Annotated in this window: 51 protein-coding genes and 1 riboswitch (2 of these 52 running past the window's edge); of the genes, 27 read left to right on the forward strand and 24 right to left on the reverse strand. The window is 70.6% G+C overall.

The window, feature by feature from the left end; genetic code table 11:
* From OHA64_RS28380 to recQ, 3 genes are all read left to right on the forward strand, one after another.
* Nucleotides 1–537, forward strand: partial view of an NADH-quinone oxidoreductase subunit M gene (locus OHA64_RS28380; RefSeq protein ID WP_405617702.1) — the final stretch only. The gene continues 1,035 nt to the left of window position 1, outside the view; only the last 537 of its 1,572 coding nucleotides appear in the window; the start codon falls outside the window, past its left edge; its stop codon occupies nt 535–537.
* Nucleotides 534–2,183 (forward strand): NADH-quinone oxidoreductase subunit NuoN, encoded by a 1,650-nt coding sequence (nuoN, locus tag OHA64_RS28385; RefSeq protein WP_405617705.1) that lies wholly within the window; start codon nt 534–536, stop codon nt 2,181–2,183. Before OHA64_RS28380 ends, nuoN begins: the two co-directional genes overlap by 4 nt.
* A 201-nt stretch (nt 2,184–2,384) precedes the next feature.
* The gene (gene recQ / locus OHA64_RS28390; RefSeq protein ID WP_405617707.1) at nt 2,385–4,466 is read left to right on the forward strand and encodes a DNA helicase RecQ; all 2,082 of its coding nucleotides are present in this window, start codon (nt 2,385–2,387) and stop codon (nt 4,464–4,466) included.
* A gap of 122 nt (nt 4,467–4,588) precedes the next feature.
* Here recQ and OHA64_RS28395 read toward each other — a convergent pair whose 3' ends face one another.
* The 8 genes from OHA64_RS28395 to fahA all read right to left on the reverse strand — a co-directional run bounded on the left by OHA64_RS28395 (nt 4,589) and on the right by fahA (nt 14,354).
* Nucleotides 4,589–7,474, reverse strand: a complete 2,886-nt coding sequence (locus OHA64_RS28395; protein WP_405617709.1) for a fumarate reductase/succinate dehydrogenase flavoprotein subunit — start codon at nt 7,472–7,474, stop codon at nt 4,589–4,591.
* 11 nt (nt 7,475–7,485) lie between these two features.
* The gene (locus tag OHA64_RS28400) at nt 7,486–8,259 is read right to left on the reverse strand and encodes an ABC transporter ATP-binding protein (protein WP_405617711.1); all 774 of its coding nucleotides are present in this window, start codon (nt 8,257–8,259) and stop codon (nt 7,486–7,488) included.
* Nucleotides 8,243–9,130, reverse strand: coding sequence for an ABC transporter permease (locus tag OHA64_RS28405; RefSeq protein WP_405624147.1), 888 nt, complete (start codon nt 9,128–9,130; stop codon nt 8,243–8,245). Before OHA64_RS28405 ends, OHA64_RS28400 begins: the two co-directional genes overlap by 17 nt.
* Nucleotides 9,131–9,222: 92 nt before the next feature.
* On the reverse strand, nt 9,223–10,572 hold the full coding sequence (locus tag OHA64_RS28410; RefSeq protein WP_405617714.1) for an ABC transporter substrate-binding protein: 1,350 nt from the start codon (nt 10,570–10,572) through the stop codon (nt 9,223–9,225).
* A gap of 17 nt (nt 10,573–10,589) precedes the next feature.
* Nucleotides 10,590–10,817 (reverse strand): ferredoxin family protein, encoded by a 228-nt coding sequence (locus OHA64_RS28415; protein WP_010986276.1) that lies wholly within the window; start codon nt 10,815–10,817, stop codon nt 10,590–10,592.
* A 61-nt stretch (nt 10,818–10,878) separates the two neighbouring features.
* The gene (locus OHA64_RS28420; RefSeq protein WP_405617717.1) at nt 10,879–11,667 is read right to left on the reverse strand and encodes a GntR family transcriptional regulator; all 789 of its coding nucleotides are present in this window, start codon (nt 11,665–11,667) and stop codon (nt 10,879–10,881) included.
* A gap of 232 nt (nt 11,668–11,899) precedes the next feature.
* The gene (locus tag OHA64_RS28425; RefSeq protein ID WP_405617720.1) at nt 11,900–12,838 is read right to left on the reverse strand and encodes a M56 family metallopeptidase; all 939 of its coding nucleotides are present in this window, start codon (nt 12,836–12,838) and stop codon (nt 11,900–11,902) included.
* 265 nt (nt 12,839–13,103) lie between these two features.
* Nucleotides 13,104–14,354: a fumarylacetoacetase gene (fahA, locus tag OHA64_RS28430; RefSeq protein WP_405617722.1), complete on the reverse strand. Its 1,251-nt coding sequence runs from the start codon at nt 14,352–14,354 to the stop codon at nt 13,104–13,106.
* A gap of 226 nt (nt 14,355–14,580) precedes the next feature.
* Between fahA and OHA64_RS28435 the strand changes: the two genes are divergently transcribed.
* Entirely contained in the window at nt 14,581–15,837 is a 1,257-nt protein-coding gene (locus tag OHA64_RS28435; RefSeq protein ID WP_405617724.1) for an ATP-grasp domain-containing protein, read from the forward strand.
* Between the two features lie 140 nt (nt 15,838–15,977).
* A complete protein-coding gene (locus OHA64_RS28440) occupies nt 15,978–17,186 on the forward strand; it encodes an FAD-dependent oxidoreductase (RefSeq protein WP_405617727.1) in 1,209 nt (402 codons plus the stop codon).
* Between the two features lie 114 nt (nt 17,187–17,300).
* On the opposite strand, the gene OHA64_RS28445 is transcribed toward OHA64_RS28440, so the two are convergent.
* A complete protein-coding gene (locus OHA64_RS28445; RefSeq protein WP_405617729.1) occupies nt 17,301–18,443 on the reverse strand; it encodes an arabinogalactan endo-beta-1,4-galactanase in 1,143 nt (380 codons plus the stop codon).
* A gap of 281 nt (nt 18,444–18,724) precedes the next feature.
* On the opposite strand from OHA64_RS28445, the gene OHA64_RS28450 reads away from it, so the two are divergent.
* The 5 genes from OHA64_RS28450 (at nt 18,725) to OHA64_RS28470 (ending at nt 23,927) form a co-directional block, all read left to right on the forward strand.
* A complete protein-coding gene (locus tag OHA64_RS28450; RefSeq protein WP_405617731.1) occupies nt 18,725–20,059 on the forward strand; it encodes an ABC transporter substrate-binding protein in 1,335 nt (444 codons plus the stop codon).
* On the forward strand, nt 20,056–21,045 hold the full coding sequence (locus tag OHA64_RS28455) for a carbohydrate ABC transporter permease (RefSeq protein WP_405617733.1): 990 nt from the start codon (nt 20,056–20,058) through the stop codon (nt 21,043–21,045). The genes OHA64_RS28450 and OHA64_RS28455 overlap by 4 nt, the downstream gene beginning before the upstream one ends.
* Entirely contained in the window at nt 21,042–21,920 is an 879-nt protein-coding gene (locus OHA64_RS28460; RefSeq protein WP_405617735.1) for a carbohydrate ABC transporter permease, read from the forward strand. Before OHA64_RS28455 ends, OHA64_RS28460 begins: the two co-directional genes overlap by 4 nt.
* A gap of 40 nt (nt 21,921–21,960) precedes the next feature.
* Nucleotides 21,961–22,989, forward strand: a complete 1,029-nt coding sequence (locus OHA64_RS28465; protein ID WP_405617737.1) for a LacI family DNA-binding transcriptional regulator — start codon at nt 21,961–21,963, stop codon at nt 22,987–22,989.
* A 125-nt stretch (nt 22,990–23,114) separates the two neighbouring features.
* Entirely contained in the window at nt 23,115–23,927 is an 813-nt protein-coding gene (locus OHA64_RS28470) for an HAD family hydrolase (RefSeq protein ID WP_405617739.1), read from the forward strand.
* A 91-nt stretch (nt 23,928–24,018) separates the two neighbouring features.
* Here the strand turns inward: OHA64_RS28470 and OHA64_RS28475 are convergent, their stop codons facing one another.
* From OHA64_RS28475 to OHA64_RS28485, 3 genes are all read right to left on the reverse strand, one after another.
* Nucleotides 24,019–24,498, reverse strand: coding sequence for a transglycosylase SLT domain-containing protein (locus OHA64_RS28475; protein WP_405617741.1), 480 nt, complete (start codon nt 24,496–24,498; stop codon nt 24,019–24,021).
* A 5-nt stretch (nt 24,499–24,503) separates the two neighbouring features.
* A riboswitch (cyclic di-AMP (ydaO/yuaA leader) is annotated at nt 24,504–24,674 on the reverse strand.
* A gap of 282 nt (nt 24,675–24,956) precedes the next feature.
* A complete protein-coding gene (locus OHA64_RS28480; RefSeq protein WP_405617743.1) occupies nt 24,957–26,951 on the reverse strand; it encodes a CocE/NonD family hydrolase in 1,995 nt (664 codons plus the stop codon).
* An 18-nt stretch (nt 26,952–26,969) separates the two neighbouring features.
* The gene (locus OHA64_RS28485) at nt 26,970–28,472 is read right to left on the reverse strand and encodes a peptide MFS transporter (protein WP_405617745.1); all 1,503 of its coding nucleotides are present in this window, start codon (nt 28,470–28,472) and stop codon (nt 26,970–26,972) included.
* 208 nt (nt 28,473–28,680) lie between these two features.
* On the opposite strand from OHA64_RS28485, the gene OHA64_RS28490 reads away from it, so the two are divergent.
* The 4 genes from OHA64_RS28490 to OHA64_RS28505 all read left to right on the forward strand — a co-directional run bounded on the left by OHA64_RS28490 (nt 28,681) and on the right by OHA64_RS28505 (nt 33,221).
* Nucleotides 28,681–29,691 carry a polyprenyl synthetase family protein gene (locus OHA64_RS28490; protein ID WP_405617747.1) on the forward strand — a complete coding sequence of 337 codons (1,011 nt, stop codon included), beginning with the start codon at nt 28,681–28,683 and terminating at the stop codon, nt 29,689–29,691.
* Between the two features lie 243 nt (nt 29,692–29,934).
* Nucleotides 29,935–31,191 (forward strand): LolA family protein, encoded by a 1,257-nt coding sequence (locus tag OHA64_RS28495; protein WP_405617749.1) that lies wholly within the window; start codon nt 29,935–29,937, stop codon nt 31,189–31,191.
* A gap of 55 nt (nt 31,192–31,246) precedes the next feature.
* A complete protein-coding gene (locus OHA64_RS28500; RefSeq protein WP_405617751.1) occupies nt 31,247–32,233 on the forward strand; it encodes an ABC transporter ATP-binding protein in 987 nt (328 codons plus the stop codon).
* Nucleotides 32,234–32,324: 91 nt separating this feature from the next.
* Nucleotides 32,325–33,221, forward strand: coding sequence for an ABC transporter permease (locus OHA64_RS28505; protein WP_405624149.1), 897 nt, complete (start codon nt 32,325–32,327; stop codon nt 33,219–33,221).
* Nucleotides 33,222–33,262: 41 nt separating this feature from the next.
* Here the strand turns inward: OHA64_RS28505 and OHA64_RS28510 are convergent, their stop codons facing one another.
* The 3 genes from OHA64_RS28510 to OHA64_RS28520 form a co-directional block, all read right to left on the reverse strand.
* On the reverse strand, nt 33,263–33,847 hold the full coding sequence (locus tag OHA64_RS28510) for a flavodoxin family protein (RefSeq protein ID WP_405624150.1): 585 nt from the start codon (nt 33,845–33,847) through the stop codon (nt 33,263–33,265).
* 111 nt (nt 33,848–33,958) lie between these two features.
* Complete coding sequence (locus tag OHA64_RS28515; protein ID WP_405617753.1) at nt 33,959–35,254, reverse strand: amidase family protein; 1,296 nt, start codon at nt 35,252–35,254, stop codon at nt 33,959–33,961.
* A complete protein-coding gene (locus OHA64_RS28520; RefSeq protein ID WP_405617755.1) occupies nt 35,251–35,769 on the reverse strand; it encodes a DUF6668 family protein in 519 nt (172 codons plus the stop codon). Before OHA64_RS28520 ends, OHA64_RS28515 begins: the two co-directional genes overlap by 4 nt.
* Before the next feature lie 258 nt (nt 35,770–36,027).
* Here OHA64_RS28520 and OHA64_RS28525 point away from each other — a divergent pair, with 258 nt between their 5' ends.
* Nucleotides 36,028–37,764 (forward strand): tetratricopeptide repeat protein, encoded by a 1,737-nt coding sequence (locus OHA64_RS28525; RefSeq protein ID WP_405617757.1) that lies wholly within the window; start codon nt 36,028–36,030, stop codon nt 37,762–37,764.
* Between the two features lie 66 nt (nt 37,765–37,830).
* On the opposite strand, the gene OHA64_RS28530 is transcribed toward OHA64_RS28525, so the two are convergent.
* Both OHA64_RS28530 and OHA64_RS28535 read right to left on the reverse strand, forming a co-directional pair.
* A complete protein-coding gene (locus OHA64_RS28530) occupies nt 37,831–38,781 on the reverse strand; it encodes a M28 family metallopeptidase (protein ID WP_405617759.1) in 951 nt (316 codons plus the stop codon).
* 164 nt (nt 38,782–38,945) lie between these two features.
* Nucleotides 38,946–39,419 carry a VOC family protein gene (locus OHA64_RS28535; RefSeq protein WP_405617762.1) on the reverse strand — a complete coding sequence of 158 codons (474 nt, stop codon included), beginning with the start codon at nt 39,417–39,419 and terminating at the stop codon, nt 38,946–38,948.
* Nucleotides 39,420–39,440: 21 nt separating this feature from the next.
* On the opposite strand from OHA64_RS28535, the gene OHA64_RS28540 reads away from it, so the two are divergent.
* Nucleotides 39,441–40,088 (forward strand): CGNR zinc finger domain-containing protein, encoded by a 648-nt coding sequence (locus tag OHA64_RS28540; protein WP_405617764.1) that lies wholly within the window; start codon nt 39,441–39,443, stop codon nt 40,086–40,088.
* Nucleotides 40,089–40,278: 190 nt separating this feature from the next.
* Entirely contained in the window at nt 40,279–40,458 is a 180-nt protein-coding gene (locus OHA64_RS28545) for a hypothetical protein (RefSeq protein ID WP_405617766.1), read from the forward strand.
* Between the two features lie 29 nt (nt 40,459–40,487).
* On the opposite strand, the gene rarD is transcribed toward OHA64_RS28545, so the two are convergent.
* Nucleotides 40,488–41,651, reverse strand: coding sequence for an EamA family transporter RarD (gene rarD, locus OHA64_RS28550; RefSeq protein ID WP_405617768.1), 1,164 nt, complete (start codon nt 41,649–41,651; stop codon nt 40,488–40,490).
* Between the two features lie 156 nt (nt 41,652–41,807).
* Nucleotides 41,808–42,662: an NAD(P)H-binding protein gene (locus tag OHA64_RS28555; protein WP_405617770.1), complete on the reverse strand. Its 855-nt coding sequence runs from the start codon at nt 42,660–42,662 to the stop codon at nt 41,808–41,810.
* Between the two features lie 319 nt (nt 42,663–42,981).
* On the opposite strand from OHA64_RS28555, the gene OHA64_RS28560 reads away from it, so the two are divergent.
* The gene (locus tag OHA64_RS28560) at nt 42,982–43,545 is read left to right on the forward strand and encodes a DUF6082 family protein (protein ID WP_405617773.1); all 564 of its coding nucleotides are present in this window, start codon (nt 42,982–42,984) and stop codon (nt 43,543–43,545) included.
* A 158-nt stretch (nt 43,546–43,703) separates the two neighbouring features.
* Nucleotides 43,704–43,961, forward strand: a complete 258-nt coding sequence (locus tag OHA64_RS28565; RefSeq protein WP_405617775.1) for a hypothetical protein — start codon at nt 43,704–43,706, stop codon at nt 43,959–43,961.
* Between the two features lie 164 nt (nt 43,962–44,125).
* Here the strand turns inward: OHA64_RS28565 and OHA64_RS28570 are convergent, their stop codons facing one another.
* The 5 genes from OHA64_RS28570 to OHA64_RS28590 all read right to left on the reverse strand — a co-directional run bounded on the left by OHA64_RS28570 (nt 44,126) and on the right by OHA64_RS28590 (nt 51,086).
* Complete coding sequence (locus OHA64_RS28570) at nt 44,126–45,205, reverse strand: 2-oxoacid:ferredoxin oxidoreductase subunit beta (RefSeq protein WP_405617777.1); 1,080 nt, start codon at nt 45,203–45,205, stop codon at nt 44,126–44,128.
* Complete coding sequence (locus OHA64_RS28575; protein ID WP_405617779.1) at nt 45,198–47,126, reverse strand: 2-oxoacid:acceptor oxidoreductase subunit alpha; 1,929 nt, start codon at nt 47,124–47,126, stop codon at nt 45,198–45,200. The genes OHA64_RS28570 and OHA64_RS28575 overlap by 8 nt, the downstream gene beginning before the upstream one ends.
* A gap of 260 nt (nt 47,127–47,386) precedes the next feature.
* Nucleotides 47,387–48,046, reverse strand: a complete 660-nt coding sequence (locus OHA64_RS28580; protein ID WP_405617781.1) for a LuxR C-terminal-related transcriptional regulator — start codon at nt 48,044–48,046, stop codon at nt 47,387–47,389.
* Nucleotides 48,047–48,357: 311 nt separating this feature from the next.
* Nucleotides 48,358–49,707, reverse strand: coding sequence for a sensor histidine kinase (locus OHA64_RS28585; protein ID WP_405617782.1), 1,350 nt, complete (start codon nt 49,705–49,707; stop codon nt 48,358–48,360).
* 128 nt (nt 49,708–49,835) lie between these two features.
* Nucleotides 49,836–51,086 carry a sensor histidine kinase gene (locus tag OHA64_RS28590; RefSeq protein WP_405617784.1) on the reverse strand — a complete coding sequence of 417 codons (1,251 nt, stop codon included), beginning with the start codon at nt 51,084–51,086 and terminating at the stop codon, nt 49,836–49,838.
* Nucleotides 51,087–51,282: 196 nt separating this feature from the next.
* Here OHA64_RS28590 and OHA64_RS28595 point away from each other — a divergent pair, with 196 nt between their 5' ends.
* The 8 genes in view from OHA64_RS28595 to OHA64_RS28630 are tightly spaced (at most 2 nt apart) and all read left to right on the forward strand, a layout consistent with a single transcriptional unit that may run on beyond the window.
* On the forward strand, nt 51,283–51,675 hold the full coding sequence (locus tag OHA64_RS28595; RefSeq protein WP_356765892.1) for an NADH-quinone oxidoreductase subunit A: 393 nt from the start codon (nt 51,283–51,285) through the stop codon (nt 51,673–51,675).
* On the forward strand, nt 51,666–52,376 hold the full coding sequence (locus tag OHA64_RS28600) for an NADH-quinone oxidoreductase subunit B (protein ID WP_405617786.1): 711 nt from the start codon (nt 51,666–51,668) through the stop codon (nt 52,374–52,376). The genes OHA64_RS28595 and OHA64_RS28600 overlap by 10 nt, the downstream gene beginning before the upstream one ends.
* Entirely contained in the window at nt 52,373–53,827 is a 1,455-nt protein-coding gene (locus OHA64_RS28605; RefSeq protein WP_405617789.1) for an NADH-quinone oxidoreductase subunit C, read from the forward strand. Before OHA64_RS28600 ends, OHA64_RS28605 begins: the two co-directional genes overlap by 4 nt.
* Nucleotides 53,824–54,792 (forward strand): NADH-quinone oxidoreductase subunit H, encoded by a 969-nt coding sequence (locus OHA64_RS28610; RefSeq protein WP_405617791.1) that lies wholly within the window; start codon nt 53,824–53,826, stop codon nt 54,790–54,792. The genes OHA64_RS28605 and OHA64_RS28610 overlap by 4 nt, the downstream gene beginning before the upstream one ends.
* A gap of 2 nt (nt 54,793–54,794) precedes the next feature.
* Entirely contained in the window at nt 54,795–55,370 is a 576-nt protein-coding gene (locus OHA64_RS28615; RefSeq protein WP_405617793.1) for a NuoI/complex I 23 kDa subunit family protein, read from the forward strand.
* Nucleotides 55,367–55,954 carry an NADH-quinone oxidoreductase subunit J gene (locus OHA64_RS28620; RefSeq protein WP_405617795.1) on the forward strand — a complete coding sequence of 196 codons (588 nt, stop codon included), beginning with the start codon at nt 55,367–55,369 and terminating at the stop codon, nt 55,952–55,954. Before OHA64_RS28615 ends, OHA64_RS28620 begins: the two co-directional genes overlap by 4 nt.
* A complete protein-coding gene (nuoK, locus tag OHA64_RS28625) occupies nt 55,954–56,355 on the forward strand; it encodes an NADH-quinone oxidoreductase subunit NuoK (protein ID WP_405617797.1) in 402 nt (133 codons plus the stop codon). The genes OHA64_RS28620 and nuoK overlap by 1 nt, the downstream gene beginning before the upstream one ends.
* On the forward strand, nt 56,352–56,500 hold the start of the coding sequence (locus tag OHA64_RS28630; RefSeq protein WP_405617799.1) for an NADH-quinone oxidoreductase subunit L. The gene runs 1,846 nt beyond the window's last position; 149 of the gene's 1,995 nt are visible here — the first part of the coding sequence; its start codon is at nt 56,352–56,354; its stop codon lies beyond the right edge, outside the window. The genes nuoK and OHA64_RS28630 overlap by 4 nt, the downstream gene beginning before the upstream one ends.

Consider the following 56,500-nt stretch of genomic DNA (forward strand, 5'->3'; position numbering starts at 1 on the left):
ACCAGCCAGGGCCAGTCCGGGGCGACGCTCTACATGGTCAACCACGGCATCTCGACAGCCGCCCTGATGCTGGTGGCCGGCTTCCTGATCTCCCGTCGCGGCTCGCGGCTCATCGCCGACTACGGCGGGGTGCAGAAGGTCGCCCCGGTGCTCGCCGGCACTTTCCTGATCGGAGGCCTGGCGACCCTGTCGCTTCCCGGGCTCGCGCCCTTCGTGAGCGAGTTCCTGGTCCTGGTGGGCACGTTCGCGCGTTACCCGGTGATCGGGATCATCGCCACCCTCGGCATCGTGCTCGCAGCGCTCTACGTTCTCGTCCTCTACCAGAGGACGATGACGGGCCCGGTGAAACCCGAGGTCGCGGCGATGCCGGACCTCAGGGTGCGGGAACTCGTGGTCGTCGCCCCGCTGGTCGTACTGCTGATCTTCCTGGGCGTCTACCCGAAGCCGGTCACGGAGATCGTCGACCCGGCGGTCAAGCAGACCATGTCCGATGTTCAGAAGAAGGACCCCCAGCCCGAGGTGGAGGCGGCCAAGTGAGCGCAACAGCCGTCCACAGCCTGTGGACAACCGCGGCCGATCCGATCTCGAAGATCGACGCACCGAAGTTCGAGTACGGACAACTGTCGCCCATCTTGATCATCGTCGGCGCGGCGATCATCGGGGTGCTGGTCGAGGCGTTCGTCCCGCGCAGGTCTCGTTACTACGCCCAACTGTTCGTTTCCGTAGTCGCGCTGGCCGCTGCCTTCGCCGCGGTCGTCGCGCTCGCCTCCGACGGGTACGCGACGACGAAGGCCGGCATCGTGGCGATGGGCGCGATCGCCGTCGACGGCCCGGCCCTGTTCCTGCAGGGCACGATCCTGCTGGCGGGCGTGGTAGGCCTGTTCACCTTCGCCGAACGGAGGCTCGACCCCGAGACTCACGGCAACCGAGTCGACTCCTTCGCCGCGCAGGCGGCCTCGGTGCCCGGCAGCGAGGGTGAGAAGGCCGCGGTGAAGGCCGGGTTCACCACCACCGAGGTGTTCCCGCTGCTGCTGTTCGCGATCGCCGGCATGCTGATCTTCCCGGCGGCCAACGACCTGCTGACCCTGTTCGTGGCGCTGGAGGTCTTCTCGCTGCCGCTGTACCTGCTGTGCGCGCTCGCCCGCCGTAAGCGGCTGATGTCGCAGGAGGCCGCGGTCAAGTACTTCCTGCTCGGCGCGTTCGCCTCCGCGTTCACCCTGTTCGGCATCGCACTGCTGTACGGCTACGCGGGCTCCATGTCGTACGCGACGATCGCTCAGGTCGTCGACGGCACGGTCACGACCGTCAACCCGGCGCTCGCGGACACCATGGGCAATGACGCGCTGCTGCTCATCGGTGCCGCGATGCTGGTGATGGGCCTGCTCTTCAAGGTCGGCGCGGTGCCGTTCCACATGTGGACGCCCGACGTCTACCAGGGCGCGCCGACCCCGGTGACGGGGTTCATGGCGGCGGCGACCAAGGTGGCGGCCTTCGGCGCGCTGCTGAGGGTCCTGTACGTGGTGCTGCCGGGGTTGCGCTGGGACTGGCGGCCGGTCATGTGGGGCGTCGCGATCGTCACCATGCTGGGCGGTGCGATCGTCGCGATCACGCAGACCGACATCAAGCGGCTGCTGGCGTACTCGTCCATCGCGCACGCGGGCTTCATCCTCGCGGGTGTCATCGCCACCACGCCCGACGGTGTGTCCTCGGTCCTCTTCTATCTGGCCGCGTACTCGTTCGTCACCATCGGGGCGTTCGCGGTGGTCACGCTCGTACGGGACGCCGGCGGCGAGGCGACGCATCTGTCCAAGTGGGCCGGGCTCGGCCGGCGTTCACCGCTGGTGGCGGCCGTGTTCGCGGTCTTCCTGCTGGCCTTCGCGGGTATTCCGCTGACCTCCGGGTTCGCAGGGAAGTTCGCCGTGTTCAAGGCGGCGGCGGAGGGCGGCGCGGCCCCGCTGGTCGTGGTGGGTGTGATCTCGTCCGCGATCGCGGCCTTCTTCTACATCCGCGTCATCGTGCTGATGTTCTTCAGCGAGCCGCGGCCCGAGGGTCCGACCGTGGCTGTGCCGTCGCCGTTGACGACGACCGCGATCGGGGTCGGTGTGGCGGTGACGCTGGTCCTCGGTGTCGCGCCGCAGTACTTCCTGGACCTGGCGAACCAGGCGGGAGTGTTCGTGCGCTGACCTGCTCCGTCGGTGTGGTGGGCCCTGGTTCCCCGGTTGGGAACCAGGGCCCACTTCTCGTTCTCCGGCCCACGTGACGGGGTTCATCGGACTGACGACCGGCGGTTCTGCGGACAGCCTGTGGATAACTCGGGCGCTGTCGGTCCCGAGCCCTATCGTGGGGGGGCAGTGGTCGAGGGACGACGTACGGGGGACATGGCTATGGGCGGGACGGGCGGGATCATCGAGATGCCAGGGATCACCGAGACGTCGGCGACACGGAGCGAGGCGCTGGCCACGCTCCACCGGGTCTTCGGGTACGAGGCCTTCCGCGGGGCGCAGGAAGAGGTCATCGAGCATGTGGTGGCCGGCGGGGACGCCGTCGTCCTCATGCCGACCGGCGGCGGAAAGTCACTGTGCTACCAGATCCCGTCCCTGGTGCGACCGGGTACCGGCATTGTGATCTCGCCGCTCATCGCGCTGATGCAGGACCAGGTCGACGCGCTGCGGGCGCTGGGTGTGCGCGCCGGGTTCATGAACTCCACGCAGGACTTCGACGAGCGGCGAGTCGTGGAGGCCGAGTATCTGGCGGGCGAGCTGGACCTGCTGTACCTGGCGCCGGAGCGGCTGCGGCTGGACTCCACCCTGGACCTGCTCTCGCGCGGCAAGGTCGCGGTCTTCGCGATCGACGAGGCGCACTGCGTGTCCCAGTGGGGCCACGACTTCCGCCCCGACTACCTGTCCCTGTCACTGCTCGGCGAGCGCTGGCCGGACGTCCCGCGTATCGCGCTGACGGCGACGGCCACGCACGCGACGCACCAGGAGATCACCCAGCGGCTGAACATGCCGCAGGCCCGCCACTTCGTGGCGAGCTTCGACCGGCCCAACATCCAGTACCGGATCGTTCCGAAGGCCGACCCCAAGAAGCAACTGCTGGGCTTTCTCCGCGAGGAGCACGCGGGTGACGCGGGCATCGTGTACTGCCTCTCGCGCAAGTCGGTGGAGGCGACCGCCGAGTTCCTGTCCCGCAACGGCATCGAGGCGGTGCCGTACCACGCGGGTCTCGACGCGGGCACCCGCGCTGCCCACCAGTCCCGTTTCCTGCGGGAGGACGGCCTGGTGGTGGTCGCCACCATCGCCTTCGGCATGGGGATCGACAAGCCGGACGTCCGCTTCGTGGCCCACCTCGACCTGCCCAAGTCGGTCGAGGGCTACTACCAGGAGACGGGCCGCGCGGGCCGCGACGGACTGCCGTCCACGGCCTGGATGGCCTACGGCCTCAACGACGTCATACAGCAGCGCAAGATGATCCAGTCGAGCGAGGGCGACGAGGCGTTCCGGCGCCGCGCCGCGGCCCACCTGGACTCGATGCTCGCGCTGTGCGAGACGGTCCAGTGCCGGCGCGGCCAGCTTCTCGCCTACTTCGGCCAGGACCCGGACCCGACCGGGTGCGGCAACTGCGACAGCTGCCTCGTCCCGCCGGAGACGTGGGACGGAACGGTCGCCGCGCAGAAGGTGCTGTCGACAGTGGTGCGGCTGCAGCGGGAGCGGGGCCAGAAGTTCGGTGCGGTGCAGATCGTCGACATCCTGCTGGGCAAGCGCAGCGCCAAGGTGATCCAGTTCGACCACGATCAGCTGTCCGTGTTCGGTATCGGCGAGGACCTCTCCGACGGCGAATGGCGAGGTGTCGTACGGCAGTTGCTGGCGCAGGGGCTCCTCGCGGTCGAGGGGGACTACGGCACGCTGGTGCTCACCGAGGCGAGCGGTTCGGTGCTGCGACGGGAACGGGAGGTGGCGCTGCGCAAGGAGCCGAAGAAGGCGGTGACCTCGCGGTCGGCATCGGGGTCCGGCTCGTCCGGCTCCGGCCGGGGCGAGCGCAAGGCCAAGGCCGCGGCTGCCGAGCTGCCCGAGGCCCTGCAGCCCGCCTTCGAGGCGCTGCGTGCCTGGCGGGCCGAGCAGGCGCGGGAACAGGGCGTTCCGGCGTACGTCATCTTCCACGACGCGACCCTGCGGGAGATCGCGACGGTGTGGCCCACCTCGGTGCAGCAGCTCGGTGGGGTCAGCGGCGTCGGCGAGAAGAAACTGGTGACGTACGGGGAAGGCGTGGTCGGGGTGCTCGCCGGACTGGGCGGGCCTCCCGAGGCCGCGGAGCCGCAGCCGAACCCGACGGATGACAGCGGGGCCCCCGCGTCGAGCCCGGCGCGGGACGCCGCTCCCGGGTCGGGATCGAATGCGGGCTCGGGCTCACGCTTCGACGACTGGCCGGAGATGGATGCGGAGCCCGAGCCGGAGGACTGGATATGAGGAACTGGATATAGGGGAGGGTTCCGGCACCGGCACCGGAAACAGCTGAGGCACCTGCACTGGCACCGGAACCAGCTGCGGGAGCCGCCCCCGCTCCCGAGCGGCCTCCGGCACCGGCGTGCTCACAGGGCCCGGGTGGCGTACGCCCTGACGTCCGCGTCCGTGTCGGTGGTGGCCGTGGACAGGGCCGCGCGGGCAGCCTCGGTGCCGGCGTGGCGGGTCAGTGCCAGGACCGCGGACTTGCGGACGTCGGCGTTCGGGTCGGCCAGGGCCTTGGCCAGTGCGGGGACGGCCGTGTCGGGGTCCGCCGCGGACAGGGCGGTGGCGGCGCCCGACCGGACCTGCCAGGCGGGGTCGGCCAGAGCGGCCGTGGCCCGGGTGGTGAGCGCCGGGGGGCAGCCGGTGGTGCCCAGCGCGCCGTAGGCGGCGCCGCGCACCAGGGCGTCGGGGTCGTCGATCAGGGCGGCGAGGGCGGTGTGGATGGGGTCGGGGTCGTGCGTGGGCCTGGGAGTAGCCGTACCTTTCCCGGCCGAGCTCTGTGAGGTCGTGCTCTCCGGGGCCGGGTGGCCTGCGAACACCGTCGCCAGGGACTTGGCGATCGTGACGCGGACCTCGCGTGACGGGTCGACGGTCGCGGCGCGGGCGAGCTCTTCGGCGGCGTCCACCGACACCAGAGCACGCACGGCCTCGATGCGCACGGCGGTGTCGGAATCCGTCAGAGAGCCGGCGAAGAGAGCCGCGTCACCGAGACGCAGGGCGCGCAGTACATCCAGCGCGGCGGCGCGGACGACCGGATCGGACTCGGCCAGGGCGGCGCCGAGGCCGTCGCGCAGGGCGGGTTCGGGCGGGAGTGTCTCGACGAGCTCGCGCAACGAGGCGGCGGCAGCGGCGCGCACCTCGGCGGCGGGATCCCGGAGCGCCTCGGCGAGGGCGGGCCCCGTCCCCGTCGGCAGCGCCTCGGTCAGGACGGCGACGGACTCCCGTCGGACGGCGGGTGAAGGGTCGGTCAAGTACGGCCGGAGGGCATCGAGTTCGGGCTGCTCCTCGGCGAGGGCGACGAGTTCGAGGAGACGGGTCGAGGACTGCTCGGGGACAGGGTGGGCGGGTGCGCTCTCCCGGTCACCGTCCCGCTCCGGCTCTGGGGCTCCGGCCAGGGTGGCCAACGGGGCCACCTCCCGCGCCCCGGCGGTCGCCACCTGTTCGGCGTGCACCTCGCCGAGGTGCCGGGACGCACCGCCGGTCGGGGTGAATTCCTCGATCGGGACCAGATAGGGAGCCACGGGACGAGCCGTGAACTCCATCGCACCAGAGGGGGACTTGTGCAGATCGAGGTGGTGGAACCAGGACGCGTCGTCGCGCTGCGGGTGGTCGAGGCGATCGTGATAGAGGCCCCAGCGGGACTCCGTACGGGCCAGGGAGGCACGGGCGGCCATCTCCGCGCAGTCACGGATGAAACTGACCTCCGCGCAACGCATCAGCTCGTGCGGGGTGTGGGCACCCATCTCCGCGATGTCGGCGCGCATCCGCTCGAACGCCTCCAGGGCCAGGGACAGCCGGGCGCCCGATTTCGGCGGGGCCACGTAGTCGTTCACGAAGCGGCGCAGCTTGTACTCGACCTGGGGCTGCGGCGGGCCGTCCGGGTTGTGCAGCGGGCGGTAGATCAGCTCATGGGCGTCGTGCAGTTGAGCGGACGGCAACTCGCCGTCGTACGGCCGGTACTGGGCCGCGTCCGAGCCCGCCAGGTCGCCGAAGACGAACGCGCCGATCATGTAGTTGTGCGGGACGCAGGCGAGGTCGCCGGCGGCGTAGAGACGGGGGACGGTCGTGCGGGCGTTTTCGTCGACGCGGACGCCCGAGGCCGAATGGCCGCCGCACAGGCCGATCTCGGAGATGTGCATCTCGATGTCGTGGGTGCGGTAGTCGTGGCCGCGGCCGGAGTGGAAGGTGCCACGGGTCGGGCGCTCCGTGGAGTGCAGGATCGACTCCAGGGCCGAGACCGACTCCTCCGGGAGGTGGCTCAGCTTCAGGTACACGGGGCCCCGGTCGGAGGCGACCTCCGCAGCGAACTCCGCCATCATCTGGCCCGACCAGTAGTCGGAGTCGACGAAGCGTTCGCCGTGCCGGTTGACCTGGTAGCCGCCGAAGGGGTTGGCGACGTAGGCACAGGCCGGACCGTTGTAGTCCTTGATCAGCGGGTTGATCTGGAAGCACTCGATGCCGGTGAGCTCGGCGCCCGCGTGGTAGGCCATGGCGTAGCCGTCGCCCGCGTTGGTGGGGTTCTCGTACGTGCCGTACAGGTAGCCGGAGGCGGGCAGGCCGAGACGGCCGCAGGCGCCGGTGGCGAGGATCACCGCGCCCGCGCGGACGGTGACGAACTGCCCCGTACGGGTGTTGAAGCCCGCGGCCCCCACGGCCCGCCCGTCCTCGGGCGAGGTCAGCACGCGCACCGGCATCACCCGGTTCTCGATGCGGATCCGCTCCCGCATCTCACGCCGCCGAAGCTGCCGGTACAGCACCTTCTTGACGTCCTTGCCCTCCGGCATCGGCAGCACATAGGAGCCGGAGCGGTGGACCTGGCGGACCGCGTAGTCGCCGTGCTCGTCCTTCTCGAACTTCACGCCGTACGACTCCAGGCGCTGAACCATGGCGAAGCCGCGGGTCGCGGTCTGGCGGACGGTGGACTGGTCGACGATGCCGTCGTTGGCGCGGGTGATCTCGGCGACGTAGTCGTCGGGCTCGGCACGACCCGGGATGACCGCGTTGTTGACGCCGTCCATGCCCATGGCGAGGGCACCGGAGTGGCGGACGTGGGCCTTCTCCAGGAGCAGGACGTTCGCACCGTGCTCGGCTGCGGTCAGCGCGGCCATGGTGCCGGCGGTGCCGCCTCCGATGACGAGGACGTCGCAGGTCAGCTCCTCGGCGTCGGTGAGAGCGGGGATCGCCAGGGGGCTGTCCGCGGTGCCGGCCGTGGGGGTGTCCGGGGTGGTGTCCACCAGGGTGCCTTTCACGTACTGAGGATTCAGGTACTGAGGGAGGTGAGGACGTCACGCCGCAGTGCCACGCGCGCCGGGTCGTCGTGCGCTGTGCGGTCACGGGGACTGGGGACGTCCCGGACCGCGATCAGGCCGCCCGCGCCGAGCAGGGCCACACGGTCGCCGAGGAACAGGGCCTCGTCCACGTCGTGGGTGACGAAGACGACGGTCGCGCCCGTGCCACGCAGCACCTCCACGAGAAGGTCCTGCATGCCGGCGCGGGTCTGGGCGTCGAGGGCGCCGAACGGCTCGTCCATCAGAACGGCACGTGGTCCGGCGGCGAGGGCCCGGGCCAGTTGTGCGCGCTGACGCTGCCCGCCGGAGACTCGGTGCGGCAACTGCCGGGCCCGGTCGGCGAGTCCGACCCGGTCGAGCCATGCGTCGGCCTGTTGCCTGCGCTGCCGGCGCGGCAACCCCTGGATGGCGAGCGGGAGTTCGACGTTGGCGCGCAGGGTGCGCCACGGCAGCAGGGCGTCCTCCTGGAAGACCAGGGCACGATCGGCGGCCGGGCCGGTCAGCGGGCTCCCGTCCTGGGTGACCGTGCCGGCGAGCGGGGGCAGCAGCCCCGCGAAGGTGCGCAGCAGCGTCGACTTGCCGCAGCCCGAGGGGCCGACCACGGAGAGGATCTCGCCGGGCGCCACGTCGAGGTCCACCTCGTCCAGCGCGATCGCGCCGGGGCGGCCGAGCGTGGCGCCACGCAGGGTGAGGCCGGCGCCGGTCCGCGCCTGCCGCGCCGGGCGGACCTCAGACGAGCTGGTCATGGGGCACCTCCTCCTCGGTCTTGGGACGCGCCGCCGCCACCGGGGCGGGCGCGGCGGCGCGGGCCCGCGGGACACGCGTCCCGGGGGCGTACGACGTGCGCGGGAGCCAGTGGGTCAGGCGCCGGCCCAGCACCTCCACGGCCGTGGAGGTGAGCCAGCCGAGGACACCGATGGTGACCATGCCGACGAAGACGCCCGGGTAGTCGACGACGGTGTAGTCCTGCCAGGTGCGGTAGCCGACGCCGTACTGGCCGGAGATCATCTCGGCGGAGATCACGCAGATCCACGAGACGCCGATACCGACCGACAGGCCGCCGAAGATGCCGGGCAGCGCGCCCGGCAGCACCACCGAGGCGAGGATCCGCCGGCGGCCGCCGCCCATCGTGAGCACCGCCTCCTCCCACACCGGGGTCAGCGCGCGGACCGCGTGCCGGGTGGACACCAGGACCGGGAAGAAGGCGGCGGCGCAGGTGATGAAGACGATGCCCTGTTCGTTGGAGGGGAACAGGAGGATGGCGACAGGGACGAGGGCGATGGCGGGGATGGGCCGGATCACTTCGAGCACCGGGCCGAGCAGGTCCTCCGCGAGCCGCGAGCGTGCCACGAGCACGCCCGTCGCCACGCCGAGGACGGCCGCGAGGAGGAAGCCGATGAGGATGCGGGTGAGGCTGTCGGTGAGGTCCGTCCAGTAGTCGGGGCCGGACAGCCGGTCGGCGAAGGCGTGAGCCACGTCGGTGACCGTGGGGAACTGCGAGAAGCGCAGCCACAGGTTGATGTCCAGGCTGGTCAGCAGCTGCCAGGTGCCGAGGGCGACGGCCAGCGAGGCGACCCGCAGCGCGTACCGGCCCGTCCGCCGCGGATACCGGGGCACGAGCCGGACCGCCCGCAGGCGCTGTGCCACGGCAGGGTCCGTCCGACTCGGTTGCCGGCGTGTGTCAGGGTCCGTCTGCCGCGCGTCCCGGGTCACGAGGCCCGCCCCAGCGCGTCGGCGTACGTGATGACGCGGGCGCCGCCGTGCTCGGCGACGTACGACTGGGCGGTCGCCGGGGCGACGAAGGGGAGGAGCTGGTCGCCGTCGGCCACCCAGACGGCCTTGTCGGCGAACCAGAGGGTGCCGGTGGTCGCGTCGGGGACGTAGGCGGCGCGGACGTCGGACTTGTGCTGGGCGACGTAACTCAGCAGCTCGGCGGGCGACTTGAAGCTACGGGTCTCTTCGGCGCCCTTGGGCCAGACCTCGCTCGCGGCGGGGGCGGGCGCGGCGGAGAGCCGCTTCGCGTAGTCCGCGCCGAGGGCCTTCTTGACGTACTGGTCGTCGACGAAGGCGTCCACGTCCACGTCGCCGGTCAGCTTCGCCGACTTCAGCACCGACACGTCGTCCTTCAGCGCGGAGACGAGCTGGGGCTTGATCGCCGGGTCGAAGGTGGAGATGCCGTGGGCGCCGTTGTAGAGGTAGACGACCTCGGCGGGCAGGCTGGTGGCCTTGGCGACCTTCTCGGCGGCGGTCACGGGGTGGTCGTTGAGGTAGTCGGTCGCCTCCGCCTGTGCCTTCAGGAAGGCCTCCAGGACGGCGGGCCGCTCCTTGGCGAAGTCCTCGCGGGCGGTGACGCCGTGGAAGGTGGGGAGGTTCAGTTGGGCGCCGTCGTAGAGGGCCTTCGCCTTGCCCTGGAAGGTGAGCAGGCCGGGCCAGGCGACGAACTGCGAGAGCGCGTCCGCGCTGCCGGCGGTGAGGGCCGAAGCGCCCACGGCGGGCTGCTGGTTGAGCTTCTCGACGTCCTTGTCGGGGTCGAGTCCGGCGCGTTGCAGGGCGCGGACGAGGGTGCCGTCGGCGGCCGAGCCGATGCTCGTCGAGACCTTCTTGCCGCGGAGGTCGGTGAGGGAGTTCAGCTTGGAGCCGGGGGAGGTGACGATCGTGTTGAGGCCGCCGCGGAGGCTGTAGCCGGTGACCGAGACCAGACGGGTGGGCTTGCCGAGCTGCTTGCCGCGGGCCGCGTTGATGAGGAGCGGGAAGTCGCCCATCGAGCCGATGTCGATCTTCCCGGCGGTCATCTGGGCGGTGATGGGGGCGCCGGTGGCGTAGTCCTGCCAGTCGACCTTGTAGGTGTGGCCGTCGTGGAGGGCGTTGAGCTCCTTCTCGAAGGAGCCGAGGGAGCGCAGAAGGGTGCCGGCGGTGACGGTGTTGATCGTCTTGGACTGGTAGCCGACGGTGACGGTGACCGTGGAGCTGTCCCCGGCCGACGCGTCACCGCCGCAGGCGCTGAGGGGGAGGAGCAGGGCGACGGCGGCGGTGGCGACGGCGGTGCGTTGGTGTTTCATGGCGGATCGGGGGCCTCTCACCGGAGCAGATAGGGCATGTTGACCGTGACGGCTCCGGTGGGGCAGCGGGCCGCGCAGGGGCCGCAGTACCAGCACTCGTCGACGTGCATGTAGGCCTTGCCGTTGCTCTCGTCGATGGCGAGGGAGTCCAGCGGGCACATGTCCACGCAGAGCGTGCAGCCGTCGATGCACTTCGACTCGTCGATGGTCACGGGCACGTCGGCCCGCTGGGGCGCCAAGGGCATGGCTGTCTCCAGGGAGGTGCGCAAGCGGGGGTGATGGTTACGGGTTACGTGGACTGCGTGGTCATAACGACCGGTGCAGCAGGCCGCTCATCGTGATGCGGTCGCCGCGGAAGCGGATGAACTCCAGGTCGACCGGGCGGCCGTCGGCGAGGTGCGTGAGGCGTTCCAGCATCAGGACGGCCGCGCCGCGCGGGGCTTCGAGTACGGCGGCGGAGTGGGTGTCCGCGTTCACCGCTTCCAGGGTGATCTCGGCGTGGCCGAGACGCTGCCCGGTGATGGCTTCCAGCAGGCGGAAGACGTCGGTGTTCTCCAGGTCGGCGCCGAGCAGGGCGGTGCCGATGTCGAGCGGGATGTAGGTGAGGTCGAGGGAGAGGGGGAGGCCGTTCAGGCGGCGCAGGCGTTCGATGTAGAGGACGTCCGTGCCGGGTGGGACCTGGAGGCGGTCGGCGACGGGGGTGGGGGCCGGAGCCGGGCCCATCGTGCGCACCTCGTTGGTCACACGGCCGTGTTCGCGGAGCGTTTCCGCGAGGCCCATCAGATGGTCCAGGCCGTGCGGGTACTTCTGGGCGACGACCACGGTGCCGACGCCGGGGAGGCGTTCGACCAGGCCTTCCGCGCGGAGCAGGTCCAGGGCTTGCCGGACCGTGTTGCGGGAGGCGCGGTAGTCGGTGGCGAGGGTGGACTCGTGGGGGAGGGTGCCGTCCGGGAATCCGACCGTGAGGAGCTGGTGGCGCAGCAGGTCGGCCAGTTGGCGGGCCTGGTCCGCACGCAGCCGACGCCGCGCGCGGTGGGCGGCGACGGTGGTCGCGCCCTGGCCTGCGTGGTCTCGGAGGCGGTCGGAGGTTGGCATGTTTTGAACCATACCGAGACGGTAGGGAAAGCAGTGTTGCGGGAATGTTGCGCCACTAACAGCTCCGCTGGTGCGGCCGCTGACCTGGGGGGTCCGGCGTCGCGCGGGAAGATCTGCCACCGGGGCGGTCGCGAGGCGGGCCGGGGACGGTGCTGCGAGAGGAAGCCGACCGTGCCCTGGGAGGAGGTCGTCCGTGCCGTGGGAGGAGGTCGTCCGTGATGAGGGCGGTGGTCTACGACAGCGCCGTCAGGCCCGGGGCGAAGGTGATCAGAAGAGGGAGCAGGGGCACCAGGGCCGCCACCGCTGTCGTCAGTAGCCGGTGCCTGGGGCCCAGGCGGGGCTGGGGTTCCAGGAGGCGGTCCACTCGCTCGCCGAGGAGACGGTGGGTGGAGGCGCAGGAGAGGACGCCGCGATGTTGGTTGAGCTCGATCAGGGCCAACGCCGTCGTGAGGTGGCCGCAGCGGCGGGAGGCGGTGTCGTCTGCGGCGAGTTCGACCAGGCGGTGCGTCTGGTCGCAGAAGTGGGAGAACAGCGGGACCTGGGGAAAGCCGGTGGCCAGCGCGGTGGAGAGGTGGAGCAGCCAGTTGTGGCGGGCCCGTGCGTGACCGCGTTCGTGGGTGAGGACGGCGTCGAGCTGGTGGTCGGTGAGCCGGTGCAGGGCACCGGTCGTGACGATCAGCTGGGCCGGGTTGCCCGGCATCCACCAGGCGTCCGGGTACTCGTCCTCCAGCACCAGCAGCGGGCCGCGCGCCTCGGGCAGCCCCTTCGGCAGGTCGGGGGCGCGCTCACGCAGGTGGGCGTGGGCCTTGCCGTGACGGCGGCGTGCCTCGACGAGCTCCCGGGCCAGCATCGCGGTCGTCCAGGCCGCCCCACTGGCCAGCAGCAGGGTGAGGGTGACGGCCCACACCGGGGCCGCGGAGAGGTCGTATGCCGCGGTCACGGCGGGCGGTGCCGGGGCGAAGACGTGGTCCCGGACCGTTTGGAAGATGGCGGCGGCGCCGAGGACCAGGGCGGTGAGACAGGACAGCAGCACCGTGGCGACCAGGCACTGCCACACCCACAGGCCGACCACCGGGTCCCGCTCGGGCCAGGCGGCCCGGGTCAGCGCGCGCGGGATCGGCACGGCGACCGTCAGGGCGACGGCGCTCAGCAGGAGCAGGCAGAAAGTCATGCCACGGGCTCCGGATCCTGGTCGGAAGAGAGGCGGCTACGTGTCGGGCTGTGGAACGGCGTGCGGTGTACGGGCGGCGGGTGTGGTGTCTCGAACCGCGCCGGGCGCCCGCCGCCAGTATGACGGCGCGGAGCGCGGGAGTCAGGCGGTAACAAGGACACGGACGTCAGGGGCTGCGGCGGAATCGCCACACACCACGCATGTCCGTCGTGGCGCGCGCTCCGATAGCCTCCCGCACAGCACCGCAGCCACCCCCGCCGTCATGTCATCCGCCCTGGCGGTTCGAGCCGCCGCCACGAACGGGTTCGCTCGGCACAACCCGCCCGCTGACCTCGCCCAACCCCACCCGCACCCCGTCCGGACCGGGCGCCCACGCCGACAGCGTCACCACGTCACCGTCCTCCAGGAACGTCCGCTTGCCGTCGGGGAGTTCGAGTGCGTCACGGCCGTTCCAGGTCAGCTCCAGCAGTGAACCCCGTTCGCGCTCGGACGGTCCGCTCACCGTTCCCGAGCCGTAGAGGTCACCGGTGCGCAGGGAGGCGCCGTTGACGGTCATGTGGGCCAGCTGCTGGGCGGCGGTCCAGTACATGGTGGAGAAGGGGGGCTCCGACACCACGTGGCCGTTGACGGAGACCGAGATGCGCAGGTCGTAGCCGCCGGGCTCGTCCTCGGAGTCGTCCAGGTACTCCAGCAGTGTGTGGGTGCGCTCCGGCGGTGTCACCCGCGCCTCCTCCAGCGCGTCCAGCGGAGTGATCCACGCGGACACCGACGTGGCGAAGGACTTGCCGAGGAACGGGCCGAGGGGGACGTACTCCCACGCCTGGATGTCCCGCGCCGACCAGTCGTTGAGCAGGCACAGCCCGAAGACGTGCTCGCGGAAGTCGGCCAGTGCCACCGGCCGGCCCGGCTCCGACGGCGCCCCGACCACGAAGCCGACCTCGGCCTCGATGTCCAGTCGGACGGACGGACCGAAGACGGGTGCCGGGTCGGCGGGAGCCTTGCGCTGGCCCGACGGCCGTACGACATCCGTGCCCGAGACCACCACCGTGCCGGCGCGGCCGTGGTAACCGATCGGCAGGTGCTTCCAGTTGGGCGTGAGGGGGTCGGCGGCGTCCGGGCGGAAGATCTGTCCGACGTTCCGGGCGTGGTTCTCCGAGGCGTAGAAGTCGACGTAGTCCGCGACCTCGAAGGGGAGATGCAGGGTGACGTCGGACAGCGGGCGGAAGAGTCCCGCGATCGCCTCCTGGTGGGACGGGACCGTCACCCATGCCGTCAGCGCGCGCCGTACGTCCGACCATGCCGTGCGGCCCGCGGCGAGGAGCGGTCCCAGGGAGGGCCGGGCCAGCAGGGAGACGTAGGGGGAGCCCAGGGCGGCCGCCGCCGCGCCCGCGTCGAGTACGTCGTCCCCCAATCGGATGCCTACGGTCCGGTCCGTCGAGCCGGGGAGCGAGAACACGCAGTACGGAAGGTTGTGCGGGCCGAAGGGGTCGCCCTCGGGGAGATCGAAGGGGGGCATGGGGTGCTGCCTCACTCTCGTGCAAACCGTGCGGTCCATGTGGTCGTGCCACACGTTACGGCTGAGTTGCCCGCCCTGGGCAGTGTCTAAAGAGTTTGCAATGTCCGAAATTTCCTTGTCGGATGTGGCAATTCCGGCTTAGCGTCCTTTGGGGGACACGGACGGGGTGGGTCCGGTCCGTAGGGGGGGACACGTGGGGGGACCCGTGGCCAAAAGCACCAGCAGCGTGCCGTTTTCAGCCGCTCGTGAGGTGCCGGGCCTGATCGTGAAGTTCGGCGACTATCCGCTGCACCACGGCGGTGTCGGCGCCATCCGGAGTCTGGGGCGCCTGGGCGTCCCGATGTATGCGATCACCGAGGACCGTTACACACCCGCGGCCGCGTCCCGCTACCTGGAGCGCGCGTTCGTGTGGCGGACGACGGGGACGGAGGACCCGGACCGTCTGGTGGAGGGCCTGCTGCGGATCGGGCGGCGGATCGGCCGGCCCGCCGTGCTGATCCCGACCGACGAGGAGGCCGCGGTCCTGATCGCCGAACACCAGGGCGAACTCGCCGACCACTTCCTCTTCCCGCCCGTCGATCCCGTTCTGCCGCGCCGCCTCGCGAGCAAGCAGGGGTTGCACGAACTGTGTGCGGAACACGGGATACCGAGTCCGTCGGCGGCCTTCCCACGGTCGTACGACGATGTCGTCGACTTCGCGGAGAAGGCCCGCTTCCCGGTGGTGGCCAAGAACCGCGAGGCGTTCGTACGGCGGGAGCGGCCGGCCGTGAACGGCACCACCCGCATCACCACCCGCGCGGGGCTTCTCGCCATGGCCCGGGACTGGGGCGAGCACCCCGGGGTGATCCTCCAGGAGTACCTGCCCAGGGAGCAGGCGGAGGACTGGATCGTGCACGCGTACTTCGACCGGGACTCGGTTCCGTTGGCCCTGTTCACGGGGGTCAAGGTCCGCTCCTGGCCGCCGCACGCGGGCATGACGGCGCATGCGTACGTCGTCGACAATCCGGAACTCGCGGATCTCGCCGCGCGTTTCATCAAACAGATCGGCTTCACCGGAATCATCGACCTCGACCTGCGCTTCGACCGGCGCGACGGGCAGTACAAACTCCTCGACTTCAACCCGCGCGTGGGCGCCCAGTTCCGGCTCTTCGAGAGCGAGTCGGGGGTGGACGTGGTGCGTGCCATGCATCTGGATCTGACCGGGCGCACCGTTCCGGAGGGGGAACAGCGCGCCGGCCACCGGTACATCGTGGAGAACATCGACCTGCCCGCCCTGCTCGCCTACCGCCGCAGCGGCTACACGACGCCGCACGCACCGGCGCGCGCGAGCGGGACGGAGCTGGCCTGGCTGGCGGGTGACGACCCGCTGCCGTTCCTCACGATGCTCGCGCGCTTCGTGCGCCCGGGCACGAAGCACCTGTATCAGCTGTGGCGCAGCAACCGCCGTGGCGGCAGAACCCGTTCGGGCGGTCAGTCGGCGTAGGCGTAGGCGTAGGCGGAGGTGGAGGCTGCGCGAGCAGGCCACGTGACAACGATCCGACGTGGCGGCGAACTGACGTGGCGACGAACTGACGAAGTGACGATCTGGCGAAGTGACGTAGTGACGTCCTGGGGAGGGACTTCGTGATCCAACCGGTAGCAGTCATCGGTGCCGGCCCGTTCGGCCTGTCGACCGCCGCGCATCTGCGGGCGCGCGGCATACCCGTCCGTGTCTTCGGCGACCCCATGGTCAGCTGGCGCGACCACATGCCCGCCGGGATGCTCCTGAAGTCGACCCCGGTCGCCTCCACCATCGACGCCCCGCAGCGCGGCCACACCCTGGTCGACTACTGCGACGCGGCGGGCATCCGGCGGCTCGTGACGGACGAGGACATCATTCCCGTCGAGACCTTCATCGCGTACGGCGAGTGGTTCCAGCAGAAGCTGGTGCCCGAGCTGGAGCGGGAACGGGTGGTGTCCGTGGACCGGCGGACCACCGACGGCGGAGGCTTCGAACTGAAGCTGGACTCCGGCGAGTTGTTCACCGCGCGGGCGGTCGTCGTCGCGACCGGCCTGTCGGGCCTCGCCCATCTGCCCCCGGAACTGGCCACCGCCGCGCCGGACGGGCCCGCCCCCACGGGGGCGCTCTCCCACAGCTCCCAGCATCACGACCTCGGTCGCTACGCCGGCCAGGAGCTGATCGTCGTGGGCGCCGGCCAGTCCGCGCTGGAGACGGCGGCGCTGGCGGCGGAGGCGGGCGCGCGGGTGCGGGTGGTGGCGCGCGGGCGCGGCAGTGTCGCGTTCGGGGCGCCGCCCTGGCGGCAGCCGAGGCTGCGTCCGGAGTCGCCGTTCGGCCGCGCCTGGTCCCTGTGGGCGCTCAGTTACTACCCGCATCCCTACCGTCTTCTCCCGGCCCAGGCCCGCCACTACCTGGTCCGCCGGGTCCTGGGACCGCTGGGCGCGTGGTGGCTGCGCGAGCGCTTCCAGGGCGCGGTGCGGGTCAGCGAGGTCGATCGGGTGCTGAGCTTGGACACCGCCGACGGCCAACCGACGCTGACCGCCCTCGGCCTCACCGGCCGTACGGAACGGATGGCGGCCGACCATGTCATCGCCGCCACCGGGTACCGCGTCGACCTCGCCGCGATGGACTTCCTCGGCCATGAACTGCGCACCCGGCTCATGGTGAGCCGGGGCGCCCCGAAGCTGGGCGCGGGGTACGTGTCGTCCGTCCCGGGCCTGTACTTCACCGGTCTGCCGTCGGCGGCGTCGTACGGGCCGGTGATGCGGTTCGTGTGCGGCACGGAGTTCGCGTCACCGAGGCTGGTGAAACACCTGGCAGCCGCGCACGGGTAGAGCCGCCTCACGAGGTGCGGGGCGACAGCACGAACGCTGCGCCCCGACGGCCTACGCCCACTGCCGCCCCGTGCCCCGACGGCCCACGCCCCCTGCAACACCGCCACCGCCGGCCTACTCCCGATACCGCCCCAGCGTCCGCAGCCCCGGCAGTGCCCGGTCCTCGAAGTCGAACAGGGCGAGGTTCTCCCAGGCGTTGCCGGATGCCTGGTCCGTCGGGTCCCAGCCGCTGCCCGCGCGGTAGGTCCACAGGCCTTCCCAGTAGCAGTAGCCGAGGCCCTTGCCGCCCGGCACCGCCGCCGCCAGGTCGGCCACCGCGCGCAGCCAGGCCGCCTGGCCCTCGGGCGTGGCGGGGAAGCCCTCGGTCAGCTGCGAGGGGTCGTTCATGATGTCGTTGACGTCGTCCTCGCTCTTCAGCGTGAACGGGTACGCGGTCTCGGCGATCACGCACGGCTTGCCGTAACGGGCCGTGATGTCGGCCATGTTGGCGGCGGCCTGCTCCACCGGCCCGTGCCAGAACGGGTAGTAGGAGAGCCCGATGATGTCGAAGTCGACGCCGTAGGACACCGCGTTGTCGAACCACCAGCGGTACAGCCCGTTGTCGCCGCCGTTGGCCAGGTGCAGGATCGTGCGGACGCGCGGCGTGGTGTCGCGGGCCGCGCGCAGCCCGGCCTTCAGGAACGCGGCGAGGTTGTCCCAGTGCTCCCAGTCGCCCTCGGGCCAGAGCATGCCGCCGTTCAGCTCGTTGCCGATCTGTACCAGGTCGGCCGGGGTGCCCTGCCGCCGCAGCGCGCCGAGGACGTCGGCGGTGTGGTCGTAGACCGCCCGGGTCAGGCCCGGCACGTCCAGGTCCTGCCACGCGGCCGGCTTGTTCTGGTGCGCCGGATCCGCCCAGGTGTCGGAGTAGTGGAAGTCGACCCAGATGCCGACGCCGGCCCGCTTCAGGCGCCGGGCCAGCGGGAGTATGTGCGCCTTGTTGTTGTAGCCGTCGGCCGGGTCGACCCACACCTTCAGCCGGGCATGGGTGACGCCCGCCTCGGCGAGGATGCGGACCGGGTCCTGGCGGCGTCCGTCGGCTCGCCGGTAGACGGCTCCCTTGTCCTCGTTCTTCGGCAGCGAGGAGATGTCCACACCGCGGATCGCCAGGCGGCCGCGGTGACCGGATGCTCCGGTGCCGGCGACGGCGGGCGCCGCGCCCAGTACGGGAACGGCCAGCGCCGCGGCTCCGGCAGCGGTCAGAACACTGCGTCTGCGCATGTTCAGGGTCCCTTCACGGTGAACGTCACAGAGGAAGAACAAAACCCCGTGTTTCTGTGATCGTGCACAGTACTGAATACGGCCGCCCTCGGCGAGCAACAAGTAGGTAACCCCAGGCACCCTCCATTGACAAGGGGCCGAAACAATTCTCTACTGTGCACGATCACAGAGCCGCGCGGCCCTCGCGCACAGCCCCTCGGTCACGTCCGCAGAACCTCCCCCCACGGCGGTTGCCGCGTACGCGGGACGTCGACGAGGCCGGCTGGTTCAAGTCAGGGGAGATGAAGATGTCGATCCACAGCCGCCAGATCAGCAGGCGAAGCATCCTCGCCGGGGCCGCAGCCCTCGGCCTCACCAGCACCCTCGCCGCCTGCGGCGGTTCCGACGACGACTCCGGCGAGAGCAGCGGGCCGGTCAAGCTGACCTACTGGTCGTGGGCGCCCAACATGGAGAAGGTCGCCGCGATCTGGAACAAGAAGAACCCGGACATCACGGTCACCGTGTCCAAGCAGGCGAGCGGCGGCGAGATCGTCTCCAAGCTGATCACCGCGAAGAAGGCGGGCAACGCCCCCGACCTGATCCAGGTCGAGTACCAGTCACTGCCGACCCTGGTCTCCAACGACGTGCTCGCCGACATCTCGAAGTACGTCGGAGACGCCAAGTCCGAGTTCTCCGACGGCCTGTGGCAGATGGTCACGCTCGGCAGCGACGCCGTCTACAGCGTGCCGCAGGACTCCGCGCCGCTGATGTTCTACTACCGCGAGGACCTGTTCAAGAAGCACGGTCTGTCCGTCCCGAAGACGTGGACGGAGTTCGCGGAGGTGGCCCGCGCCTCCAAGAAGGCGGTTCCGGACGCCTACCTGACCACCTTCTCCTCCAATGACCCGGGCCTGTTCGCGGGTCTCGCCCAGCAGGCCGGCGGCAAGTGGTGGACCGTCGACGGCGGCGGCAAGTGGACCGTCGGCATCGACGACGCCGCCACCAAGAAGGTCGCCGAGTTCTGGGGCGGCCTGGTGCAGGAGGGCGTCATCGACAACCAGCCGATGTACACCCCGCCCTGGAACAACGCCCTGAACAAGGGCACCCACCTGGCCTGGGTCTCCGCCGTCTGGGCGCCGGGCGTGCTGATCTCCTCCGCGCCCGACACCAAGGGCAAGTGGCGCATGGCCCCGCTGCCGCAGTGGAAGGCGGGCGACAACGTCACCGGCAGCTGGGGCGGCTCCTCCACCGGGGTCTCCACCGACTCCAAGCACGCCGAGGCCGCCGCGAAGTTCGCCCGCTGGATCAACACCGACCCTGAGGCGCTGGCCGCCCTGGTCAAGGAGGTCGCCATCTACCCGGCGGCCACGAAGGGCCAGTCCGGCGACGTCCTGACGACGCCCGAGTTCTTCTCGAACCAGAAGGACTTCTACACCACCGCCGCCGAGATAGCCGCGACCACGGCCGCCTCCGCCTGGGGGCCGAACGTCCAGACCGCCTACACCGCCTTCCAGGACAACTTCGGCAAGGCCACCAAGGCGAAGAAGGAGACGCAGTTCCTCTCCGCCCTCGGCACCATGCAGTCGAAGACCTTCGGCGACATGAAGAAGCAGGGCTTCGAGGTGGCCGAGGCATGACCAGCGCTCCGCTCAAGGGCGCCGACCGCATCGCGGCCGGGCCCTTGGCGGACGGCACCGCCCCGTCCGTCCGCCCCAGCCGCCCCCGCCGCCCCGGCGGCAGCGCACCGTACTGGTTCCTGGTGCCCACGCTGGCCCTGTTCGCCGCCTTCACCGTCGTCCCCATCGGGTACGCGATCTGGCTGAGCCTCCACAAGGTCAAGGTCAAGGGCATCGGACTCGGCAAGGGCGCCCGCGAACAGGTCTGGAACGGCCTCGGCAACTACACCGACGTCTTCCAGGACTCCGAGTTCGGGCACAGCGTGCTGCGCGCCTTCGGATACGGCCTGATCGTCATCCCCACCATGCTCGGCCTCGCCCTGCTGTTCGCGCTGATGCTCGACACCCCGAAAGCACGCAGCGCGCCCTTCGCCCGGCTGATGATCTTCCTGCCGTACGCGGTGCCCGGCATCATCGCCGCCCTGATGTGGGGCTTCCTCTACCTCCCGGACGTCAGCCCCTTCTACTACCTGCTGGACAAGTTCGGTCTGCCGCAGCCGGACCTGTTCGACGGCGGCAACCTCTATCTGTCCTTCGCGAACATCGCGGTGTGGGGCGGCACCGGCTTCAACATGATCGTCATCTACACCGCGCTGAGGGCGATCCCGCGCGACATCTACGAGGCGGCCAGGATCGACGGGGCCACCGACCTGCACATCGCCCTGAGGATCAAGATCCCGATCGTGATGCCCTCGCTGGTGCTCACCTTCTTCTTCTCGGTGATCGCCACCCTCCAGGTCTTCACCGAGCCCATGGCCCTGAAGCCGCTCACGAACAACCTGCAGAGCACGTGGAGCCCGCTGATGGCCATCTACGACAGCGCCTTCCTGAAGTCCGACGTCTACGGCGCCTCCGCCACCGCGGTCGTCCTGGCCCTGGCCACGTTCGTCCTCTCCTTCACCCTGCTGCGCATCTCCGACCGCTTCACCCGGGAGGACCGGGCATGACCCCCCTCACCCTCACCGCCGACGCCACCGGCAAGGTCAGCCGCGCGCGGCGCACCGCCTGGGTCCCCACCCTGGTGCTGATCCTCGGCACGCTGTACTGCCTGGTCCCGATCGCCTGGGTGGTCATCGCGGCGACGAAGAACCGGTCGGAGCTCTTCTCCACCTTCAGCTTCGCCCCCGGCACCGGCTTCCTGCAGAACGTCGGCGACCTGACCTCGTACCGGGACGGCATCTACTGGCAGTGGATGGCCAACTCCGCCTTCTACGCGGGCGCCGGCGCGCTGTTGTCCGCCGGGGTCTCCGCGGCCGGCGGGTACGCGCTCGGCCGGTACTCCTTCCGCGGGCGGGAGGCCATCTTCAAGATGATCCTCGCCGGTGTCCTGGTGCCGAGCATCGTGCTGGCCGTCCCCCAGTACCTGCTGCTGTCGAAGACGGGCCTGGCCGACTCGTACTGGTCGATGCTGCTGCCGTCGATCCTCTCGCCGTACGGCGTCTACCTGGTCCGCATCTACGCGGCCGCCTCGGTGCCCACCGAACTCATGGAGGCCGCCCGCATGGACGGCGCGAGCGAGTGGCGGATCTTCTCGCGGATCGCCGTACCGATGATGATGCCGGGACTGATCACGGTGTTCCTCTTCCAGTTCGTCGCCATCTGGAACAACTTCCTGCTGCCGTACGTGATGCTGGCCGACGACACCAAGTTCCCGATCACCCTCGGGCTCTACACGCTGCTCGCCCAGGGCGCCTCGCAGCCCGCGCTGTACACCCTGGTCATCACCGGATGTCTGCTGGCGATCCTCCCGCTGATCGCGCTGTTCCTGGTGATCCAGCGGTTCTGGTCCCTGGACCTGCTGAGCGGCTCGATCAAGTCCTGAGCACCCGGCTTGCCGACACCCACGGCCCCGAACGAGGAACATGACCAGCAGCGCCAACGGCCGCCGCAGACCGCCCACCATCCACGACGTGGCGCGGGAGGCGGGCGTGTCGCGGGGCACCGTCTCCCGCTTCCTGAACGGAGGCCACTACGTCTCGCCGGCCGCCCGGCGGGCCGTGGAGGCCGCCGTCAGGAAGACCGGCTACGTGGTCAACCGGCATGCCCGCAGCCTCAGTACGGGCCGGTCGGACTCGGTGGCCTTCCTGCTCACCGAGCCGCAGGAGAAGTTCTTCGAGGACCCCAACTTCAACGTGCTACTGCACGGTTGCACCGAGCACCTCGCCCGGCACGACATCCCGCTGCTGCTGATGCTGGCCGCGACCGACGACGACCGGCGCCGGCTGACCCGCTACATCACCTCGGGCCATGTCGACGGTGTCCTGCTGGTCTCCAGCCACAGCGGGGACCCGGTCGCGGCCGAACTGCGCGACGCCGGGATTCCGTTGGTGGTCTGCGGCAAGCCGCTGGGCCTCGGCTCCAGGGTCAGCTACGTGGCGGCCGCCGACCGCGATGGCGCGGCGGAGATGGTCCGCCATCTGTTCGAGGGCGGGCGTCGCCGCATCGGCATGATCACCGGACCGTTGGACGCCCCGGGCAGCACCGAACGCCTGGCCGGCTACCGCGATGTGCTCATCGAGGCGGGCATTCCCTACGACGCGGCGCTGGTGGTGGAGGGCGACTACCGCCGCACCGGCGGCGAGGAGCCGGCCCGCCGACTGCTCGCGCAGGCTCCCGACATGGACGCCGTGTTCGTCGCCTCCGACCTCATGGCGCAGGGTGTCGTCAACATCCTTCAGCAGGCCGGACGTTCGGTCCCGGACGACATCGCTGTCGGCGGCTTCGACGACTCGGCCGCGGCCACCGCCGTCACCCCGGCCCTCACCACCATGCGTCAGCCCTACGACCGCATCAGCGCCGAGATGGTCCGCATGCTCCTCGCCCAGATCGCCGGTGAGGACACGTCAGGGGTGATCGTGCCGACGGAACTGGTGGTGCGGGACTCCGCGTGAGACCGGCGACAACCGGAGCGACCGGAACGGACGTTCGCAACCGGAGCCGCCGTCGACGCATGTGAAGGCTGGAGCCGTCCGGTTCGCGTCGAGTCGATGGGGCGTTCCATCCGTATTCTCTGATCATGGCCGCACCTACCGCATATTCACTGATCGCCACTGACCTGGACGGAACGCTGCTCCGCGGCGACGACACGCTCTCCGACCGGTCACTCGCCGCGCTCGCGCGGGTGGCGGCGGCCGGCGCCGGGCACCTCGTCGTCACCGGCCGGCCGGCGCCCCGGGTGCGGCCGCTCCTCGACATCATGGGCAGCGAGGGGCTCGCGGTGTGCGGGCAGGGCGCGCAGGTGTACGACGCGGGCGCGGACCGTCTGCTGTGGTCGGTCACCCTGGACCGGGAGTTGGCCGAGACCGCGCTCGGCAAGATCGAGGCCGAGGTGGGCCAGGTGTACACGGCCGTCGACCAGGACGGCGTCGACGGACTCACGCTCATCGAGCCGGGCTACCTCATGCCCCACCCGACGCTGCCCGCGGTACGCGTGCGACGGCGCGACGACCTGTGGTGCGAGCCCATCAGTAAGGTGCTGCTGCGTCATCCCGACCTGTCCGACGACGAGTTGGCGGCGACGGCCCGCTCGGTGGTCGGTTCCCTCGCCACGGTCACCATGTCCGGGCCCGGGACCGTCGAACTCCAGCCATGCGGCATCACCAAGGCGACCGGCCTCGCGCTGGCCGCCGACCATCTGGGCCTCGGCCCGGAGGGGACCGTCGCCTTCGGTGACATGCCCAACGACATTCCCATGTTCGACTGGGCCGCCCACGGCATCGCCATGGCCAACGCCCACCCCGAACTCAAGGCCGTGGCCGACGAGATCACCCTGTCGAACGAGGACGACGGCATCGCCGTCGTCCTCGAAAGACTCTTCCCGGAGGCCTGAGCGACCCGAGTGGCCTGGATGGCCTGAGCGGCCGGTCGCCCGGCCCGCCGGAAAGGGCTCACCGCCGTGAGGGCTTGTCGCCGCGAAGGGCTCAGTACGCGCCCCACACGTTGTCGATCGAGCCGTACCGCGCGGCCGCGTAGTTGCAGGCGGCGGTGATGTTCGCGACCGGGTCGTACGGGTTCCACGAGGTGCCGGCCACGTGGTACGCCTGGAAGGTCGGGTCGATGGTCTGGAGCAGGCCCTTGGACGGCGTGCCCGCGGCGGCGTTGGAGTCCCAGAGGTTGATGGCGTACGGGTTGCCCGAGGACTCACGGATGACGTTGCGGTAGATGCCGTAGTACGAGCCCGGAATCTTGTGGTCCGCCATGACCTGGAGCGACGCCCGGATCCAACCGTCGAGGTTGTCGGCGTAGCCCAGCGAGGAGGCGGTGGTCACGGTCGGGGTGGCCGCCGACGCGGTGGTCGCGCCGATGATCGGGAGCGCCAGTACGGCGACTCCGGTGCCCGCGACGGCGAGCTTGCGGGCGAGGCGGGCGGTCTTGGAGTGACGGTGCTGACCTGCGGACATGGGGACGTTCCTCTCCGTCGCCTGCGAGGTGAGCTGTCGGGTTCGGGCGGGAGTTGCCCGGCCGTGCCGCCGGGAAGCGACACGACTTCACCCCAAGCCGTCCCGGAATGTCCTGAAACATCCGGACCGGCGGCTTACCTGGGTCCCCCGCTCCTGCCGTGCGGTGTTCGTCGATGGGTGTCCTTATGGGCGGCGGCAGGATTCGGCGTCCGCCCGACAGGCCGGGAACGTATGCGAGAGCACATGTCCGAAACAAGTAGCTGATTCACACAACGCACCCATTGACCTTGGTCTGAGGCATATGGGGCGCTTGATCCTTTGCTGTTGCCAAGACTCAACTGGCGTGCAGGGCAAGGGGAAGCGTGGAGATGCGCGAGCCGGCGCGCGCCCGGTCGTGAGTGACCCAAGTCACGGCCGGGCGCAAGAGCGGCAAATCGGGCAATGGGCCCAACTCATAGTCAACCGGCAGTCCGTGGGATCCGCTTCTCCCAGGTCCGGTGGAAGACCACCTCGCCGCCGTCCGTGCAGATCACCTCGTTCGAGGTGTGGAAGTCCTCTCCGTCACAGGTGAGCTCCGATCGGGTACGCACCGTCGCCTCCCAGCCGAGCTCCGGCCGGTGCAGCCGCACCGACCAGTCCGAGCGGGCGCGGGCCGACAGGGGGTCCGCCTCGTCGATCGTGTACGTCTCCAGCGCGTCCTCGGCGAACTCCAGCCCGTCGGGATACACCCGGGTGCCGCCGTAGCGCGGATCGACCTCCAGTCGCCACTCGCCCTTGGCCACGTCCCGCACGACCAGCCGCTCCGGACGGGGCTCGTCCAGCGTGACGGGGTGGGCGACGCCGAGCGGCTCCGACTGCTCCGGTTCCTCGAAGGTGACTGATCCGTCCATCTCGTGGTCGCGCACCGGGAGTTCGAGCACGCTGTCGGCCGGGTCCAGGGTGAAGCCCGCCGCGGATTCCGGCTGCGGCCAGATCCACGGCCAGTACGCGGAGGAGACGGCCAGCCGGATGCGGTGGCCGGCCGGGAAGGCGTGGCCGATGCCGTTCAGCTCGAACTCGACGTCCTCCGTGGCACCCGGCGTCCACGGCACCGCCCGGTCCCGCCCCTGGCGTGCGGACAGGTTCAGCACACCCCGGGTGACCAGGGTGGAGGAGCCGTCCGGGGCGACATCGCAGACACGGGCGATCACCTGGCCGCGCGGCACCTCGGAGCTCAGCCTGAGCCGCACCCTCGGCCGCCCCAGCACCCAGGTCTCCTCACCCACCTCGAACTCGAAGCACACCGACCGCGCGTCCTCCTCCCGCTGGTCCGGCGGCAGGTCGGCGTCGTTCCCGAACGGAAAGAAACGGCCGGCGTCGATGCCGGTGTGCTGCGGGGAGCGGACCAGCCGCGGGGCGCCCTGAAGGGCGTACGAGACGGTCGAGACGTGGGGGGAGGGCCAGGCCGGCTCGCCGACCCAGCGGCCGGGCAGGGTGTCGTAGACCGTGGCCGGGGGGTGCGAGTCGCTGACGTAGGCGCGCAGGAGGGGGTCGTCGAGAACGCCCGTGTCCTTTCCCTTCAGCCAGTGGTCCCACCAGCGCAGGGTCTCCTGGAGGAAGCCGATCGCGGGGCCGGGCGGCAGACCACGGTCGGGATACTGGTGGGACCAGGGGCCGATCAGGCCGCGCACCCGGTCGGGCGGCAGGTGCTCGACGAGCCTGAGCACGGTGTCGCGGTACGGGTCGTGCCAGCCGCCGACCGCCAGCACGGCCGCGTCGATCGCGCCGTAGTCCTCGCAGACGCTGCCGTGCCGCCAGTAGCGGTCCCGGGTCTGGTGGTCGAGCCAGGTGTGGATGAAGGGCTCGACCTCCTCCAGCCGCTCCAGCCACATCTGTCGCCATGCCTCCCCGGCGTACCGCGGGTCCGGCGGCCGTGACACGAAGGCGAGCATGGTGGCCGCCCAGGCGTGCATGTCCACCGCGAGGACGGAACCTCCCATGTAGTGCACGTCGTTGTCATAGCGGTCGTCGGTGGAGCAGACGGTGACGACCGCTTTGAGCGGTTCGGGTGCGAGGGCCGCGATCTGGAGGGAGTTGAAGCCGCCCCAGGAGATGCCGAACATGCCGACCCGGCCGTCGCACCAGGGCTGCGCCGCCAGCCAGTTGACGACCTCGACGCCGTCGGCCAGCTCGGTGGCGGAGTACTCGTCGCCGGGAACGCCCTCGCTGTTGCCGTGCCCGCGGACGTCCACTCGTACGGAGGCGTAGCCGTGGCCCGCGTACCAGGGATGGCGTTGCCAGTCGCGGGGTGCGGTCCAGTCGGTCAGCCGGTAGGGCAGATATTCGAGGATCGCGGGTACTGGTTCGTCCGTGAGGGGACGCCACACGCGTGCGTAGAGGAGGGTCCCTTCCGGCAGCGGGATGCGGAGGTCCTCGTGGGTCGTCTCGTAGGGGAAGGACGTACGGATGTGCATGAGGGTGACCCCGTGAGTTCAGTGGACCGGGTGCATGGTGCGGCGCAGCCAGGGCGCGGCGGCCAGCACGGCCAGGCCCGCGGCCACCGCGAGCGCACCGTTGACGCCGAAGTAGGCCTGCTTGGAGATGTCGTCGTAGAGCTTCACCGTCTGGGCCTGGATGCCGTTGGCGAGCGCGAGGGACAGCATCCAGAGCGACATGGTCTGGCTGGAGAAAGCGGCCGGGGCGAGCTTGCTGGTGGCCGACATGCCGGAGGTCTCCAGCAGGATGTCGCCGAGGCCGAGCAGCAGGTACGAGCCGACGATCCACCAGGCGGACATCAGGTAGTCGTCGGAGGCGTGCCCGGAGGTGGGAAGGGCCATCAGCAGAAAGGACAGTCCGCCCAGGACGACCCCGATCGCGATCTTGTTGGAGGCGTGCGGCTGGCCGCGGCCCATGCGGACCCAGAGCGCGGCGACCACGGGCGCCAGAGCGACCTCGAAGGCGCCGAGCGCGGAGGCGTACCAACTGGCGGGGAAGTCGAAGCCGAGGATGGTCGTCTCGGCGTTCGACGCGGCCAGCAGCATCATCGTCGAGTACGCCTGGAACAGGATGAAGTTGAAGGCGGTGGAGGCGAGGAAGAGCACGACGTACGGGCGCAGTCGGCCGCGTTCCTCGGCGGTCACGCGGGGGCTCCTGAACATCACCGCGAAGTACACGACCGGGGCGATCACCGATACCAGGGTGAGCAGGTCGACGAAGCGGGCCATGGTGAGCAGGCCCGCCATGGCGAGGGCGGTCGCGAGCACCGCCACGGCCACGATCCCCGCCACGATCAGCCGGACCGCGCGGCGCAGCGCGTCGGGCGCGAGGGCGAACTCGGCCGCGTTCCGGCGTCCGGCCAGGTGGCGGCGTCCCAGGACGTACTGGATCAGTCCGAACGTCATGCCGATCGCCGCCGCCGAGAAGCCCCAGTGCCAGCCCTGGTGGTCACCGAGCCAGCCGGTGATCAGCGGGCCCGCGAAGGCGCCGATGTTGATCGCCATGTAGTAGAGCGCGAAGCCGGCGTCACGGCGGTCGTCGTCGGTGGCGTAGAGCTTGCCGACCAGGGTGGCCGCGTTGGGCTTCAGCAGACCCGTGCCGGCGCTGATCAGGCCCAGCCCCACCCAGGTCATGGCGGCCGTGGGCACGGCCATGGCGTAGTGGCCGCAGGCGATCAGGACGCCGCCCCACAGCACCGCGCGGTACGAGCCGAGGATGCGGTCGGCGAGCCAGCCGCCGGCGACGGAGACCAGGTAGACGAGCGTGCCGTAGGCGGCGGAGACGGAGGCGGCCGTTCCGGCCGACATGCCCAGGCCGCCATGTGCGACCGTGTCGGCGAAGTAGAGGACGAGGATGGCCTGCATGCCGAGGAACGAGAAGCGTTCCCAGACCTCGAGACCGGAGAGGGTGAGCAGGCCCCCCGGGTGGCCGAAGAAGGCGCGGTCGTTCTTGGAGGTCGGCGGACTGCCGGGGGAGGCATCGGCGCTGGTTCGGGACACGCTTGGCTACTTCCGTACAAGTCGGTACATACCAGTTTGTTATCAAGTGATCAAAAAGATGCCGGCAGTGATCCGATACCGCCCAGGCTGGACGGGCAGGCCCTATCGGTGATCGAAACGTGACCGGATACGCTGACTTGAGTGAGGGCAGCGACCTATCGACAAACCGTGTAATCGCCAGCAGACACCAGCAGACAGGAGATCCTTCGTGACCGTCGTCGGGCCGTTTGGGCTGAGCGTGCGGGACCAGGCTCTGGAAGCCGATGTCCAGGCCGGATTGGCGGCTGTCGAGGAGGGACTGCTCGAAGCCACCAAGAGCGAGGTTCCCTTCATCACGGAGGCCGCCCAGCATCTGGTGAGGGCGGGCGGAAAGCGTTTTCGGCCATTGCTCGTGATGCTTGCTGCCCAGTTCGGTGATCCCTATGCACCCGGAATCGTGCCGTCGGCGGTGGTCGTCGAGCTGACCCACCTGGCGACGCTGTACCACGACGACGTCATGGACGAGGCCGAGGTGCGGCGCGGGGTGGACAGCGCGAACACCCGCTGGGGCAACTCGGTCGCCGTCCTCACCGGTGACTTCCTGTTCGCGCGTGCCTCGCACATCCTGGCCGACCTCGGGCCCGAGGCGGTCCGGGTCCAGGCCGAGGCGTTCGAGCGCCTGGTCACCGGGCAGATCCTGGAGACCGCGGGCCCCCAGGACGGCCGCGACCCGGTCGAGCACTACCTCGATGTCCTCGGCGGCAAGACGGGATCGCTGGTGGCGGTGTCGTGCCGCTTCGGAGCGATGATGTCGGGCGCCGACGAGACGGTGGTCGACGTGCTGACGCAGTACGGCGAGCGGCTGGGAGTCGCCTTCCAGCTCGCGGACGACGTCCTGGACATCGCCTCCGACTCCCACGAGTCCGGCAAGACCCCGGGCACCGACCTGCGCGAGGGCATCCCGACCCTGCCGGTCCTGCGGCTGCGTGAACGGGCGGCCCGGCTGGGCCTGGCGGAGGACATCGCCCTGTGCGAGCTGCTGGACTCCGACCTCACCGACGACGAACGGCACGCGAAGGCGCTGGCCGGCCTGCGCGCGCACCCCGCGCTGGAACAGGCCCGCCGTGACACGGTCCGCTACGCGCAGGACGCCCGCTCCGCGCTGGCACCGCTGCGCGAGTGCGACGCGAAACTGGCGCTCATGGAGATGTGCGACGCGGTGGTCCACCGAGCGGGATAGCGACCCCGTCCGAGGCGGCGCCTCCTCACGTCCCCTAGGGGACGTGAGGAGGCGCCGCCTCCGTCTGTCATACCGGAGGTGTACGTGGAGTTGAGCCCGCGGGTTGACGCATCTTCACGGCCGATTTGGTCAGATGGACACCACGGAAAACACCACTCCTCACCGATTCGGGTGAGAATGGCGGCTACGGGGTGGACGTAGGGGAGTTGCACAGCCGCCGCCGACGACGGAGGTAAGGCACACATGGCACCGTACGAATCCGACGACAGCACGACTGCCGCGGAGGTCGACGACAGGTCCACGCGGAGGCGCAAGGCCGCGCGGTACGTCGTCCCGGTCGCGGTGGTGGGGGTGGCGGCGGCGACCATCGGCCTCGTCCCCGCACTCGCCGACTCCGGCGATCCCGACCTGCCGAAGATCAGCGCCCAGGAACTCATAGAGAAGATCGCCGCCTCGGACGTACAGCAGTTGTCCGGGACGGTGAAGATCAGCACGGATCTCGGACTGCCCGACCTCGGCGGCCTGGAGAGCAGCCTGACCTCCGGCGCCATGGAGTCGGGCAAGGGCGACGGGTCCTCCGCCGACCCGTCCGCCAAGCTGACCGAGCTCGCAACCGGCACCCACACGCTGCGCGTCGCGGCCGACGGCCCGGACCGGCAGAAGCTGTCGTTGCTGGAGAGCGGCTCCGAGTACAGCGTGATCCACAACGGCAAGGACGTCTGGGGCTACGACAGCAAGTCGAACGAGGTCTACCACGCCACCGGGTCCGACAAGGCGGCGGCCGAGAAGGAACGGGACGTCCCGGCCACGCCCAAGGACCTCACCGAGGACGCCCTCAAGGCGGTCGACGACACGACCTCCGTCACCGTCGACGGCACCGCGCAGGTCGCGGGCCGCGATGCCTACCGCCTCGTCATCAAGCCCAAGGCCTCCGGCTCCACCGTCGGTCAGATCACCGTGGCCGTGGACTCGAAGACCGGGCTGCCGCTGAAGTTCACGCTGACCCCGTCGAGCGGCGGCGCCGCCGTCGTGGACGCGGGCTTCACCCAGGTCGCCTTCGGCAAGCCGGCCGCCTCCACCTTCGACTTCACCCCGCCCAAGGGCGCGAAGGTCACCGAGGGTGAGAAGGGCGAGAAGGGCAAGAACGGCTGGAAGGGCGAGAACGGCGCGAAGGGCTGGAAGGGCGAGCACGACTCGCCGGGCGCCAAGCCCGAGGAGGACCTCGGCAAGGGGCTCGACGGTCTCAAGGTCATCGGCGAGGGCTGGAACTCCGTCGCCGTCTTCGACACCGGCGGCGAGGGCATGCCCAGCGGCTCCGAGGCCGGCGGCGACCTCGGCGGCTTCCTCGGCTCGCTCGGCGACAAGGTCACCGGCAAGTTCGGCTCGGGCACGGTCTTCTCGACCCGCCTGGTCAACGCCCTGATGACCGACGACGGCAAGGTCTACGTCGGCGCGGTCGACAAGGCCGCCCTGGTCAAGGCGGCCGACGCGGGGCGGTAAGGCCCGTCCGCGCACGCGGCGAGTACCGTGCGCGCACGACGAATCGAGGGAGCCGATGGGCGAAACGTCCGCCACGGAACCGGAGTCGGAGCCGGATCCTCAGGGTGTGGATGACAGTGTCATCCACACCCGTGCGCTCACCAAGCGCTACCGCGGCGGACAACTCGCCGTCGACGGTCTCGACCTGACCGTCCCGGCGGGCAGCGTCTTCGGCTTCCTCGGTCCGAACGGCTCCGGCAAGACCACCACCATCCGCATGCTGATGGGGCTCATCGAGCCCACCTCGGGGGCGGCCCGGGTCCTGGGCCGCCCCATGCCGCGCTCCTCGCGCGCCGTGCTCCCGCACGTCGGCGCCCTCATCGAGGGCCCCGCTCTCTACGGCTTCCTCTCCGGCCGCCAGAACCTGACGCGGTACGACGCCGCCGACCCGACCGCCGACCCGCGCACCCGGGCCAACCGCGTCGCGGCGGCACTGGACCGGGTGGGACTGGCGGCCGCCGCCGGCAAGAAGGCGAAGGCGTACTCACTGGGCATGAAGCAGCGCCTCGGTCTCGCTGCCGCCCTGCTCCAGCCGCGCAAGCTGCTCGTTCTCGACGAGCCGACCAACGGCCTCGACCCGCAGGGCATGCGCGAGATCCGCTCCCTGATCCGGGAGCTGGCCTCCGACGGCACAACCGTCTTCCTCTCCTCCCACCTGCTCGACGAGATCGAACAGGTCTGCACCCACGCGGCCGTGATGGCACAGGGCCGCCTGATCATCCAGGGCCCGGTGGCGGACCTGTCGGCGGGCACCCGCGGCCGGCTGGCCGTGACGACCCCGGACGCGGGGGAGGCGGCACGGGTGCTGAAGGAACAGGGGGCCTCGGACGTGGTCGTCACGGACGACCTGGTGACCGCCGAGCCGCCGGACCGCGATCTCGCCGACGTGAACGCGGCACTGGTGACGGCGGGCGTCCGCGTCCGCGGCTTCGGCCTCGAACGGGCCTCCCTGGAGGACGCGTTCGTGGCCCTGACGGGGGAGGGCTTCGATGTCGCGGGCTGACGCCGAGCGAGCTGAGGTCGAGCGGGCTGACGCCGAGCGGGCCGAGGTCGAGAGGGCGGGGATGGAGCGGGCTGAGGTCGAAACGTCGGGTATGGGGCGGGCGGGGATCGAGCGGTCCGGCACCGCGTCGACCGCAGCCGCACGCACTCCTTCTGTGCTGTGGACCCTGGGGCTTTTCCGCAACGAACTGCTGACCACCTTCCGGCGCTGGCGCACCCTCGCGCTGCTCGGAGTGCTGGCGGCCGTGCCGATCCTGGTCGGGATCGCCGTGAAGATGGAGACCAGTGGCAACTCGGGAGCCGGCCCTGGCGGCGGAGGTCCGGCGTTCATCTCGCAGATCACCAACAACGGCCTGTTCCTGGTCTTCACCGCGCTCGCCGCGACACTCCCGTTCTTCCTGCCGATGGCGATCGGCGTCATCGCGGGCGACGCGATCGCCGGCGAGGCCAACGCGGGCACCCTGCGCTACCTCCTGGTCGCCCCCGCCGGCCGCAGCCGCCTCCTCCTCACCAAGTACGCGACGGTGATGGTCTTCTGCCTGGTCGCCACCCTGGTGGTCGCGATCTCGGCCCTGACGGTCGGAGCGCTGCTCTTCCCGCTCGGCGACCTGATCACGATCTCCGGCACCCGGATCAGCTTCGTCGACGGTCTCGGCAGGGCCCTGCTGATCGCCCTGGTCGTCGCCGCGTCACTGATCGGCGTGGCGGCCCTGGGCCTGTTCGTCTCCACCCTGACCAGCAGCGGCATCGCGGCGATGGCGACCACCGTGGGCCTGCTGATCACCATCCAGATCCTCGACCAGATCCCCCAACTCCACGCGCTCCAGCCGTACTTCTTCTCCCACTACTGGCTGTCCTTCGCCGACCTCATGCGTGACCCGGTGTACTGGGACGACCTGGTGAAGAACCTCGGCCTCCAGGCCCTCTACGCGGCGGTGTTCGGCTCGGCGGCCTGGGCCCGCTTCACGGCGAAGGACGTGACGTCCTAGAGGTGACGTGACCTCCTGGAAGTGACGTGACCTCCAGGAGGTCATTCGGTCTCGTACGGGAAGCGGGCGAGGGGCGGTTCCTGTGCGAAGAAGGTCTTGGCACGGGCCAGTGCCCCGGTGTCCCTCAGTACGTCACCGGGCTTGCTGCCGTTGCCGAGCAGGACTCCGCCGAACCGCATTCCCATGTACGCGGCCGAGTTGTTGAGCGTGCCGACCAGCGGGTCGGCCACCTCGCCCTCCTCGTGCGCGAGCGCGGTGACGCCCCAGAGGGTGCGGCCGGCCAGCGTGGCCTTGAAATCCAGGCCGGGGGTGCGCAACCAGCCCGACCAGTGGTCCAGGTAGCGCTTGGTGTGGGCGGAGACGGCATACCAGTACAGCGGCGACGCGATCACGAGGTCCGTCGCCGCGAGCGTGGCGTCGAGCAGCAGCGCCAGGTTGCCCTCGGTGGGGCGGGTGTGGTCGCTGTCGTGCCGCAGGTCCTCGAAGTCGGGGACGGGATGCTCGGCGAGGTCGATCCACTGTTGCTCGACGTCCGCGGGGAGCTGTTCGGCGGCCCTGCGGGCCAGGAGTTCGGTGTTGCCGTCCTGGCGGGCGCTGCCCAGGACGAACAGGAAACGGCGGGTCATAAGGGTCCCCCAGCGGTCGACGGTCGTCAGCTGTGCGCGCACGCACCCCGCATGCGCGCACACCCTGCACGCATAGCGGTGTGCATGCGTACGCATCTTATGCACATGCAATCAATACGCGCAATCAGCCGTCGTGCCGTCGAGCGTCACCAGCAGCAGATCCTCCCGCCCACGCGGTGCCACAAGCTGGAGCCCGACCGGGCAGCCGTCCGCCCCGAACCCCGCCGGAACACTGACCGTCGGATGCCCACTCAGGTTGAACGCCCAGGTCAGGGAGGTGGAATAGCGCTCGCCCGGCCCCTCGTGCCCGTGCGGTGGGATGGGGGTGGTCGGCGTCAGCAGCAACTCGGCGTCGGCGAAGAGCGCGTCCAGGCTCCGGTCGTTCGCCGCCCGGACGCGGTGGGCGACGGCGAGATCCGCACCGGGTGTGCGCAGCGCGAGCCAGGCGGGCGCCGGGTCTTCGAGACGAAGGTCGGTGCGCGGTCGTACGAGGCGTACGGCGCCGGAGTCCGCGAGACGTACGGCCGCGGCGTGGGCGATCGCCACGATCTCGGGGTCGGGGTCGGCGAAGCCGAGGGCGGGGGACCAGACGGCGGATGGGGGAGTCGTGGAGGTCCCGAGCGTCGAGGTCGTGGCCGTAGGGGCCGTCGTGGCGGAGTCGGTGCCCGGATGCCGCGCCGCCCCGCTCATCGCCCGCCAGTACGCCGCCGCGTCCGCAAGGTGCCGGGCCAGGACACCGGGCGCGGTGAGTCCCGTACGGTCGGCCGTCGGCAGCCGGCCGTTGCTGACTTTCAGCCCGATCACACCGCACCAAGCCGCCGGGATCCGCACCGAGCCCGCCCCGTCACTGCCGGTCGCCAACGGCACCAGCCCCGCCGCGACCGCCGCCGCGGACCCTGCCGAGGAACCGCCAGGGGTGCGGTCGGCCCGCCAGGGATTGACGGTACGGCCGTGAGCGCCAAGTCCCCAGGTCTGCCACGGAGTTCCGGGCCCGGGGACGGAGGTGGCACCCACGGCCACGCACCCGGCCGCGAGCAGCGGGCCCGCCGTACGCAGCCCGTGCCGTCCCTTCACCCCGATCGGAACGCCGGCCAGCGGGAGCACCTCCCCCGCGGCGACCCGAGCGTCCACCGCACGCGCCCATCCCGGGGCGGCCTCCTCCCACACCTCGGCGAACGCGCACAGGGCCGGCTCGGCCAGGCGGATCCGCTCCAGCGTCTCGGCGACCACGTCCACGGCGGACAGAGCGCGCGACCGTACGGCGAAGGCGATCTGCTCGGCGGAGAGGGAGGCGAGGGAGGAGAGAGAGGTGGAGGGGAAGAGGGACGGGGAGAGGGCCGGGGAGAGGGACGGGAAGGTGGAGAGGGGTGGGGAGCCGGTCGGGGAGACGCCATCGGCGTGGGTCATGCGGTCCTGGCGGTGAGCCGGGCCAGCGCGGCCGTCTCACGGGGCGGAGGGCCGGTCAGGTCGCCAAGGCGCCAGGCGGACACCCAGGGCACGCGGTACACGTCGATCACCGCCTCGATCACCTTGATCCGCTGCGCGAGCGGACGCGGCAGCCTTCCGGGCGCGTCCGCGACCAGCACGACCGCGTCGAGATCGAGCCCGGGCGGGGCCTCGCCGTGCCGGAAGACCTCCAGGGTGCGCAGCGCGGAACGCAGGCCGGACGCATGGGTACGGGCGACGAGCAGGACGGACCTCGGGGCGGCGGGCTCCGGCCAGTCGCGTCCGCAGTCGTGGCCGCCGTAGACGGTCGCGAGGGTGGAGGTGCCGGCGCCGCCGTGGGCGCCGACGAAGGAGTAGCGTCGGGGGGTCGCGCTGGCGTGGACGGGCTCCGGCGGGACCGGCTCCGGCGCGGGCACGGGCCCGCGGATCCAGATCTCCGGTCCGAGTGGTGCGTCCGTCCGCATACCTGTCCCCATCTGCGTGATCGTTCCTCGTCACTCCTTCCTACCCGGCGGCGCTCACGGGATTCGGGACCGCCTCTGACGAGGTGTGAGTTCCTGGAACGAGGCTGTGACGCCACAGTGACGTGAGAATCGCGGGCGAGCGGAGAGACTCGACAGTACGTGTACGACCGGATCTTGACGCTGGGGACGGAGTCCGACGGCGAGAGGGAGCACCATGGAACCCGAACGCGCTGTCCGGCGACTCTCCGACGCATCCGAGTGAGGGAACCGATGTCTCGACTCAGCCGTGACAAGAAGCGGGACCGCCAGGGGGACCACCAGCGGGACCATCAGGCGGGCCATCAACGGGCCGAGCGTCCGGCCGCCTCGGCGGCACCGATCGAGGTCCGCGTCCCCGGCGACGCCGGCCCGGGCTGCGCCTCCATCGGCGGTGTCCGGGTCGTCGCGGCTCCCGGCCAGGAGATCCAGCAGGCCGTGCTGAACCACCTTCACCGCGTCGCCCTCGCCACCGGTCACACCGTCCTGGCCACCATCCACGACACCCGCATCGGCTACGTGGTCCCCCTCCGCGTCACTCCTGAGGGGGCGAGCGACTTCAGTTCGGAGCCGGTGCGGATGGAATCGGCGGAGGAGCGGGACGATCGGGACGATCGGGGTGAGCGGGACCGGCGGAGTGATTCGGGGGAGCCGGAGGAGTCGGAGGAGTTGGCGGCACCCGGGACGTCGGCGGTCGCACCCGGTGTGCCGGGCGGCGGTGTCGAAGGGGCGGGAGTGTCGGCCACGTCAAGGGCCGCGACGTCGGGGGCCGCGGCACCTCTGCGGTCACCCGTCTGGCCGAAGGCGCCCGCGCCGGAGGACACCGACTGGCCGGCGCCGGCGTCCGACGTGCCCACCCCGCCGCTGCCCTCCGGCCCGCCCGTGGTTCCCGTACAGCCGCAGTGGGCGCAGTACGACAGGCCCACGCATCTGCCTCGGGAGGTGGCGGAGCCCATGCGGGACGAGGCGCCCACGTTTCGGATGCGGACCGTGTCGAGCGATGCCGTGCCCGAGAGGGCCGTGCCGGGTGACGCCATGCCCGAAGGGGCCGTGCCCGACGAGGCAACGTCCGACGAGGCAACGCCCGACGAGGCAACGCCCGACGGGACAACGTCCGACGACGAGGCCGCACCCACGTTCACCCTGCGTGCGCTACCGCAGCCGCAGCCGCTCCAGACCTCCGCCCCCGGCACGGTCGCCGCCCCGACAGGGGTGTTCGGCCCGCCGCCCGTGATGGACGCACCCTCCGCGCCCGCACCGGAGCGTGGACCCATGTCGTCCCCTGGGCGCTCACCGGAGCCCCCGCCCGTTGCCGCACCGGCCCCCGTCTCCGCCCCCGCACCACTCCCCACGCCCACACCACTTCCCACGCCCGCACCACTCCTCGCCCCCAAGCCCTCCGACGACCTCGGCCTCGACCCCGCCCCCAAACCCACTCCGCCCCGCGGCTTCGACGCCGTGGCCGAGGCCGTTCTCGGGGACGGCCCCCTCACCGCGCCCGGTGACGATGCAGAGCCCGCGTTGCTCGCCGAGCCGATGGGGCGGATCAACGAGGAGGTGAAGGCGGGGCGCACGGATGCCGCGGCGGAGTTGGCGGAGCGGACCGTGGCACAGGCCTCGGAGACGTTGGGGCCGGAGCACCCCGAAGTGCTGCGGCTGCGTGAACTGACCGCCTACATCGCCTACTTGGCGGGCGAACCGGTCCGCGCGTTCCGCCTCTCCCTGGACCTGGCCCACGTCCACCACCGCGCCCGGGACGCGGAGGCCGCGTACGCCAATGTGCAGAGCGCCTTCACCGCCTGGCGTGCCGTACGCGACCCGCGCGAGGGACTGGACCTGGGCCACGCCCTGATCGCCCTGTGGACCGAGCTCACATCCGAGGAGGGCCCGGCCGCCGACGACATCGAGCAGTTGGAGAAGGCCAACGCCCGCATGGGCCGACTCACCGACCGCGCCCGCGACAGCGACTGACCGCCACCCTGGGGCGGCGGAGGCCGCTGGTGCCGCGTCAGGCACGGCACCAGCTCGCCCGCACCGCTAGGCCGACAACTCCCACACCGCGTAGGCGATCGCGTCGCTGTTGCGGTCCAGCGCCGTGTCGTTGATGTTGGCCGTCGTGTCGCACGACGAGTGGTAGCAGCGGTCGAACGCCCGCCCCGAGGTCCCGCCCCACTTGGCCGCCTGCGCCGCCGTCTTGACGTAGTCGGCGCCGCTGAACAGCCCGCCCACCGGCACACCCGCGTTCTTGAAGGGCGCGTGGTCGGAGCGGCCGTCGCCCTCGGTCTCGATCTCCGTCGGCACGCCGAGCCCGGTGAAGTACGTCTTGAACGTCTTCTCGATGGCGGGGTCGTCGTCGTAGACGAAGTACCCGGGGTTCGGCGAGCCGATCATGTCGAAGTTCAGGTATCCGCTGATCCGTGAACGGTTCGCGGTGGAGAGGCTGTTGACGTAGTACCGGGAGCCCACCAGCCCCAGTTCCTCCGCGCCCCACCAGGCGAACCGCAGGTGCTTGGCGGGCTGGAAGTTCGCCCGGGACACGGCGAGCGCGGTCTCCAGGATCGCCGCCGATCCGGACCCGTTGTCGTTGATGCCCGCGCCGGACGTGACGCTGTCCAGGTGTGAGCCCGCCATGAGGACCTTGTTGGTGTCCCCGCCCGGCCAGTCGGCGATCAGGTTGTAGCCGACGCGGCCGGAGGACGTGAACTGCTGGATCGTCGTGGTGAATCCGGCGGCGTCGAGCTTGGCCTTCACGTAGTCCAGCGAGGCCTTGTAACCGGCGCGGCCGTGCGCGCGGTTGCCGCCGTTGGCGGTGGCGATGGACTGTAACTGCGTGAGATGTGCCTTGACCGCGGTCACGGATATGTCGGGCGCGGCGGCCACCGTCGGTCCGGCCGCGGGGGCCGCGTCGGCGAGGGATCCGCCGGCCAGGAGCGAGACGGCGGCGACGACGGCGGTGGCCGTGGCGCGCCCGGGAACCGAGAGCTGCATGTGGGGGGCTCCGAATTCCTGAGGGAATGAGTGACCGATGGTGAGGCTGAGGCTGAAGCTCCGTCAAGAGCGCAATCCGGTCAGGCCTGTTCGTATAGCGGAGCAATTCCGATCAGTGCTGTCCATATGGCGAGTGCTCAGGGCTGTTCCTGTGGCCCGGGCGCTCAGTGCACGCAGAACTCGTTGCCTTCCGGATCCGCCATCACCACCCACTCGCCTCCTGGTTCCTTCACCTCCCGCAGCACGCTCGCCCCGAGCTTCGTCAGCCGCTCGACCTCACCCGCGCGCCGCCCGTCGCCGGGGTGCAGGTCGAGATGGAGCCGGTTCTTGACCGTCTTCGCCTCCGGCACCCGCTGGAACAGCAGCCGCCGCCCCAGCCCGGTCCCGCTCTCCTCGTCGTACGGATCCTCGGGATGCCGTACGGCGATCAGGTCCCGCCAGGCACGGCGGCCGTGCGACTCGACGGTCAGTTCGGCCGGCGCGGCCCCGAGGTCCAGCAGTTTCTCGATGAGCGCGCTGTTGTCCTCGACCCGGTAGTTGAGCGCGGCGGCCCAGAAGTCCGCCTGCGCGTGCGGATCGCCGGCGTCGACGACGAGCTTCCAGTGCACGGGTCCGGATGAGGTCTGAGTCTGAGTCATATAACCAGTTATACTGGTTATATGGGCGAGCGTACTGCGGAATCGCCCGGACGGGTGCGTCCGGCTGCTTCCGTCGATTCCCCGGGCCTGATCCTGGTCTCGGGCGGCGGCAAGGCCTTCCGCTTCGACCCGGGCGCCCTGTGCATGGAGCTGGTGGCGACGGGCGGGCCGGGTGAGTTCGCGCGGTTCGAGGCACTGCACACACCGGCCGACCTGGTGACCTGGGCGGGCCGGAGCCGACTGCCGAACGGGCTTGAACTAGCCGTTACAGAGGGGGAGTTGGCGCAGGCGCGCGAGCTTCGTGACACCCTCTTCCTGCTCGCCGCGGACCGCGCCCACGGCCGCCCGCTCCAGCCGTCCCACCTTGACGCCGTCAACGCGGCCGCCGTCGAACCCCCGCTGGCCCCCCGTATCGCCCCGGACGGCACCCACGCCTGGGCCCAGGGCGCCACAGGTACCCACCTCCTGTCGACGGTCGCCCGGGACGCGATCGACCTGTTCACCGGCCTCTACGCCGACCGCGTCCGCGAATGCGGCTCCCGCACCTGCTGTCTGCTGTTCGTCGACACCTCGCGCCCCGGCCGCCGCCGCTGGTGCGCGATGGAGCACTGCGGGAACCGGGCGAAGGCGCGGGCGTTCCGGTCGCGGCAGCCGACCGAGGAGAGCTGACCTCCGCGTCCCGAGCCTCGTGTACGCGCTGTTCTGCGGCGGGTCTGGATGGCGCGGCCGTTTGCGGCGATGCTGCCCACGACGGTCCTCCGGTCCTCGCGTTCCTCCGGTCCTCGCGTTCCTCCGGTCCTCGCGGGCAGGGCCTTCGCGTCGGCGCCCGGGACGCTGAGGATCGCCGCGACCCGACGGGGTGGTCGGCTCCGGGCAGGCCTGGCGGGCGGGCTGCCGCGCGCTGTCCGACATCCTCGGCGAGACCGAGACCGAGACCGAGACCGAGACCGGGACCGAGACCGAGACCGAGACCGAGACCGTGCTGCTCGGCTTCGACGGGCCCCTCACCCGGCTGCCGCCACCCGGTTCGTCTCGGTGATCGACCGGGATCCCGGCGGTGACCGCCGTCTACGGCTTGGCGGCGGAGGGGCCCAGCGGTTCCGAGTCCAGCGGCTTCGAGTTCAGCGGTTCCGAGGCCAGCGGCTTCAGGTTCAGTGGCTCCGAGTTCAGTGGCTCCGGGTTCAGCGGTTCCGTGGCCGACGGCTTGGGGGCCGACCGCTTGGAGTCCGACGGCTTGGATCCGGAGGCGACGCCGCCCGCGTTCCGGGCGCCGCGCACCGTGCCTGTCGTTGTCGGCACGGCGGTGCCGGGCATGCCGGTCCCGGCCCTGAGTGTGCGGGCGGCGCGGCGGGCGGTGCGCAGGGCATCCCAGGTGAGCAGCGTCAGCGCCAGCCAGACCAGCGCGAACCCGGCCCAGCGCTCGGGCGGCATGGCCTCGTGGAAGTAGAGGATGCCGAGCATGAACTGGAAGGCCGGCGCGAGGTACTGCAGCAGCCCGAGCGTGGACAGCGGGACGCGGATCGCGGCGGCGCCGAAGCAGACGAGGGGGATCGCGGTGACGATGCCGGTCGAGGCGAGCAGGGCCGCGTGCCCCGCGCCCTCGGAGGCGAAGGTGGCGTCGCCCCGAGAGCCGAGCCACAGCAGGTAGGCGAGCGCGGGCAGGAACTGGATCGCGGTCTCTGCGGCCAGCGATTCCACGCCCCCCAGATTGACCTTCTTCTTCACCAGGCCGTACGTGGCGAAGGAGAAGGCGAGGGTCAGGGAGATCCACGGCGGCTGCCCGTACCCGACGGCGAGTACGAGGACGGCGGCGAAGCCGATGCCGACCGCCGCCCACTGCGCGGGCCGCAGCCGTTCCTTCAGGATCAGGACGCCCATCGCGATGGTGACCAGGGGGTTGATGAAGTACCCGAGCGAGGCCTCGACCACATGGCCCGAGTTCACAGCCCAGATGTAGACGCCCCAGTTCACGGTGATGACGGCCGCGGCCACCGCGATCAGCCCCAGCCTGCGCGGCTGCCGCAGCAGCTCACCGGCCCACGCCCAGCGCCGCACGGCGACCAGTGCGACGGCGACGAAGGCCAGGGACCACACCATCCGGTGGGCGAGGATCTCGACCGCCCCGGCAGGCTTCAGCAGGGGCCAGAAGAGCGGCACGAGCCCCCACATCCCGTACGCCGCGAAGCCGTTCAGCAGACCTATCCGGCCTTCACTCCTCGACGTCCCGGCCACGGGCCCTCCCTCTCGCGCTCTGCTCGCCTGCACGAAGGTAACGCCGAGCGCCCCCGCCTGTCATGTCCGTATCGGCATACGGTCATGACAGGGCGGGGGTGAGGTGCCCGAAGGCCCGACGGGGGAGTTCGGCCTCGAGGCGCCGGTCCGTTCAGGTCAGCCCTTGAGTGCGGTCGCGATCGCCTCGGAGAGGGGCGTGGTCGGGCGGCCGGCCAGGCGGGAGAGGTCGCCGGTGGACACGACCAGCTCGCCCTTCTCGATGGACGCGTCCACGCCGGCGAGGGTCGCGGCGAGCGGCTCGGGCAGCCCGGCACCGGTCAGGATCCCGGTGAGCGCCTCGACGGAGACGGGGCTGTAGGCGATCTCCTTGCCGGTCTGGCGGCTCAGCTCGGCCGCGTACTCGGCGAAGCTCCACGCCTCGTCGCCACCCAGCTCGTACGTCTTGTTCTCGTGCCCCTCGCCGGTCAGTACGGCGACCGCGGCGGCCGCGTAGTCGGCGCGCGAGGCGGAGGAGACCCGACCCTCGCCGGCGGCGGCCAGGACCACGTTGTGCTCAAGGACCGGGGCGAGGTTCTCGGTGTAGTTCTCGTGGTACCAGCCGTTGCGCAGCAGCGCGTAGGGCGCACCGGAGGTGAGGAGCGCCTCCTCGGTGCCGCGGTGGTCGTCGGCGAGACCGGCGGTCAGGCTGCCCGGGGCGCTGGTGTACACGAGCAGCGCCACACCGGCCGCCTTCGCGGCGGCTATGACGACCTGGTGCTGCTGGACGCGGCCCTTGTCGAACTCGTTGCCCGAGACGAGCAGCACCTTGTCGCCGGCGGCGAACAGCCCGTCGAAGGAGGCGGGGGTGTTGTAGTCGGCGAGGGCGATCTTCACGCCGCGGGCCGCGAGGTCGGCGGCCTTCTCCGCGTTGCGGACGACCGCGGTGATCTGGTCGGCCGGAACCTTCTCCAGCAGCTGCTCCACGACGTGGCGACCAAGGTGGCCGGTGGCTCCGGTGACGACGATGCTCATGATGAGGACTCCTTGTGGGGTGCGGTGTCGCTAACCATAGGGGATGCGCTAACTCTTCGAAAGTACCCACTTTGAAGTAAGTACCCCCCCCTGGGAGTAAGTGCCCCTGCCGCGCCCAGCGGGTGGCGCCTGCGGGGCACACGCATGTCAGGGTGCTGGTCGGCCGAAGCCTCATGTCCATCCATGCGCCCCCTCTCCGCCTCCCGTGCCGACCCGAGTCCCTGGGCATGCTGAGGTGTGGAGTGCTACGCCCACGGTGCGACCGGCTTGCGAGCCACCGCTCGGCGCACGGATACCGGATCCAGGGGGATGCCTTGACATGGCCACATGGAATCTGGCCGCGCGCAGTATCGGTTCTGCGGTAGTGGCGGGGCTGGGCTTCTTACGGACATCTCTCGCCTGGGGTACGCGCCGAAAGCGCCGGCAGGACGTCCTGCTGGCGCTGCTGCGACAGCTCGAAGTGATGACCGAGGAGATTCACCGGGCGAACCTGATTCAGCAGTACCGCCTCACGGTGGACCAGATGAACCGGACGATCGACGACCCCTCCCTGGCGGACGCGTCGAGCACCCTGACCGACCTGACCGAGGGCAAGCGACGCCAACTGCTCTTCGCCAACCGGCAGTACGGATCCCTGCTGCTGGCGCATCGCATCGGGGCATGCGGCTGGGACGAACTCCTCGGCCATCTGCGCGTGCTGTGTCGCAACGCCGTCTTCGCGGAGTACTGGGACCGTACGGCCGAGCACCGGCGAAGCATCCCCGCGGACTCGGTCGAGGCGCAGGTCGGTGCGGCGGTCGACATCATGATGGAGGAGCTTGCCGAGGACCCCGAGGAGTGGTGGATCGTGGGGCCGTCGGCGACCGGCGAACCGCCTGCCTGACGGGTAGGGCAGCGCTGCTGCCGAGTGCGTCGATGGTGAAGGGCCGCTGCCGTGCGAACGAAGGGAATTCTTGCCGTCAAGAGTGTCGAAGGCGGGGTTGACCATTGAGGATCTTGATAGCGTGACCGGACTGTCACCCTGTGGTAAAGAGGCTCCGAGTGCCCCGCGAATTCCCTGTCCCCAGCGTCGTCCGTCGCATCGGGGACCCGCCCAGGTTGAGGGGCAGCCAGACCTCGGAGACCTGCCCGGACCTCTTCGAACTGAGTGACGGCAACTTCGCCGTCATCGGCACCGAGGCCACGGCCGCGCTGGACCCCCACCTGCCCGCCGACGCGGCTCGCGCCGACTACGAACGGATCGTGGTCATCACCCGCGAGACCTTGATCCGCGCCAAGAGGGACATCCCCGACGTGTGACGACGGGCGGTGCATCCGTGCGCCCCCTGTGTCGTCGACTTGTCATCAGCTTGTCATCAGCCGCGAAAAGCTGAGCTGAGCCGAGCGGACTTCCTGACGCGTGGTCAGTCGCAGGGAGGGCCCGGCCGCTCAACGCCCAGGCCCTCCCATGACGTACGGCCCGATCAGCCGACGACGGTCCAGGTGTCCCCGCCAGCCAGCAGCGCCCCCAGATCCCCCTTGCCGTTCTGCTCGATCGCCGCGTCCAGCTGATCCGCCATCTGCGTGTCGTAGACGGGCCGTTCCACGGACCGCAGCACCCCGATCGGGGTGTGGTGCAGGGTGTCCGGGTCCGCCAGGCGGGACAGGGCGAAGGCGGTGGTGGGGGAGGCGGCGTGGGCGTCGTGGACCAGGATGTCCGACTCGTTGTCCGGGGTGACCGGCACGACCCTCAGGTCACCGGTCGCCGGGTCCCGGACCACACCACGCGAACCGTCTGTACCGAAACGGATCGGCCGGCCGTGTTCCAGCCGGATCACCGCCTCCTCGGCCTGCTGATTGTCCTTCAGCGCCTCGAAGGCACCGTCGTTGAAGATGTTGCAGTTCTGGTAGATCTCGATCAGCGCGGTGCCCTGATGGGCGGCCGCCTGCCGCAGGACCTCCGTCAGGTGCTTGCGGTCGGAGTCGATCGTGCGCGCCACGAAGGACGCCTCCGCGCCGATGGCGAGGGACACCGGGTTGAAGGGGGCGTCCAGCGACCCCATCGGCGTCGACTTGGTGATCTTGCCGACCTCGGAGGTGGGCGAGTACTGGCCCTTGGTCAGACCGTAGATCCGGTTGTTGAACAGCAGGATCTTGAGGTTCACGTTGCGCCGCAGGGCGTGGATGAGGTGATTGCCGCCGATGGACAGCGCGTCGCCGTCACCGGTCACCACCCACACGGACAGGTCCCGCCTGCTGGACGCGAGCCCCGTCGCGATCGCGGGCGCGCGGCCGTGGATGGAGTGCATGCCGTACGTGTTCATGTAGTACGGGAAGCGGGAGGAACAGCCGATGCCCGAGACGAAGACGATGTTCTCCTTCGCCAGACCCAGCTCGGGCATGAAGCCCTGCACCGCGGCGAGGATCGCGTAGTCACCGCAGCCGGGGCACCAGCGCACTTCCTGGTCGGACTTGAAGTCCTTCATGGACTGCCGGGCCTCGGCCTTGGGGACGAGCGAAAGCGCCTCGATCGTGCCCGTGCCTTCCGTGGACGTCTCAGCCATCGATGGCCTCCTTGAGTGCCGCGGCGAGCTGCTCCGCCTTGAACGGCATACCGTTGACCTGGTTGTACGAGCGGGCGTCGACCAGGTACTTCGCCCGTACCAGCGTGGCGAGCTGACCGAGGTTCATCTCGGGAACCACCACCCTGTCGTACGCCTTCAGCACCTCGCCCAGGTTGCGCGGGAACGGGTTGAGGTGGCGCAGATGGGCCTGCGCGATCGACTCGCCGGCCGTCCGCAGCCGCCGTACCGCCGCCGTGATCGGTCCGTACGTCGAGCCCCAGCCCAGAACCAGGGTCCGCGCCCCGTGCGGATCGTCGACCTCGATGTCCGGCACGTCGATGCCGTCGATCTTGGCCTGGCGGGTGCGGACCATGAAGTCGTGGTTCGCGGGGTCGTAGGAGATGTTGCCGGTGCCGTCCTGCTTCTCGATGCCGCCGATGCGGTGTTCCAGGCCCGGCGTGCCCGGGATGGCCCACGGGCGGGCGAGAGTCTGTGGGTCGCGCTTGTACGGCCAGAACGTCTCGGTGCCGTCGTCCAGGGTGTGGTTCGGTCCCTGCGCGAACTGCACCCGCAGGTCCGGCAGTTCGTCCACCTCCGGGATGCGCCAGGGCTCGGAGCCGTTGGCCAGGTAGCCGTCGGACAGCAGCATCACCGGCGTGCGGTACGTCAACGCGATGCGCGCCGCCTCCACGGCGGCGTCGAAGCAGTCGGCCGGGGTGCACGGGGCGATCACGGGGACCGGGGCCTCGCCGTTGCGGCCGTACATCGCCTGCAACAGGTCCGCCTGCTCGGTCTTGGTGGGCAGACCGGTCGACGGGCCGCCGCGCTGGATGTCGATCACCAGCAGCGGCAGTTCGAGGGAGACGGCGAGGCCGATGGTCTCGCTCTTGAGCGCGACTCCGGGCCCGCTCGTCGTGGTCACCCCCAGCGAGCCACCGAAGGCCGCGCCCAGTGCGGCACCGATACCCGCGATCTCGTCCTCGGCCTGGAAGGTGCGCACACCGAAGTTCTTGTGCTTGCTGAGCTCGTGCAGGATGTCCGAGGCCGGGGTGATCGGGTACGAGCCCAGGAACAGCGGCAGGTCCGCCTGACGGGAGGCCGCGACCAGTCCGTACGACAGAGCCAGGTTCCCGGAGATGTTCCGGTACGTGCCGACCGGGAAGGCCGTGGTCGCCGGGGCGATCTCGTAGGAGACAGCGAAGTCCTCGGTGGTCTCACCGAAGTTCCAGCCCGCGCGGAAGGCGGCGATGTTGGCGGCCGCGATCTCCGGCTTCTTGGCGAACTTCGACGTCAGGAACTTCTCCGTGCCCTCGGTGGGCCGGTGGTACATCCACGACAAGAGGCCGAGCGCGAACATGTTCTTGCTGCGCTCGGCCTCTTTGCGGGTGAGGTCGAATTCCTTGAGTGCCTCGACGGTCAGGGTGGTCAGTGGGACCGGGTGGAGGTGGTAACCGTCGAGGGAACCGTCTTCCAGTGGGGAACTGCCGTACCCCACTTTCTGCATCGCCCGTCTCGTGAACTCGTCCGTGTTGACGATGATCTCCGCGCCGCGTGGCAGGTCGCCGACGTTGGCCTTGAGGGCGGCCGGGTTCATCGCCACCAGCACGTTGGGCGCGTCGCCCGGGGTGAGGATGTCGTGGTCGGCGAAGTGCAACTGGAAGGACGAGACGCCGGGCAGGGTGCCTGCGGGGGCTCGGATCTCGGCGGGGAAGTTCGGGAGCGTCGACAGGTCGTTGCCGAAGGACGCCGTCTCCGAGGTGAAGCGGTCGCCGGTGAGTTGCATGCCGTCACCCGAGTCTCCCGCGAAACGGATGATCACCCGGTCCAGACGGCGGACGTCCTTCACGCCCGCCGTTTTGCGCTGCTCTCCCACGACGCTTCCGTCGGCCTGCTCCGCTGGGCTACTGACCTGGCTGGTCACTGAACTGGACCTCCCTAGAGGCGGCTGTCTGGGAGCGGCCGTCCCGCTGGCCTCCCAGGATCAACCCTACGACCGTAAGGGTCGCCTTCCCTGGGTCATTCGCATGATGGACACGCTTTTGAGACGATTGAGAACCCTGACTTGTCACGATTTACCCGCCCCAGGCGCTTACTTGAAGACGCTCCTTCGCGGTCCTCGGTTCTCGTTGGTTCTCGTTCGGCGCATCGTGGACCGGGCTCACCTGACACGGCGTCGGAGGGTCAGGAGTTCAGGTAGGTGAGGACCGCCAGCACACGCCGGTGGTCCCCGTCGCTCTGGGACAGCCCGAGTTTCTGGAAGATGTTGCTGACGTGCTTCTCCACCGCTCCGTCGCTCACCACCAGTTGCCGCGCGATCGCGGAGTTGGTCCGGCCCTCGGCCATCAGACCCAGTACCTCGCGCTCTCTCGGGGTGAGCCCCGCGAGCACGTCCTGCTTGCGGGAGCGGCCCAGCAACTGCGCGACGACCTCCGGGTCGAGGGCCGTGCCACCGTCGGCCACCCGCACCACCGCGTCCACGAACTCACGGACCTCGGCCACCCGGTCCTTGAGCAGATAGCCGACCCCGCGACTGGAACCGGCCAGCAGTTCGGTGGCGTAGCGCTCCTCGACGTACTGCGACAGCACGAGCACCCCGAGCCCCGGATGCGCCTTGCGCAGCTGGACCGCGGCCCGCACGCCCTCGTCGGTGTGCGTCGGCGGCATCCGTACGTCCGCCACCACGACGTCCGGCAGTTCGCCCTGCGCGTCCAGCTCGGTGATCGTCTTGATCAACGCCTCGCCGTCCCCGACCCCGGCGACCACGTCGTGTCCACGGTCGGTCAACAGCCGGGTCAGGCCCTCCCTCAGCAGCACCGAATCCTCGGCGATGACCACCTGCACCCTGTCCTCCACGATTTTCGGCCCCCGAGCCCCTGTATCGGGCCGAACCCGGCCCCGTCCCATCCCTTGGCCCTCAGTATCCCGCGATCCGACCTTCCTCACCGGGCCTGTGGACAGACTGGCCGCGCGACTTCGGACTTCGGCGGCAGGAGAGGAGACCTGGGGGAGCCGGGGGCCGTTCTGGGGCAGGGCCTGCTTCCGCGGGGCCGGTCGGGGGCCGGTCGTGGGCCGGCGGGCTGCGGCTCGGACACGCTCCAGCCCCCTGATCCGCCTGGAAAAAGCAGATCAGGAGGCGCCAAGAGCGACCGGGGCTACACCGCCCGCCAGGGCAGTTCCGCGGTGATCCGTGTCGGTCCACCGGCCGGAGAGTCCACCACCAGGATTCCGTCCACCGCGTCCAGCCGCTCGGCCAACCCGGCCAGCCCCGAACCGGCGGAGGTGTCCGCGCCGCCCACCCCGTCGTCCACGACCTGGAGCATCAGGCGGTTCTCCACCCGCCACACGTCCACCGCCGCCCACGTGGCCCGCGCGTGCTTGCTGATGTTCTGCAGCAGCTCCGACACCGTGAAGTACGCGATCCCCTCGATCGCCGGGGCGGGCCGCGCCGCCAGGTCCACCTCCACCTGCACCGGCACCGTGCACCGTGAGGCGACGGACGACAGCGCGGCATCCAGACCGCGGTCCGTCAGTACGGCGGGATGGATGCCCCGGGCGAGGTCCCGCAGCTCCTGCAACGCAGTCTTCACCTCACCGTGCGCGTCGCCCACCATCCGCGCCGCCTCCTGCGGATCCTCCGCCAGCTTCTCCTTCGCCAGTCCCAGGTCCATCGCCAGCGCCACCAGCCGGGCCTGCGCCCCGTCGTGCAGGTCCCGCTCGATGCGCCGCATGTCCGCGGCGGCCGTGTCGACCACGACCCCCCGGTCCGACTCCAGCTCCACCACCCGCGCCGACAGCCGCGACGGCCCGAGCAGGCCGAGCACCAGCACCCGGTCCACCATCGTCAGCGCCCGCAGGATCCAGGGCGTGGCCAGCGTGATCAACAGCCCCACCAGCGCCGTCACGGTGATCTCGAACGGGTTGTCGAGGTACACGTGGTGGCTCTCGTCGCCGTACAGCTGGATCCCGCCCTGTCCGCCGTACAGCGGGAAGAGCCAGAACCACAGCGGGTACGTCATCAGCGTCCAGCCGAGCGTGAAGAAGCTCACCGCGACGGCGAAGGAGAACACCGACCACGGCAGGTACAGCAGCGCGTACAGCGCGCTCCGCCACGAGGTGCCGCTCTTCAGGACGGCGCCCATCCAGGCCAGCGCGCCCCGCTTCCTCATCCGCAGCGGCTCCGGGGTGGCCACGTCCAGTCCGAGCAGCACCCGCGCGCGGACCCGCTCCAGCGCCCCGAGACCCCGGCAGCCCGCCAGCCCCGCCGCCAGCACCGGAATCCCGAGGAACGTCACGAGCAGCCCCATACCCAGCGAGACCATCGTGACGGCGTACACGAACATCAGGATGCCGATCGGCAGGCCCAGCAGCACATACGTCAGTTCTTGCCAGCTGCGCGCCTCGAACGGTGCCCGCAGCCCGGCCGGCAGACGGTGCCGTCGTACCCCCTCGGGGAACCCGAGCTCACTGTCGTGCCCGTAGCTCTGTCCGTAGTGCGTGGCCATCGGCTCGTCCTTCTCCTCGTCCTGCGGCTGTCCCGTCGTACCTTCACTCTGCTGTGCCGCGGGCCTGTGGACCATGGAGTTCGTCGGCGTCTCCGTAGGGGGGTTTTCCCTACCTCCTGCCGCCGTGCCTACCTCTTGCCGCCGTGCCTGCCCTGTCCGCCGGCCCCGCCCGCGCCGGAGGCCTCCGTGCGGTCGCGCCAGGGCAGCTCCGCGGTGACGACCGTCGGACCGCCCGGGGGTGAGTCGATGACGAAGAGGCCGTCCACCGCGTCCAGGCGGTCGGCGAGGCCGCGCATGCCCGTACCGCCGTCGAGGCGCGCGCCGCCGCGGCCGTCGTCCCACACCTGGATCAGCAGCCGGTCGTCCGACCGCCACACGTCCACCGACGCCGACTTCGCCCCGCTGTGCTTGCTGACGTTCTGCAGCAGCTCCGAGACGGTGAAGTAGGCGATGCCCTCGATGGCCGCGACCGGTCTCGCGTCCAGGTCCGCCGTCACCTTCACCGGCACCGTGCACCGCGAGGCGACGGAGGACAGCGCGGCATCCAGACCGCGGTCCGTCAGCACGGCCGGATGGATACCCCGGGCGAGGTCCCGCAGCTCCTGCAGCGCGAGCTTCACCTCGCCGTGCGCCTCCTCGACCATCGCCGCCACGACCTTGTCGTCGGCCTGCCCCTCCAGCAGCCTCTCCTTGGCCATGCCAAGACCCATCGCCAGATTGACCAGCCGGGCCTGCGCGCCGTCGTGCAGATCGCGCTCGATGCGCCGCATGTCCGCCGCGGCCGTGTCGACCACGACACCCCGGTCGGACTCCAGCTCGGCGATCCGCCGCTCCAGTTCGTCGGAGGGCGACAGCAGACCGCGCACCATCGCCCGGTCGACGTTGGTCAGCCCCCGCGCGATCAGCGGCAGCACCGGCCACAGCACGAACAGCGAGGTCAGGGTGAAGGCGAAGGTGAAAATGCCCCAGGGCAGCCGGATGAAGTCGTACAGCATCGTCCGCCAGCCGACCGGATCCTTCAGCCCCATCCACAGCCGCTGGAAGAGTCCGCCGCCCCGCCTGCCCCACGGCAGCCGGCTCGGCTCGTCCACCCGCACCCCGAGCAGCGCCCTGGCCCGCGCCCGCTCCAGCCTGCCCAGCCGACGGGCGCCCATCAGCGCGACCGCGAGCAGCGGCAGTCCGATCACCGTGACGGTCAGCCCGATTCCGGTGGCGAGCACCGTCACGGTGTAGACGAATCCGATCAGCGCCATCGGAAGGTTCGCCAGAAGGTGGGCGATCTCCTTCCAGGTGTGCCGGGGGAAGGCGAATCGGGCCGGTGGCAGGCGGTTGTTGTCCGCTTCCCCGGAGGGGCTCGAGGCCGGGAGACGTTCGGTCATACGGGTCAGCGTGCCGTGCGCCGGCCCGCCGCGCCATGAGGTGGACCGCCGCGACGCACTGGGGAAAACCCCACCCCCGACCACCTGCGGCTTCCGCAGGCGGTGACGGGCTGCTTACGCTCTCTTTAGCAGGGCCTAGACTCCGGTGCGTACAGATCGTCGAACAGCAGCGTTCACAGGGAGCGAGGGACGGACCGTGCGGGAACCGACCGCTGTCGCGGCGGACTACTTCCAGTCGTACTCGGTCGTCGGGCTGCTCGCCGTCGTCGGCGTGCTGTTCGTCGCGGTCGCCTTCGGCGCCGGACGCCTGCTGCGGCCCGTGGTCCCCACGCCCGAGAAGCTCCTGACGTACGAGTGCGGAGTCGACCCTGTCGGCGAGGGCTGGGCGCACACCCAGGTCCGCTACTACGTGTACGCCTTCCTGTACGTCATCTTCGCCGTCGACTCGATCTTCCTGTTCCCCTGGGCCACGGTGTTCGCCGCGCCCGGCTACGGCGCGACCACCCTCGTGGAGATGTTCATCTTCCTCGGCTTCCTCGCCGTGGGCCTGCTGTACGCATACAAGAAGGGCGTCCTGACATGGACGTGACCCCCACTCCTTCCGAGCCCGTTCTGCTTCCGGAGCCGGTGCTCCTTCCGGAGCCGAAGCGGCTGGGTGCCCTCGCCCGCCTCGCTCCCGAGCCGATGAAGGTGGTCCTGAACTGGGGCCGCCGCTACTCCCTCTGGGTCTTCAACTTCGGCCTCGCGTGCTGCGCGATCGAGTTCATCGCCGCGTCGATGGCCCGCCACGACTTCATCCGCCTCGGAGTGATCCCCTTCGCGCCCGGCCCGCGCCAGGCCGACCTGATGGTGGTCTCCGGCACGGTCACGGACAAGATGGCCCCGGCCGTGAAGCGGCTGTACGAGCAGATGCCCGAGCCGAAGTACGTGATCTCGTTCGGCGCGTGCAGCAACTGCGGCGGCCCGTACTGGGACTCCTACTCCGTCACCAAGGGCGTCGACCAGATCATTCCGGTGGACGTCTACGTCCCCGGCTGCCCGCCCCGCCCCGAGGCGCTGCTCCAGGGGATCCTCAAGCTCCAGGAGAAGATCGCGCGGGAATCCTTGGGAGAGCGGTACGGGTCCGACACGGGGCGCCCTTCGGCGGCGGCGCTGACGAGCGGGCTGGTGCGCGGGCCGGGTGCCGGTGCGGGTTCGGGTTCGGGTTCGGGTGCGAGTACGGGTTCGGGCGGGGATTCCGATTCGGGCTCCGATTCAGGCTCCGATTCGGGTTCGGGGGAGGGGCGATGACCGGGGTCGGTTGGCTGCCCGCTCCCGTCGAGGACCTGTTCGGTACGGAGGCCACGGCCGAGGAGTCGTACGAGGTGCTGACGGTCGACGTACCGCCGGCGTCCTGGCTCGCCGCGCTTGAGGTGGCCCGCGACCGGCTGGCCTGCACCTACTTCGACTGGCTGAGCGCGGTCGACGAACCGGGCGCCGGCTTCCGCGTCGCGGCGCATGTCGTGGCGCTCTCCCCGGTACGACGACTTCTTGTGCGTACGACGGTCCCGCACGAGGCCCCGGTCCTGCCGAGCGCGGTGAACGTGTTCGCGGGCGCGGCCTGGCACGAACGTGAGACGCACGAAATGTTCGGCGTCGACTTCCAGGGCCACCCGTCCCTCGACCACCTCCTGCTTCCCGAGGGCTTCGAAGGCCACCCCCTCCGCAAGGACTTCGTCCTCGCCGCCCGCGTCGCCAAGGCCTGGCCCGGCGCGAAGGAACCGGGGGAGTCGGCGGCGGGCGCGGCACACGGCGCCCCCAAACGCCGCCAGATGCTTCCCCCGGGCGTCCCCGACCCGAACGAATGGGGCCCGCAGAAGGGCCAACTCCCACCGGCCCCGACCCGCCCGGCCCGGGGAGCGGGACGCACCGCGACGGAGCGGCCGGCTCGCGGGGCGGGCGAGCGTCCGGTACGTGCGGCCGGCGAGCGTCCGGTACGCCGGGCGCGTTCGGCGTCGGAGGGCTCGGCGAGTCAGACGGAGGGATCGACGCGCCGGCCGGGGGAGTCGTCGGTGGAGGACCGGGAAGGGACGCCGCCGGCTGTGGACGCTCCGAGTGCACCGACTGCACCGACTGCACCGACTGCACCGGGCGCACCGGGTGTATCGGGGGCTCCGGGCGCACGGGGTGTATCGGGGGCGCCGGGTGTATCGGGCGCGCCCGTCGATCCGGCCGCACCGGCCCGTCCGCGTCGAGCGCGCTCGGCATCGGAAGGCTCGGCCAGTCAGCAGGGCGGGACCGGAACCGGTGCGGGCGAAGGCCCCGGCTCCGGCCCGGCCCGACGTGCGCGCAGCGCCGGTGAGGGCTCCGCGTCGCAGCGCGCGCAGACCCCGGCGGAGGAGACGCCTGCCCGTCCGCCCCAGGGCTCCCGCAGCTCGGACGCCCCCTGGCACCACGCCCGCCCGACATTCGACGAACCGGAACCGAGTGGCCCCGCCGAGCCTTCGGCTGCCGGACCGAGTGGCCCCGCCGAGCCTTCGGCTCCCGAGCCTTCGGCTCCCGAGCCTTCGGCTCCCGAACCTTCGGCCCCCGGACCCTCGGCCCCCGAACCCATGACCTCCGCCCCCAAAGGCACCTCCGACTCCAAAGGCACCTCCGACCCCCAAGACACAGCGGACTCCAAAGACACCGCTGACCCCGAAGACCCCGCCCCCGCCCCCCAGGCCGAAACCCCCGAAGACCCCACAGGAGGCACGCCGTGAACGACGCTCTCGACGTCGCCCTGCGACTCCTGATCGTCTTCGTCGTCTTCCTCACCTTCCCTCTGCTCGTCGGTCAGACCGAGCACAAGGTGATGGCCCACATGCAGGGCCGCCTCGGCCCGATGTACGCCGGCGGCTTCCACGGCTGGGCCCAACTCGTCGCGGACGGCGTGAAGTTCGCGCAGAAGGAAGACATCGTCCCCGCGGGCGCGGACCGCCGTATCTTCCAACTCGCCCCGGCCGTGGCCCTCCTCCCGTACCTCCTGGTCCTCCTGGCCATCCCCATCGGGCCGGGGGAGGGCGCCGTAGGCGAGGTCGTCGACGCGGGTGTCTTCTTCGTCCTGGCCGTGATGGGCGTAGGCGTCCTCGGCTCGCTCATGGCCGGCTGGGCCTCCGCCAACAAGTTCTCCCTCCTCGGCGGTCTCCGCACCGCCGCCCAGCTCCTCGCCTACGAACTCCCGATGCTGCTCACCGCCGCCTCGGTGGCGATGGCCGCCGGCACGGTGTCGCTCCCCGGGATCCTCGACGCCTTCGAGTGGTGGTGGCTGCCCTGGCAGATCGTCGGCGCGATCGTCTTCTTCGTCGCCGGCCTCGCCGAACTCCAGCGGCCTCCCTTCGACATGCCGGTCGCCGACTCGGAGATCATCTTCGGTGCCTACACCGAGTACACCGGCCTCCGCTTCGCCCTGTTCCTCCTCGCCGAGTACGCCGGAATCGTCGTCCTGTGCGGCCTGACCACCGTCCTCTTCCTGGGTGGCTGGCATGGCCCCTGGGGCGCCGACGGCCTCGGCTGGGTCTGGACCCTCCTGAAGGCGGCCGTCCTCGCCTTCGTCGTCATCTGGCTCCGCGTCACCTACCCCCGCCTGCGCGAGGATCAGCTCCAGAAGCTCTCCTGGACCCTTCTCGTCCCCCTCTCCCTCGCTCAGATCGCCCTCACCGGCATCGTCAAGGTGGTGATCCAGTAACCATGGCCGAGCCTCTCCCGCCCACCCGGCCCCGCTTCCCCGGCTCAGGCCTCGCCAAGGGTCTGGCCGTCACCCTTCGCACGATGACGAAGAAGACCGTCACGGAGCAGTACCCGGACGCCCAGCCCGACCTCCCGCCTCGCACCCGCGGCGTCATCGGCCTGTTCGAGGAGAACTGCACGGTCTGCATGCTGTGCGCCCGCGAGTGCCCGGACTGGTGCATCTACATCGACTCCCACAAGGAGACGGTCCCGCCCGCCGCCCCCGGCGGCCGCGAGCGCAGCCGCAACGTCCTCGACCGCTTCGCCATCGACTTCTCCCTCTGCATGTACTGCGGTATCTGCATCGAGGTCTGTCCTTTCGACGCCCTGTTCTGGTCCCCGGAGTTCGAGTACGCCGAGACCGACATCCGCGACCTCACCCACGAACGCGAGAAGCTCCGCGAGTGGATGTGGACCGTCCCGGCCCCGCCCGCCCTCGATGCCGGCGCGGAGGAGCCCAAGGAGATCGCCGCCGCCCGCAAGACCGCCGAGAAGCTTGCGGCCACGCAGGCCGAGCCACAGGAGGGGACGTCGTGAGCCTTGCCACCGAAACCCACGGCTTCCTCTCCCCGACCGGCGTCGAGATCGCGTTCCTCCTGGTCGGCCTGGTCACCTTCGGCGCCGCACTGGTCACGGTCACCACCAAGCAACTGGTGCACGCCGCCCTGTGGCTGGTGGTCGCCCTCGGCGGCCTCGCCGTCGAGTACCTCCTGCTCACCGCGGAGTTCATCGCCTGGGTACAGGTCCTCATCTACGTCGGTTCCGTCGTCGTCCTCCTCCTGTTCGGCCTGATGCTCACCAGGGCCCCGATCGGCCGCTCCCCGGACGCCGACTCGGGCAACCGCTGGGCCGCCCTCACCGTGGCCGTCGCCGCGGCCGCCGCCCTGGTCTGGGTCGTCGTCGACGCCTTCCGCGCGACCTGGATCGACCTGGACGGACCCGCCGCCGGTTCCACCGAGGCCACCGGCGCCAGCCTCTTCCAGAACTGGGTGCTCCCCTTCGAGGCCCTCTCCGTCCTCCTCCTCGCCGCCCTCGTCGGCGCGATCGTCCTGTCCCGCAAGGCGAAGGCCGACGCGAGCCCAGCCGATACCGGCAAGGCCGCCCAGGAAGGCGCCCGCTGATGCACCTCGCCTATCCCGCCGTCCTCGCCGCTCTCCTCTTCTGCACCGGCCTGTACGGCGTCCTCGCCCGCCGCAACGCGATCCTGGTCCTGATGTCGGTCGAGCTGATGCTCAACGCCGTCAACCTCAACCTCGTCGCCTTCGACGTCTGGCTCAGCCGGGCAGCGCAGGAGACCCTGCACTCCGGCCAGGCCCTCACTCTGTTCACCATCGCCATCGCCGCAGCCGAGATCGGCATCGGCCTGGCGATCGTCCTCGCCGTCCACCGCAACCGCGGCACCGCCGACATCGACAAGCTTCGCGACACCGCCGAAGGCCACGAGAGCAACCCGGCCGACGGCTCCGACAGCGACGCCCCCACGACCGGGACGGCCGCCGAGAAGGCTGAGGCCACCGCGTGACCACGACCACCCTCGCCGTCCTCGTCCCCCTCCTTCCGTTCCTCGGCGCCGCGGCCGGTCTGCTCCTGGGCCGCACCGCACCCGGCTTCATCCGCCCGCTCGCCGTCCTGCCGGTACTCGCCTCCCTCGGTCTCGCCGCGATCGT

It is taken from the genome of Streptomyces sp. NBC_00076 (assembly GCF_045041235.1).
In the GTDB taxonomy this organism is placed as follows: Bacteria; Actinomycetota; Actinomycetes; order Streptomycetales; family Streptomycetaceae; genus Streptomyces.

What these genes read in the sequence shown, in the direction of transcription:
- OHA64_RS28425 (WP_405617720.1), bottom strand. Translation starts at nt 12,838, where the DNA reads ATGACTTTCTGCCTGCTCCTGCTGAGCGCCGTCGCCCTGACGGTCGCC.
- nuoK (WP_405617797.1), top strand. Translation starts at nt 55,954, where the DNA reads ATGCACCTCGCCTATCCCGCCGTCCTCGCCGCTCTCCTCTTCTGCACC.
- OHA64_RS28455 (WP_405617733.1), top strand. Translation starts at nt 20,056, where the DNA reads ATGACCAGCGCTCCGCTCAAGGGCGCCGACCGCATCGCGGCCGGGCCC.
- OHA64_RS28515 (WP_405617753.1), bottom strand. Translation starts at nt 35,254, where the DNA reads ATGACCCACGCCGATGGCGTCTCCCCGACCGGCTCCCCACCCCTCTCC.
- OHA64_RS28450 (WP_405617731.1), top strand. Translation starts at nt 18,725, where the DNA reads ATGAAGATGTCGATCCACAGCCGCCAGATCAGCAGGCGAAGCATCCTC.
- OHA64_RS28525 (WP_405617757.1), top strand. Translation starts at nt 36,028, where the DNA reads ATGTCTCGACTCAGCCGTGACAAGAAGCGGGACCGCCAGGGGGACCAC.
- OHA64_RS28495 (WP_405617749.1), top strand. Translation starts at nt 29,935, where the DNA reads ATGGCACCGTACGAATCCGACGACAGCACGACTGCCGCGGAGGTCGAC.
- OHA64_RS28410 (WP_405617714.1), bottom strand. Translation starts at nt 10,572, where the DNA reads ATGAAACACCAACGCACCGCCGTCGCCACCGCCGCCGTCGCCCTGCTC.
- OHA64_RS28585 (WP_405617782.1), bottom strand. Translation starts at nt 49,707, where the DNA reads ATGGCCACGCACTACGGACAGAGCTACGGGCACGACAGTGAGCTCGGG.
- fahA (WP_405617722.1), bottom strand. Translation starts at nt 14,354, where the DNA reads ATGCCCCCCTTCGATCTCCCCGAGGGCGACCCCTTCGGCCCGCACAAC.
- OHA64_RS28505 (WP_405624149.1), top strand. Translation starts at nt 32,325, where the DNA reads ATGGGGCGGGCGGGGATCGAGCGGTCCGGCACCGCGTCGACCGCAGCC.
- OHA64_RS28530 (WP_405617759.1), bottom strand. Translation starts at nt 38,781, where the DNA reads ATGCAGCTCTCGGTTCCCGGGCGCGCCACGGCCACCGCCGTCGTCGCC.
- OHA64_RS28480 (WP_405617743.1), bottom strand. Translation starts at nt 26,951, where the DNA reads ATGCACATCCGTACGTCCTTCCCCTACGAGACGACCCACGAGGACCTC.
- OHA64_RS28560 (WP_405617773.1), top strand. Translation starts at nt 42,982, where the DNA reads ATGGCCACATGGAATCTGGCCGCGCGCAGTATCGGTTCTGCGGTAGTG.
- recQ (WP_405617707.1), top strand. Translation starts at nt 2,385, where the DNA reads ATGGGCGGGACGGGCGGGATCATCGAGATGCCAGGGATCACCGAGACG.
- OHA64_RS28570 (WP_405617777.1), bottom strand. Translation starts at nt 45,205, where the DNA reads ATGGCTGAGACGTCCACGGAAGGCACGGGCACGATCGAGGCGCTTTCG.
- OHA64_RS28475 (WP_405617741.1), bottom strand. Translation starts at nt 24,498, where the DNA reads ATGTCCGCAGGTCAGCACCGTCACTCCAAGACCGCCCGCCTCGCCCGC.
- OHA64_RS28400 (WP_405617711.1), bottom strand. Translation starts at nt 8,259, where the DNA reads ATGACCAGCTCGTCTGAGGTCCGCCCGGCGCGGCAGGCGCGGACCGGC.
- OHA64_RS28520 (WP_405617755.1), bottom strand. Translation starts at nt 35,769, where the DNA reads ATGGGGACAGGTATGCGGACGGACGCACCACTCGGACCGGAGATCTGG.
- OHA64_RS28445 (WP_405617729.1), bottom strand. Translation starts at nt 18,443, where the DNA reads ATGCGCAGACGCAGTGTTCTGACCGCTGCCGGAGCCGCGGCGCTGGCC.
- OHA64_RS28535 (WP_405617762.1), bottom strand. Translation starts at nt 39,419, where the DNA reads ATGACTCAGACTCAGACCTCATCCGGACCCGTGCACTGGAAGCTCGTC.
- OHA64_RS28465 (WP_405617737.1), top strand. Translation starts at nt 21,961, where the DNA reads ATGACCAGCAGCGCCAACGGCCGCCGCAGACCGCCCACCATCCACGAC.
- OHA64_RS28590 (WP_405617784.1), bottom strand. Translation starts at nt 51,086, where the DNA reads ATGACCGAACGTCTCCCGGCCTCGAGCCCCTCCGGGGAAGCGGACAAC.
- OHA64_RS28420 (WP_405617717.1), bottom strand. Translation starts at nt 11,667, where the DNA reads ATGCCAACCTCCGACCGCCTCCGAGACCACGCAGGCCAGGGCGCGACC.
- OHA64_RS28605 (WP_405617789.1), top strand. Translation starts at nt 52,373, where the DNA reads ATGACCGGGGTCGGTTGGCTGCCCGCTCCCGTCGAGGACCTGTTCGGT.
- OHA64_RS28415 (WP_010986276.1), bottom strand. Translation starts at nt 10,817, where the DNA reads ATGCCCTTGGCGCCCCAGCGGGCCGACGTGCCCGTGACCATCGACGAG.
- OHA64_RS28470 (WP_405617739.1), top strand. Translation starts at nt 23,115, where the DNA reads ATGGCCGCACCTACCGCATATTCACTGATCGCCACTGACCTGGACGGA.
- OHA64_RS28500 (WP_405617751.1), top strand. Translation starts at nt 31,247, where the DNA reads ATGGGCGAAACGTCCGCCACGGAACCGGAGTCGGAGCCGGATCCTCAG.
- OHA64_RS28540 (WP_405617764.1), top strand. Translation starts at nt 39,441, where the DNA reads ATGGGCGAGCGTACTGCGGAATCGCCCGGACGGGTGCGTCCGGCTGCT.
- OHA64_RS28510 (WP_405624150.1), bottom strand. Translation starts at nt 33,847, where the DNA reads ATGACCCGCCGTTTCCTGTTCGTCCTGGGCAGCGCCCGCCAGGACGGC.
- OHA64_RS28600 (WP_405617786.1), top strand. Translation starts at nt 51,666, where the DNA reads ATGGACGTGACCCCCACTCCTTCCGAGCCCGTTCTGCTTCCGGAGCCG.
- OHA64_RS28460 (WP_405617735.1), top strand. Translation starts at nt 21,042, where the DNA reads ATGACCCCCCTCACCCTCACCGCCGACGCCACCGGCAAGGTCAGCCGC.
- OHA64_RS28615 (WP_405617793.1), top strand. Translation starts at nt 54,795, where the DNA reads ATGGCCGAGCCTCTCCCGCCCACCCGGCCCCGCTTCCCCGGCTCAGGC.
- OHA64_RS28555 (WP_405617770.1), bottom strand. Translation starts at nt 42,662, where the DNA reads ATGAGCATCGTCGTCACCGGAGCCACCGGCCACCTTGGTCGCCACGTC.